This is a genomic window from Rhodococcus sp. IEGM 1372, from assembly GCF_030056835.1.
Lineage (GTDB): Bacteria > Actinomycetota > Actinomycetes > Mycobacteriales > Mycobacteriaceae > Rhodococcoides.
Genome location: NZ_JASHKS010000023.1, coordinates 1 through 55,324 on the forward strand (window position 1 = coordinate 1; position 55,324 = coordinate 55,324).

General features: G+C 64.0%; 63 protein-coding genes (1 of these 63 cut by a window edge). 31 read left to right on the plus strand and 32 right to left on the minus strand.

All coding sequences use genetic code 11. The annotated features are described in order from the left end of the window. Positions 1-193: IS110 family transposase (locus tag QM590_RS17485; protein ID WP_332112697.1), on the minus strand; the 193-nt coding region annotated here is incomplete at its 3' end. A gap of 294 nt (positions 194-487) precedes the next feature. Further along, positions 488-1,357 carry an AraC family transcriptional regulator gene (locus tag QM590_RS17490; RefSeq protein WP_269595832.1) on the minus strand — a complete coding sequence of 290 codons (870 nt, stop codon included), beginning with the start codon at positions 1,355-1,357 and terminating at the stop codon, positions 488-490. A 154-nt stretch (positions 1,358-1,511) separates the two neighbouring features. Here QM590_RS17490 and QM590_RS17495 point away from each other — a divergent pair, with 154 nt between their 5' ends. After that, a complete protein-coding gene (locus QM590_RS17495; protein ID WP_269595835.1) occupies positions 1,512-1,958 on the plus strand; it encodes an aldo/keto reductase in 447 nt (148 codons plus the stop codon). Positions 1,959-1,965: 7 nt separating this feature from the next. Here the strand turns inward: QM590_RS17495 and QM590_RS25965 are convergent, their stop codons facing one another. Together QM590_RS25965 and QM590_RS17500 are read right to left on the minus strand one after the other, a co-directional pair. Continuing rightward, positions 1,966-2,430, minus strand: coding sequence for a GNAT family N-acetyltransferase (locus QM590_RS25965; RefSeq protein ID WP_411741357.1), 465 nt, complete (start codon positions 2,428-2,430; stop codon positions 1,966-1,968). After that, on the minus strand, positions 2,427-2,801 hold the full coding sequence (locus QM590_RS17500; RefSeq protein WP_269595831.1) for a cupin domain-containing protein: 375 nt from the start codon (positions 2,799-2,801) through the stop codon (positions 2,427-2,429). Before QM590_RS17500 ends, QM590_RS25965 begins: the two co-directional genes overlap by 4 nt. A gap of 253 nt (positions 2,802-3,054) precedes the next feature. Here QM590_RS17500 and QM590_RS17505 point away from each other — a divergent pair, with 253 nt between their 5' ends. After that, positions 3,055-3,780, plus strand: coding sequence for an HAD-IA family hydrolase (locus QM590_RS17505; protein ID WP_269595830.1), 726 nt, complete (start codon positions 3,055-3,057; stop codon positions 3,778-3,780). Positions 3,781-4,061: 281 nt separating this feature from the next. Here the strand turns inward: QM590_RS17505 and QM590_RS17510 are convergent, their stop codons facing one another. Beyond that, complete coding sequence (locus tag QM590_RS17510) at positions 4,062-4,511, minus strand: MarR family winged helix-turn-helix transcriptional regulator (protein ID WP_269595829.1); 450 nt, start codon at positions 4,509-4,511, stop codon at positions 4,062-4,064. 80 nt (positions 4,512-4,591) lie between these two features. Between QM590_RS17510 and QM590_RS17515 the strand changes: the two genes are divergently transcribed. Beyond that, positions 4,592-5,236: a hypothetical protein gene (locus QM590_RS17515; protein WP_269595828.1), complete on the plus strand. Its 645-nt coding sequence runs from the start codon at positions 4,592-4,594 to the stop codon at positions 5,234-5,236. A 6-nt stretch (positions 5,237-5,242) separates the two neighbouring features. Here QM590_RS17515 and QM590_RS17520 read toward each other — a convergent pair whose 3' ends face one another. The 3 genes from QM590_RS17520 to QM590_RS17530 form a co-directional block, all read right to left on the minus strand. Beyond that, a complete protein-coding gene (locus QM590_RS17520) occupies positions 5,243-5,455 on the minus strand; it encodes an oxidoreductase (protein WP_068045421.1) in 213 nt (70 codons plus the stop codon). 14 nt (positions 5,456-5,469) lie between these two features. Beyond that, complete coding sequence (gene mraY, locus QM590_RS17525; protein WP_068045417.1) at positions 5,470-6,540, minus strand: phospho-N-acetylmuramoyl-pentapeptide-transferase; 1,071 nt, start codon at positions 6,538-6,540, stop codon at positions 5,470-5,472. Between the two features lie 116 nt (positions 6,541-6,656). Then, on the minus strand, positions 6,657-7,481 hold the full coding sequence (locus QM590_RS17530) for an AraC family transcriptional regulator (RefSeq protein WP_269595826.1): 825 nt from the start codon (positions 7,479-7,481) through the stop codon (positions 6,657-6,659). Positions 7,482-7,527: 46 nt separating this feature from the next. Between QM590_RS17530 and QM590_RS17535 the strand changes: the two genes are divergently transcribed. Together QM590_RS17535 and QM590_RS17540 are read left to right on the plus strand one after the other, a co-directional pair. After that, complete coding sequence (locus QM590_RS17535) at positions 7,528-7,905, plus strand: VOC family protein (RefSeq protein WP_269595825.1); 378 nt, start codon at positions 7,528-7,530, stop codon at positions 7,903-7,905. An 18-nt stretch (positions 7,906-7,923) separates the two neighbouring features. After that, complete coding sequence (locus QM590_RS17540) at positions 7,924-8,310, plus strand: VOC family protein (RefSeq protein ID WP_068045411.1); 387 nt, start codon at positions 7,924-7,926, stop codon at positions 8,308-8,310. A 4-nt stretch (positions 8,311-8,314) separates the two neighbouring features. Here the strand turns inward: QM590_RS17540 and QM590_RS17545 are convergent, their stop codons facing one another. From QM590_RS17545 to QM590_RS17560, 4 genes are all read right to left on the minus strand, one after another. Then, positions 8,315-8,707 (minus strand): VOC family protein, encoded by a 393-nt coding sequence (locus QM590_RS17545; protein WP_269595824.1) that lies wholly within the window; start codon positions 8,705-8,707, stop codon positions 8,315-8,317. Then, positions 8,704-9,216, minus strand: coding sequence for a mycothiol transferase (locus QM590_RS17550; protein WP_269595823.1), 513 nt, complete (start codon positions 9,214-9,216; stop codon positions 8,704-8,706). The genes QM590_RS17545 and QM590_RS17550 overlap by 4 nt, the downstream gene beginning before the upstream one ends. 101 nt (positions 9,217-9,317) lie before the next feature. Further along, positions 9,318-9,671 (minus strand): PLD nuclease N-terminal domain-containing protein, encoded by a 354-nt coding sequence (locus tag QM590_RS17555; protein ID WP_269595822.1) that lies wholly within the window; start codon positions 9,669-9,671, stop codon positions 9,318-9,320. An 87-nt stretch (positions 9,672-9,758) separates the two neighbouring features. Next, positions 9,759-10,376, minus strand: a complete 618-nt coding sequence (locus QM590_RS17560; RefSeq protein ID WP_269595821.1) for a LysE/ArgO family amino acid transporter — start codon at positions 10,374-10,376, stop codon at positions 9,759-9,761. 75 nt (positions 10,377-10,451) lie between these two features. On the opposite strand from QM590_RS17560, the gene QM590_RS17565 reads away from it, so the two are divergent. Then, complete coding sequence (locus QM590_RS17565) at positions 10,452-11,306, plus strand: LysR family transcriptional regulator ArgP (RefSeq protein ID WP_269595820.1); 855 nt, start codon at positions 10,452-10,454, stop codon at positions 11,304-11,306. A 1-nt stretch (position 11,307) separates the two neighbouring features. On the opposite strand, the gene QM590_RS17570 is transcribed toward QM590_RS17565, so the two are convergent. After that, complete coding sequence (locus QM590_RS17570; protein ID WP_269595819.1) at positions 11,308-11,712, minus strand: hypothetical protein; 405 nt, start codon at positions 11,710-11,712, stop codon at positions 11,308-11,310. 129 nt (positions 11,713-11,841) lie between these two features. Between QM590_RS17570 and QM590_RS17575 the strand changes: the two genes are divergently transcribed. Further along, positions 11,842-12,168 carry a hypothetical protein gene (locus QM590_RS17575; protein WP_269595818.1) on the plus strand — a complete coding sequence of 109 codons (327 nt, stop codon included), beginning with the start codon at positions 11,842-11,844 and terminating at the stop codon, positions 12,166-12,168. Here QM590_RS17575 and lat read toward each other — a convergent pair. Next, positions 12,165-13,493: an L-lysine 6-transaminase gene (lat, locus tag QM590_RS17580; protein ID WP_269595817.1), complete on the minus strand. Its 1,329-nt coding sequence runs from the start codon at positions 13,491-13,493 to the stop codon at positions 12,165-12,167. The two genes, QM590_RS17575 and lat, sit on opposite strands and share 4 nt — an antisense overlap. A gap of 124 nt (positions 13,494-13,617) precedes the next feature. Here lat and amaB point away from each other — a divergent pair, with 124 nt between their 5' ends. From amaB to QM590_RS17595, 3 genes are read left to right on the plus strand one after another with little or no spacing between them, the layout of a single operon-like run. Next, a complete protein-coding gene (amaB, locus tag QM590_RS17585) occupies positions 13,618-15,153 on the plus strand; it encodes an L-piperidine-6-carboxylate dehydrogenase (RefSeq protein WP_269595816.1) in 1,536 nt (511 codons plus the stop codon). 16 nt (positions 15,154-15,169) lie between these two features. Further along, entirely contained in the window at positions 15,170-16,402 is a 1,233-nt protein-coding gene (locus tag QM590_RS17590) for a hypothetical protein (protein ID WP_269595815.1), read from the plus strand. A gap of 53 nt (positions 16,403-16,455) precedes the next feature. After that, positions 16,456-16,887 carry a hypothetical protein gene (locus tag QM590_RS17595; RefSeq protein WP_269595814.1) on the plus strand — a complete coding sequence of 144 codons (432 nt, stop codon included), beginning with the start codon at positions 16,456-16,458 and terminating at the stop codon, positions 16,885-16,887. A gap of 88 nt (positions 16,888-16,975) precedes the next feature. Here the strand turns inward: QM590_RS17595 and QM590_RS17600 are convergent, their stop codons facing one another. Further along, a complete protein-coding gene (locus QM590_RS17600) occupies positions 16,976-18,688 on the minus strand; it encodes a cutinase family protein (RefSeq protein ID WP_411741359.1) in 1,713 nt (570 codons plus the stop codon). 104 nt (positions 18,689-18,792) lie between these two features. Here QM590_RS17600 and QM590_RS17605 point away from each other — a divergent pair, with 104 nt between their 5' ends. Genes QM590_RS17605 through QM590_RS17635 form a run of 7 tightly spaced genes read left to right on the plus strand, consistent with a single transcriptional unit; the run spans position 18,793 to position 25,406 of the window. Beyond that, on the plus strand, positions 18,793-19,305 hold the full coding sequence (locus QM590_RS17605; protein ID WP_269595812.1) for a GNAT family N-acetyltransferase: 513 nt from the start codon (positions 18,793-18,795) through the stop codon (positions 19,303-19,305). A 26-nt stretch (positions 19,306-19,331) separates the two neighbouring features. Further along, positions 19,332-20,234, plus strand: coding sequence for a DUF8832 domain-containing protein (locus tag QM590_RS17610; protein WP_269595811.1), 903 nt, complete (start codon positions 19,332-19,334; stop codon positions 20,232-20,234). Beyond that, the gene (locus QM590_RS17615; RefSeq protein WP_269595810.1) at positions 20,231-22,417 is read left to right on the plus strand and encodes a heavy metal translocating P-type ATPase; all 2,187 of its coding nucleotides are present in this window, start codon (positions 20,231-20,233) and stop codon (positions 22,415-22,417) included. The genes QM590_RS17610 and QM590_RS17615 overlap by 4 nt, the downstream gene beginning before the upstream one ends. A gap of 43 nt (positions 22,418-22,460) precedes the next feature. Beyond that, the gene (locus QM590_RS17620; RefSeq protein ID WP_032397061.1) at positions 22,461-22,694 is read left to right on the plus strand and encodes an RNA-binding S4 domain-containing protein; all 234 of its coding nucleotides are present in this window, start codon (positions 22,461-22,463) and stop codon (positions 22,692-22,694) included. Beyond that, positions 22,691-23,428, plus strand: coding sequence for a class I SAM-dependent methyltransferase (locus QM590_RS17625; protein WP_094638467.1), 738 nt, complete (start codon positions 22,691-22,693; stop codon positions 23,426-23,428). Before QM590_RS17620 ends, QM590_RS17625 begins: the two co-directional genes overlap by 4 nt. Beyond that, a complete protein-coding gene (locus tag QM590_RS17630) occupies positions 23,425-24,942 on the plus strand; it encodes an FAD-dependent oxidoreductase (RefSeq protein ID WP_269595809.1) in 1,518 nt (505 codons plus the stop codon). Before QM590_RS17625 ends, QM590_RS17630 begins: the two co-directional genes overlap by 4 nt. Before the next feature lie 8 nt (positions 24,943-24,950). Next, positions 24,951-25,406, plus strand: a complete 456-nt coding sequence (locus QM590_RS17635) for a GNAT family N-acetyltransferase (protein WP_269595808.1) — start codon at positions 24,951-24,953, stop codon at positions 25,404-25,406. Between the two features lie 293 nt (positions 25,407-25,699). Here the strand turns inward: QM590_RS17635 and QM590_RS17640 are convergent, their stop codons facing one another. Continuing rightward, entirely contained in the window at positions 25,700-26,149 is a 450-nt protein-coding gene (locus tag QM590_RS17640; protein ID WP_269595807.1) for an Hsp20/alpha crystallin family protein, read from the minus strand. A 229-nt stretch (positions 26,150-26,378) separates the two neighbouring features. Between QM590_RS17640 and QM590_RS17645 the strand changes: the two genes are divergently transcribed. Beyond that, complete coding sequence (locus tag QM590_RS17645) at positions 26,379-26,723, plus strand: ArsR/SmtB family transcription factor (RefSeq protein WP_094670403.1); 345 nt, start codon at positions 26,379-26,381, stop codon at positions 26,721-26,723. Next, positions 26,720-27,214: an SRPBCC family protein gene (locus tag QM590_RS17650; protein WP_269595806.1), complete on the plus strand. Its 495-nt coding sequence runs from the start codon at positions 26,720-26,722 to the stop codon at positions 27,212-27,214. The genes QM590_RS17645 and QM590_RS17650 overlap by 4 nt, the downstream gene beginning before the upstream one ends. Here QM590_RS17650 and QM590_RS17655 read toward each other — a convergent pair. From QM590_RS17655 to QM590_RS17665, 3 genes are all read right to left on the minus strand, one after another. Beyond that, positions 27,184-28,203: a Rieske (2Fe-2S) protein gene (locus QM590_RS17655; RefSeq protein ID WP_068045338.1), complete on the minus strand. Its 1,020-nt coding sequence runs from the start codon at positions 28,201-28,203 to the stop codon at positions 27,184-27,186. The two genes, QM590_RS17650 and QM590_RS17655, sit on opposite strands and share 31 nt — an antisense overlap. 164 nt (positions 28,204-28,367) lie before the next feature. Further along, positions 28,368-29,513 (minus strand): NAD(P)/FAD-dependent oxidoreductase, encoded by a 1,146-nt coding sequence (locus QM590_RS17660; RefSeq protein ID WP_269595805.1) that lies wholly within the window; start codon positions 29,511-29,513, stop codon positions 28,368-28,370. Continuing rightward, on the minus strand, positions 29,510-29,845 hold the full coding sequence (locus QM590_RS17665; RefSeq protein ID WP_269595804.1) for a bifunctional 3-phenylpropionate/cinnamic acid dioxygenase ferredoxin subunit: 336 nt from the start codon (positions 29,843-29,845) through the stop codon (positions 29,510-29,512). Before QM590_RS17665 ends, QM590_RS17660 begins: the two co-directional genes overlap by 4 nt. Positions 29,846-30,022: 177 nt before the next feature. Between QM590_RS17665 and QM590_RS17670 the strand changes: the two genes are divergently transcribed. Genes QM590_RS17670 through QM590_RS17680 form a run of 3 tightly spaced genes read left to right on the plus strand, consistent with a single transcriptional unit; the run spans position 30,023 to position 34,738 of the window. After that, positions 30,023-32,455: a GcvT family protein gene (locus QM590_RS17670; RefSeq protein ID WP_269595803.1), complete on the plus strand. Its 2,433-nt coding sequence runs from the start codon at positions 30,023-30,025 to the stop codon at positions 32,453-32,455. Position 32,456: 1 nt separating this feature from the next. Beyond that, complete coding sequence (gene solA, locus QM590_RS17675; protein WP_269595802.1) at positions 32,457-33,596, plus strand: N-methyl-L-tryptophan oxidase; 1,140 nt, start codon at positions 32,457-32,459, stop codon at positions 33,594-33,596. Further along, entirely contained in the window at positions 33,593-34,738 is a 1,146-nt protein-coding gene (locus QM590_RS17680) for an aromatic ring-hydroxylating oxygenase subunit alpha (RefSeq protein ID WP_269595801.1), read from the plus strand. The genes solA and QM590_RS17680 overlap by 4 nt, the downstream gene beginning before the upstream one ends. On the opposite strand, the gene QM590_RS17685 is transcribed toward QM590_RS17680, so the two are convergent. Genes QM590_RS17685 through QM590_RS17695 form a run of 3 tightly spaced genes read right to left on the minus strand, consistent with a single transcriptional unit; the run spans position 34,712 to position 36,498 of the window. Next, positions 34,712-35,473, minus strand: a complete 762-nt coding sequence (locus QM590_RS17685) for an IclR family transcriptional regulator (protein ID WP_269595800.1) — start codon at positions 35,471-35,473, stop codon at positions 34,712-34,714. The two genes, QM590_RS17680 and QM590_RS17685, sit on opposite strands and share 27 nt — an antisense overlap. Before the next feature lie 18 nt (positions 35,474-35,491). Further along, complete coding sequence (locus QM590_RS17690; protein WP_269595799.1) at positions 35,492-35,803, minus strand: AzlD domain-containing protein; 312 nt, start codon at positions 35,801-35,803, stop codon at positions 35,492-35,494. Beyond that, positions 35,800-36,498 (minus strand): AzlC family ABC transporter permease, encoded by a 699-nt coding sequence (locus QM590_RS17695; protein ID WP_269595798.1) that lies wholly within the window; start codon positions 36,496-36,498, stop codon positions 35,800-35,802. Before QM590_RS17695 ends, QM590_RS17690 begins: the two co-directional genes overlap by 4 nt. 66 nt (positions 36,499-36,564) lie before the next feature. Here QM590_RS17695 and QM590_RS17700 point away from each other — a divergent pair, with 66 nt between their 5' ends. After that, entirely contained in the window at positions 36,565-37,122 is a 558-nt protein-coding gene (locus QM590_RS17700) for an XRE family transcriptional regulator (RefSeq protein WP_269595797.1), read from the plus strand. Positions 37,123-37,290: 168 nt separating this feature from the next. Continuing rightward, on the plus strand, positions 37,291-38,118 hold the full coding sequence (locus QM590_RS17705; RefSeq protein WP_269595796.1) for an SDR family oxidoreductase: 828 nt from the start codon (positions 37,291-37,293) through the stop codon (positions 38,116-38,118). Positions 38,119-38,235: 117 nt separating this feature from the next. On the opposite strand, the gene QM590_RS17710 is transcribed toward QM590_RS17705, so the two are convergent. The 4 genes from QM590_RS17710 to QM590_RS17725 all read right to left on the minus strand — a co-directional run bounded on the left by QM590_RS17710 (position 38,236) and on the right by QM590_RS17725 (position 40,338). After that, on the minus strand, positions 38,236-38,622 hold the full coding sequence (locus QM590_RS17710; protein ID WP_269595795.1) for a hypothetical protein: 387 nt from the start codon (positions 38,620-38,622) through the stop codon (positions 38,236-38,238). Between the two features lie 28 nt (positions 38,623-38,650). Next, on the minus strand, positions 38,651-39,157 hold the full coding sequence (locus QM590_RS17715) for a DUF3558 family protein (RefSeq protein WP_269595794.1): 507 nt from the start codon (positions 39,155-39,157) through the stop codon (positions 38,651-38,653). A 231-nt stretch (positions 39,158-39,388) separates the two neighbouring features. Then, on the minus strand, positions 39,389-40,105 hold the full coding sequence (locus QM590_RS17720; RefSeq protein ID WP_269595793.1) for a class I SAM-dependent methyltransferase: 717 nt from the start codon (positions 40,103-40,105) through the stop codon (positions 39,389-39,391). Continuing rightward, positions 40,102-40,338, minus strand: coding sequence for a YgaP family membrane protein (locus tag QM590_RS17725; protein ID WP_068045302.1), 237 nt, complete (start codon positions 40,336-40,338; stop codon positions 40,102-40,104). Before QM590_RS17725 ends, QM590_RS17720 begins: the two co-directional genes overlap by 4 nt. A gap of 135 nt (positions 40,339-40,473) precedes the next feature. On the opposite strand from QM590_RS17725, the gene QM590_RS17730 reads away from it, so the two are divergent. Continuing rightward, positions 40,474-42,654: an MMPL family transporter gene (locus QM590_RS17730; protein ID WP_269595792.1), complete on the plus strand. Its 2,181-nt coding sequence runs from the start codon at positions 40,474-40,476 to the stop codon at positions 42,652-42,654. A 116-nt stretch (positions 42,655-42,770) separates the two neighbouring features. Further along, entirely contained in the window at positions 42,771-43,034 is a 264-nt protein-coding gene (locus tag QM590_RS17735) for a metal-sensitive transcriptional regulator (RefSeq protein ID WP_011331580.1), read from the plus strand. A gap of 41 nt (positions 43,035-43,075) precedes the next feature. On the opposite strand, the gene QM590_RS25970 is transcribed toward QM590_RS17735, so the two are convergent. Both QM590_RS25970 and QM590_RS17740 read right to left on the minus strand, forming a co-directional pair. After that, a complete protein-coding gene (locus tag QM590_RS25970) occupies positions 43,076-43,243 on the minus strand; it encodes a DUF8730 family Cys-rich protein (RefSeq protein ID WP_094638479.1) in 168 nt (55 codons plus the stop codon). A 75-nt stretch (positions 43,244-43,318) separates the two neighbouring features. Beyond that, positions 43,319-43,726 carry a DUF302 domain-containing protein gene (locus QM590_RS17740; protein WP_068045290.1) on the minus strand — a complete coding sequence of 136 codons (408 nt, stop codon included), beginning with the start codon at positions 43,724-43,726 and terminating at the stop codon, positions 43,319-43,321. 317 nt (positions 43,727-44,043) lie between these two features. Between QM590_RS17740 and QM590_RS17745 the strand changes: the two genes are divergently transcribed. After that, the gene (locus QM590_RS17745) at positions 44,044-45,303 is read left to right on the plus strand and encodes a reverse transcriptase family protein (protein ID WP_269595791.1); all 1,260 of its coding nucleotides are present in this window, start codon (positions 44,044-44,046) and stop codon (positions 45,301-45,303) included. 78 nt (positions 45,304-45,381) lie between these two features. Here the strand turns inward: QM590_RS17745 and QM590_RS17750 are convergent, their stop codons facing one another. Genes QM590_RS17750 through QM590_RS17765 form a run of 4 tightly spaced genes read right to left on the minus strand, consistent with a single transcriptional unit; the run spans position 45,382 to position 50,684 of the window. Continuing rightward, positions 45,382-47,514: an alpha-galactosidase gene (locus QM590_RS17750; protein ID WP_269595790.1), complete on the minus strand. Its 2,133-nt coding sequence runs from the start codon at positions 47,512-47,514 to the stop codon at positions 45,382-45,384. Beyond that, on the minus strand, positions 47,511-48,440 hold the full coding sequence (locus tag QM590_RS17755) for a carbohydrate ABC transporter permease (protein WP_269595789.1): 930 nt from the start codon (positions 48,438-48,440) through the stop codon (positions 47,511-47,513). Before QM590_RS17755 ends, QM590_RS17750 begins: the two co-directional genes overlap by 4 nt. Then, entirely contained in the window at positions 48,440-49,339 is a 900-nt protein-coding gene (locus QM590_RS17760) for a carbohydrate ABC transporter permease (protein ID WP_068045284.1), read from the minus strand. Before QM590_RS17760 ends, QM590_RS17755 begins: the two co-directional genes overlap by 1 nt. Positions 49,340-49,388: 49 nt before the next feature. Continuing rightward, complete coding sequence (locus QM590_RS17765; RefSeq protein ID WP_149407650.1) at positions 49,389-50,684, minus strand: ABC transporter substrate-binding protein; 1,296 nt, start codon at positions 50,682-50,684, stop codon at positions 49,389-49,391. Positions 50,685-50,895: 211 nt separating this feature from the next. Here QM590_RS17765 and QM590_RS17770 point away from each other — a divergent pair, with 211 nt between their 5' ends. The 4 genes in view from QM590_RS17770 to galK are tightly spaced (each overlapping or abutting the next) and all read left to right on the plus strand, a layout consistent with a single transcriptional unit that may run on beyond the window. Continuing rightward, positions 50,896-52,929, plus strand: a complete 2,034-nt coding sequence (locus QM590_RS17770) for a beta-galactosidase (RefSeq protein WP_269595788.1) — start codon at positions 50,896-50,898, stop codon at positions 52,927-52,929. Then, positions 52,929-53,744 (plus strand): DeoR/GlpR family DNA-binding transcription regulator, encoded by an 816-nt coding sequence (locus QM590_RS17775; RefSeq protein ID WP_269595787.1) that lies wholly within the window; start codon positions 52,929-52,931, stop codon positions 53,742-53,744. Before QM590_RS17770 ends, QM590_RS17775 begins: the two co-directional genes overlap by 1 nt. After that, positions 53,731-54,876: a galactose-1-phosphate uridylyltransferase gene (gene galT / locus QM590_RS17780; protein ID WP_269595786.1), complete on the plus strand. Its 1,146-nt coding sequence runs from the start codon at positions 53,731-53,733 to the stop codon at positions 54,874-54,876. Before QM590_RS17775 ends, galT begins: the two co-directional genes overlap by 14 nt. Beyond that, on the plus strand, positions 54,873-55,324 hold the 5' end (the start) of the coding sequence (galK, locus tag QM590_RS17785; RefSeq protein WP_269595785.1) for a galactokinase. The gene runs 715 nt beyond the window's last position; the window shows 452 of its 1,167 coding nt (coding positions 1-452); its start codon is at positions 54,873-54,875; the stop codon falls past the right edge of the window. Before galT ends, galK begins: the two co-directional genes overlap by 4 nt.

Sequence of the window (55,324 nt, forward strand, 5' to 3'; positions counted from 1 at the left end):
GCTCCACGGTCCCGGCCGCGGTGATCCACGCGATCAGATCCGCGTGGCCGGCGGCGGTGGTGGGGAACTCTCGGTCGCCGACCTCGCGTCCGAGGTAATCGACGATCGCGGCATGGTGGGTGCTCTTGTGGGTGTCGACACCTACGAAGACGGTGGTGCTGACATCGGGTGGATTGTCGGTCATGCTGGACATGGCTATCCCTTCGTGGTGGTGGCCACGCACCGGCCGGGACGGCGGACAAGACTGTGATGGGACTCTTTGGACAGGCTCCTATGAAGTCACTTCGCCCACCGGTCGCGTGTGTCTACAGCGACAGAGGGTCGGGAACCGACACATCGTTTATAAGACAGTCCATCGGACGTCGGTCACATTGTGAGTCAGGCCCCGGCCCACTGCAGATATCCAGTATCAACCGGACATATCCATACTCACAGTCACATTGAGTGAACATGGTGGGCCGCGACGGGAGGGGAGGAGTGAGGACGGCTAGTGGCTTCGTTGGACTGGAATCCAGAGTTCTCCCGCTCCCGAGGTCCAGTCGGGGGAGGTTTCTTTGACGGTCAGGATTTCCGGTCCCGGGATTGTTTCGTAGGGGTTGGAGGGGAACCATTCGCTGAAGGCGTCGGCCCAGAGTTGTTGGAGTGCGGGGGCGAGTGCGGTGTCGCTGCTCGTCTCGAATACCGCCCAGGTCGATGCGGTCACGGCGAGGGTGTCCCAGTCGGATGTTCCAGCCATAGTGCTCGCCGCGGCGAAGTAGTAGTCGAAGAGACTGCCGTCTTCTCGTTCGGGCTCGAAGCCGTCGCTGACGAAGAGGATGTCAGGAAGCTCGGGCAAGTCTGCCAGTTCGAGTAGTTTTTCCCCGGTTCCAGGGGCGAGGCTACGGTGGAATTCGGCCATAGCGGTGTTCTCGCCGCGGAACCGCAGTGGGATTCGGGTGGATTTGCCGACGATGTGAAATGCAGGCAGTTCGGTGATGCGGTATCGCATGGTGCTTCGTCCTTCGATGGTCAGGTGAAATGTCACGGCCTGTCTGGAACGAAGGACTGCTCCGGGTCGGCGGGCCTGAGATGGTGTGATGCCGTGCAGGTCTCGGAAGGCACGGGTGAATGCGTCTGCCGTGTAGCCGTATTTGGTCGCGACGTCGAGCACCGCTGTGCCGTCGAGAATGTCTGCTGCTGCCAATGTCATTCGGCGTTGCCGGATGTAGTGCGACAGAGGCAATCCAGCCAGTGCCGAGAACACGCGTCTGAAGTGGTATTCGGATGTCAGCGTGATGCGGGCGAGCTCCCTCGCATCGATCTCGCGGTCGAGATTGTTCTCGATGTGGTCGAGTGCCGCGTTCCATCGTTCGAGCATGTGCCGGTGACCTTCCTTCGTTCTGTCCCAAACGATAGGTGCACTGCATCACCGGAGTCTCGACTTCCCGTGCCGCGAAAGGTCGGATTCAGATGGTGCGAAGGTGCGGTTGACGTGAGCGCAGGCGGTCGAGTTCATCGATCGCAGACGCGTCATTCCCTGGGCACCGCTGGGCGGTGGAGTGTTGACCGGCAAGTACACCGCGGCGGACCTCGCGGTGCCGGGTTCCGATGCGCCGGCGGGTACTCGACGCGATCATGCGAAGGCGAGCGGAACGCTGACTGCGCGGGGGCTCGCGATCGCGGACACGGTTGTCGGGGTCGCTCGCCAACTCGACGTGACTCCTGCTCAGGTGGCGTTGGCGTGGACGCTTCGGCATCCGTCCGTCGTCAGCTCGTTGATCGGCGCACGCACTCCGGAACAACTGCAGCAGAACATCTCTGCCCTCGACGTCACCTTCGACGATTACCAACTCGACACTCTGCAAGCAGCCAGCGCTGTCGACCTCGGGTTCCCGCACGAGTTCCTGATGCGACCCATGGTGCGCGGCGTCACGACCGGCCGCACCACGGTTCGGCCCCGTCCCATCATGACCTGGTGAAGCGAAATCACTGCCTCGGAGGAGACCGAAAGATCATGGGATCACCGTCGTCGACCAGTGTGAACCCGGCGCGCTCTAGCACCCGACGCGAGGCGCTGTTTGCCCGGTGAACCTGCGCTGCCATCGGGAGACCATCCGTGTAATCCTGCGCAAGAGCGATCAGTTCGCCTGCGTAGCCACGACCCCAATGGGCCGGATGCACCCAGTACCCGACCTCGAAGTGGTCGGACCGTCGAATCAGGCTGAGCAGACCGACGGGGTGTCGACCCTCGTTCGTGCCGATGAACCATCTCTGTACGTCCGGCGTTCGGGCGTCCTTCGCGCTCAGGGCGCGCGAGAACCGGCTATCGAAATACTCTCTACTCCAGGGTTTTCCGTCCCCGACCCATCGAACGACGTCGGGACTCGATGCCATAGAGAACAGGAAGTCGGCGTCGGATCCCACGGCGGGCCGCAACAGAATCCGCGTCACAACTCTCGGATCTGCGAGGTCAGGTCTCCGCCCGCATCGCCGGTGTTGACGGTGCCTGATCGCTCGAACAGAAGTGCAGAGACTTCTTCGATGGCTTTGGGGCAGTGTTCGACGCCCGCTGGGACCACAAAGACGTCACCGGGACCGAGAACGACATCGCGGTCGCGAAGCTGGATGGTGAGTTCTCCGCTGTGGACGAAGAACATCTCGTCGGTGTCGGGGTGTGTGTGCCAGACGAATTCGCCGAGCAGCTTCACCACCTTGACGTCAAAATCGTTGATGCTGGCCAGTCGGTGAGGCTGCCAGGGCTTCTCGATCGTGTTCAACGCTTCGGCGACGTTGCGCACCTCGTTGTCCTTGCCCATATTCATGGGTTCTGCCTTTCATCGTCAGCCGATCGACTGTCGCGATGAACTCTACCGTCGGTCAGCTCGGATACAGGACCGATGTGAACAGCTCGATAGACTCTGTGGCGCAGTAGATTTGCTTCCCGGTCGGTCAGCGTCCACATCGACAGCCGGACAAGCGAGGGCAGATGACGGGCAGTACGATGCTCATGACCTGCAGACGGTATCGGCACGAAGAATCGGCCGCCATCGAATTTTCGCAAGGAGGCCCGGCCACATGAATCTCGCCGACTACGACGTCCTGAGCTTCGATTGCTACGGAACACTGATCGATTGGGAAACCGGCATCCTCGAGGTGCTCAGGCCATGGGCACAGCAAGCCGGTTCGCCGTTGTCCGACGACGAGCTGCTTGCGGCATACGGCATCAACGAATCTCAGGCGCAGCGTGATTCGCCCGCTGCTCTGTACCCTCGGATTCTTGCCGACGCCTTCGTGCGGACCGGTGACACGCTGGGAATACCTGTCTCGGTCGAGTGGGCGGACACGCTCGGGGCTTCCGTTCCGGACTGGCCTGCATTCGAGGACTCGGCCGACGCGTTGTCGTCCCTCGGCGAGAGCTACAAGCTCGTCATCCTGTCCAATGTGCATCGCGACGGCTTCGCAGGGAGCAACCGTCGGCTCGGCGTGCAGTTCGACGCCATCGTCACCGCCGAGGACGTCAAGGCCTACAAGCCGGCGGACGATCACTTCGACGCGCTCGACGGAGTTCTCGAGACGCTGGGTGTCCCACGATCACGACTACTCCACGTCGCGCAGAGTCTGTTCCACGATCACGTGCCTGCCAAGCGCCACGGCATCCCGTCGGTGTGGATCGATCGGCGGCACGATCGCCCCGGCTGGGGAGCAACGCCTGAGCCATCCGAGGAACACAGTGTCGACATGAAGTTCCCGAGTATGGCCGCTTTCGCAGCATCGGCCCGCGAGGCGCGCTCGGATGCGTAAGGTCTCTACCTTCGTCGGCTTCTCACTAGGACTGATCGCCTCGATCGGTATCGTCCTGCGGGACGGCGCGCCGCGTTGAGTCAATTACGCATTCGTCGGCGGCGATTCGCAGTACTCGGAGTTCCTGGGTATACCTGGACAGTTGGCCACCCTCGTCATAGGTTTGCCTGTTCTGGGCGCGGTACTCGGTTTGGTTGTAGGCATTGTGATTTCAGGAGTGCGACGGATGCGCTGACCGGAGGTCGTTGAAGGCGAACGGCATTCGCCCCTGACCGGTGTCGTCACCAATGCCAGGCGTCGCCTCCGACGTTCTGGATCGTTCGCTGCAGCACTCGAATAGTGGTGACGTACTCGTCCTGTCCGATTCCCTGCATGCGTTCGTCCTGCAACATCTGTTGAACGTCTGCGGCTCGCCGAAATTGTGCTTCACCTTTCGGGGTGAACGTCACGCGCGAATTCGATTCCACGACCAAGCCTTTGGCGCGCGCGGACTCGATGGCCTCGACGATTGCTTCCGGCGTGTCGTTGTGCCCGATCTTCTCGACGGTCTCGGCGCGATCGGCCCCCGTGGGGTACAGCGAGATCTGGTGCAGGAGCCACCATTCAGGTTGGCTGACACCGACCTCGGCCAGTGCTGCGCGGATCCGATTTCGAATGGCGTCGCCGGCGCGTGCGGTCCAGAATCCGATGGGCTGAAGTTCGGGTGGCTGCATGGGTCTCAGTGTGTTCATGAAAGCGACGATAGAACCTCGACAAAGCTTCAGGTCAAGTACTCGAATGGACCGGACAGGCCATGAGTAGAGTCCCGATCGTGGACAGGCCATCCGGTAAAGCGCTCGTCGCAGTGCTGGCCGCCGTCGGCGCGTCGATAGGCGCTGCGGCAGCGGTCGTCTGGCATGTCGCCGTAGCCGATGCGCAGGAACTCGGCGTGACCCACGCCCGCCCGAGTTGGTTTCCCGTGACGCTCTATCTCGTCGCAGCAGGGGTAGCAATAGGCCTGGTGGTGGCCTCGTTTCTCGTCGATTCGGGTCTGCGCATCGTTCAGGATCGGCAGCACAGCCGCGTACACCTGTTCGTGTTGTTGATCGTCGTGGGTGCGGCACTGGGAGCGGGCAGTGCACTCGCCTGGACGCACTGGCCACCGCAACCAACCGAAGCCTCGTGGGATTGGTCGTGGGAGCATCCGTGGAGTATCGAGATCAACTCGCCTCCTGCAGCCGACTTCGGCTGGACAGCGACGGACACCTACATGGCCGAAACGTATGCGACCGACGCAGTGTTTGTGCCGTATCTCGGCGACGACCTTGTCACATCGACCTTCACCCCCACCATCGGCGATCCGTGGCTGGTGTTTCCGATCGGTGGAGTAGCGATTGCAGCGTTGGCCGCACTCACGCTGTCACTCAGAGATTTTCGCCTGACCGTGGTGTCGCGTTCGGATCAGGACGCTGTGTAGCGAGTCCTATTCGTCGGTGCGGAGTTCGTCGACCAAGGTGAACAGTCGTCCCAGGTAGTCGCTGTGAAAAACCTCGGTCGCACGGATTTTGGCGTCTCCGTCGAGGCCGAATTGGAGGTTGACGAGTTCGACTCCGATGGCGACGCGTCGAGCATCGAGTTGTTCGAGTTCGGCGGCGAGAGCGTCGACCTTGGCAACCGGAGACAGTTCTTCAGTCATCCCAGAATCGTAGGTCAGCCGACGGCTGCGAGGAATTCGCTGTAGAACAATCCGAGTCCCAGCGCCGACGCGATGGCCGCGAACAGCCACAGTCGGATGATGACCGTCGTCTCGGCCCAGCCGGCAAGTTCGAAGTGGTGGTGGATCGGGGCCATTCGGAACGGCCGCTTACCGGTGCTCTTGAACGACGCGACCTGGATGACGACGGAGGCACTCTCGGCGACGAACAGGGCTCCGAAGACGAGGGCGATAAGTTCGGTCTTGCTCACGATCGACAGGCCGGCGAGCAGTCCGCCGAGGGCGAGTGAGCCGGTGTCGCCCATGAAGATCTTGGCCGGAGCCGCGTTCCACCAGAGGAATCCGATGCAGGCACCCGCGGCCGCAGCGCAGACGACGGCGAGGTCGAGCGGATCCCGTACCTGATAGCACCCGGCGACCGAATTGGTCGCGCAGGACTGCCGGTACTGCCAGAACGTCATCACCGTGTACGCGCCGAGGACGAGCGTCATCGACCCCGCCGCCAAACCGTCGAGCCCGTCGGTGAGATTGACCGCGTTGGACCACGCGACGACGAGGAAGACACAGAACAGGACGAAGACGATCGGGGCCATGGTGAAGAACGTGGATTGGCGTACCAGCGACAGTTCGACGTTGCCCGGAGTCAGCCCGTTCCCATTGCGGAACTGCAGCGCCAGTACCGCGAAGATCACCGCTGCGCTGATCTGCCCGACGTACTTGCCGGTCGCCTTGAGTCCGAGGCTTCGTTTCATACGGAGCTTGATGTAGTCGTCGAGGAATCCGACGACGCCGAGTGCCGTCGCGAGACCGAGAATCAACAGCGCCGACGCCGAGGGCCCGTCACCGCCCATTGCGACGAGGTGCGAGCCCAGGTAACCGGCCCACAAACCGACGATGATCGCGACGCCGCCCATCGTCGGCGTTCCGCGCTTGGCGTGGTGACTTGCCGGACCTTCGACGCGGATCTCCTGGCCGAAGCCCTGCCGGGTGAACAGTGCGATGAGAAATGGAGTCAACAGAATCGAGACCGCCAACGCGATTCCACCGGCGACGAGAATGTTGATCATGCGTTGAAGCCCACTCTTCCTCTGTGCTGCTGTTCCCCACCACGATGCTTATCGGGCACCGCGAATACTGTGCCAAACGAATCGGCAAAAGTCGCATTGCGTGACGAAGGCGTTACTCAGCGCTGGTATGCGCTCGGCGGCATTCCGACCAATTCGGTGAACTCCCGAGTGAAGTGAGCCTGGTCGAACCACCCGTACCGCGCGGCCAGGTCTGCCAGCGGACCCGAGTAACCGCTGTCGAGCTCGCTGAGGGCGTCGTGAATCCGATACCGCCCGAGTACCCACTTGGGCGTCGCGCCGACATAACGCTCGAACAGCCGCTGCAGTCGACGAGTGCCGATGCCACACCGCTGTTCCACCTGCGCGACGCGAACCAGCGCCCGATCTCCGAGCATGGTCGCAATGACGTCCAAGACCACCTCGTACTCCGGCTCGACGTCACGGGCGTAGGGCGTGAGAACCGCATCGACGACGGTTCGGCAGTGGTCGGCATCGAAATGCCCATCCAGCTCGGCCAGTGCAGCGACGGTCTCGGACCGGAACGGGGTCGGTGGCGCTACCGGGACGTCGCGCAGTGTTCTCGCCACGGTTCCGGTGAAACTCGCGTAGCCGCCGGGCCGGAACTTGACGCCGAAGACCCACCCGGACTCGGCGAGGACGACATCGAAGCGGCGCGTGAGGACCCCGGTCACGACCACCGGCTCGACAACGCCCTCGCGGGTCCAACCATGTTCGACGCTCAACGTGCAGGCCGGGTGCGGGAGCGTCGAGCTGTGATGCGTTGTGCCGGGCGGCAGTTCCCACTGCAGCTGCCAGTAGTTCTCGACCCACGGTTCCAACGACTCCGAACACGGTAGCCGTACGAGGTCGACATGCTGCGCCAGCTGATCGGGCCGCAGGACGCCGGACTGGGTCGCTGTCGCGTTTTTCCTATCCGGCACGCGCGTCAGTGTAGGAGTCTGGTCCGACACGAGAAGGAGGAACACCATGACCGAGACACCCCTGGCCACGCTGAAGATGGTCACCCTGGATTGCGCCGACCCCAAGGCCAGCGCGACATTCTGGTCGTCGCTGCTGGGCTGGAGCGTCGTGCATGCGGAGCAGGAGTACGCGATGCTGCAGGGGCCGAGCAGTGCGCTCGGATTCGGCCGCGTCGACGATTACCGACCGCCGCCATTGCCGAATGCGAACGGCAGCAAACAGTTTCATTTCGATCTTGCCGTCGATGATCTCGATGTCGCGGCGACGGCTGCCGTGGAATTGGGCGCGACGCTGCCCGAGAACCAGCCCGGTGAGACCTGGCGCGTACTCCTGGACCCGGCCGGGCATCCGTTCTGTCTGACGAATGCCGCGAACTGGGGGTGACGGACTAATCTTTGCGTTGTGAAACCGCGCCTGGCAGGAATCGAAATCATCGTTGCCGACATGGCGTCGGCGCTGGCGTTCTACCGCGTTCTCGGGCTGGATATTCCGGCCGAGGCCGACGGTGAGCAGCACGTGGAAGTCGACCTCGGCGGAGTTCGCCTGCTGTTCGATCTACCGTCGACCATCACCTCGTTCGATCCGTCGTGGACGCCGCCCAGCGGGGGCCATCGCGTAGCGCTCGCGTTCGACTGTGGGACGCCCGACGGGGTGGACGCGGCGTGGGCTGCGGTGACGAAAGCCGGGTACACCGGTCACCTGCAGCCGTGGGATGCGTTCTGGGGACAGCGTTATGCCGTCGTACACGATCCCGACGGCACCACCGTCGATCTGTACGCGAACGTCTGAGGCGTCAGCTCGACGGAGCGACGATCTGAATCAGGTTTCCGCAGGTGTCGTCGAACACCGCGGTGATCACCGGACCCATCTCGGTGGGCTGCTGAGTGAACCGAACGCCGAGGCCGATGAGCCGATCGTATTCTGCTGCAACACTGTCCACTGCAAACTGTGTGAACGGGATGCCGTCCGCGAAAAGAGCATCCTTGAACGGTGCGGTTGCAGGATGACCGCTGGGCTCGAGCAGCAACCCGGTGCCCTCTGGATCCTGCGGTGAGACGACCGTGAGCCAACGATCGGGGCCACCCATGGCTACATCGTGTTTGACTACGAAGCCCAGTACCTCGGTGTAGAACGTCAGCGCCTTACTCTGATCGTCGACGAAGACGCTGGTGATGTTGATTCTCATGCCGGTCCCTCACCTCTGGGCCCGCCGGCCAGTTCGACTGCGACGTCGAGGTGACGGGCGTATTCCTGGAGTACATGCAAGCAGATCCAGATCAGCGTCGGCCTCTCATCGCTAAATCGTCCGCCGAGAGCTGCCAATTCGTCCATTCGGTGTGAGTTCAGTACTTCTTCTGTGAGCCTGGCACCGTCGTCGAGCCTGGCCAGCAGGGTCTCGGCGTCCACGTCGGCCGGCACATGCCAGGAGCCGTCCTGCTCGTCACCCCAGGGTGCGTCCACTGCTCTGCCGAGGAATCCCCAGACGAACCACCGCTGCTCCATGTGCACCAGATGGGTCAGCATCTGCAGCGGAGTCCACTCGGATGGAACGGCCGTGCTGGTCAGTGCATCGTCGCTCAGCGAAGTGATGCGTCGAACGAGCTCCCTGCGATAGAACGCCAGGTACTCGCGAAACAACTCGGCGGGATCAGAAAGGGCGGAGTTCGGCTCGGGAAATGTCGTCAGCTTGGCCATCGCATCCCTAGTCGTCGGGTAGTGAGCTGAGTGTCCACAATTCGGCTCGGCAGGCGGAAACCGTCCGCAGACGAAAATTGTGGACACTGAGCGCTGTTGGCTCAGTCGTTCCTGCGCTGCTCGCGGGCGATGCGACGCTGTTCCTCGGCCCGGGCGCGGCAACGGCGGAGGAATTCCTCGTCGCTACCCTGCGATTGGGCAACGGCGCGTCCGGGTTTGGCGTCGTACTCGGGGTAGGCCGACGAGGTGCGTGGTGCGCCGCTGCCACCCCAGATGCCGCCGTTCTCGGGCCGGCCGACGACGAGCCACGCGATCGATCCGGCGAGCGGCAGAACGATGACGAGCAGCAGCCACACCATTTTCGGAAGGTGGCGGATGCCGGAATCGTCGGCGGTGATGACATCGATCAAGCAGAAGATGGACAGCAGCATGATCAGCAGGCCGAGGTACGGCACGGGAAATCCTCGAGGTTTGTCAGACCGCGCGGTCGGTCTTTCGCAACCATCAGATCACTCGTTGTACTGCGGATCAAGTATCCAGGTTCAGCCGAGCACCAGCAGTGCTGCGAGAGTCAGCATCATGATGCCGATGCCGAGGTCGAGTACTCGCCACGCCGACGGCCTCGCGAACAATGGACTGAGCACCCGCGATCCGTAGCCGAGCGCGGTGAACCACAGCACGCTGCCCAGCATCGCGCCGGCGGCGAACCACCATCGCAGTTCACCGGGCTGACGGTTCCCGATGGAACCCAGGAACACCACGGTGTCGAGGTAGACGTGAGGATTGAGCCAGGTCAGAGCCAGGCACGTGGCCACGGCGGCGATCAGCGAACCGCCTCCGTGCGCCTCCGCGGTCATGGTGGACGGCGTCCGAGCACGGTTCAGTGCCATCAGGCCGTAGACGAGCAGAAACAGTGCACCGAGGACGGTCACGACGCGTAGCGCGACAGGAAACCGGTCGACGAGAACGCCGATTCCTGCCACCCCGGCCAGGATCAGAACCGCATCGGACAGTGCGCACACTGCCACCACCGGCAGTACATGGGCGCGCTGCAGGCCCTTACGCAGCACGAACGCGTTCTGCGCTCCGATGGCGACGATGAGGGAGAGTCCGACGCCCAATCCGGTGAGGGTCGATTGTGCGGCGGCAAGCGAGGTCATGACGGCAACGCTAGGAGCCGGTCATGATTAGGTCCAGCGAATGTATTTCAGTAATGATCAGCGTAGCTTCATATTATGGAGATCGAGCAGCTCAGAGCCTTGCGGGCCGTGGTCGACGGTGGAACGTTCGAGGCCGCTGCTCGCGCGCTGTACGTGACCCCGTCGGCGGTGAGTCAGCGCATCAAGTCGCTGGAGCAATCGCTCGGTCGGACTCTGCTTCAACGCAGCAAGCCGGTGGTGGCAACCCAGTCGGGCGTAGCAGTGCTCCGTTTGGCGCGCCAGATCGACACCCTCACCGAGCAGACTCGGGCAGAACTGAGTGACGACGGCGTCGCTGCGCCCATTTCGCTTGCCGTCAATGCGGATTCGTTGGCGACCTGGGTGCTGCCCGCGCTCGCGCCACTGGCGCGCAACACCATTTTCGATCTGCATCGGCAGGATCAGGACCGGACCGCGCAGTTGCTGCACGACGGGATCGTCTCCGCTGCAATAACCTCCGTGGCAGATCCGGTTCGTGGCTGCACCGTTCGACGCCTCGGTGCGATGCGCTACCGGCCCTCGGCCACGCCGGAGTTCATCGATCGGTGGTTCGCCGCTGGAGTGACGGCAGAGGCTTTGCGCTGTGCTCCGGTGGTCGTCTTCGATGCAGACGACCGATTGCAGGACAACTACTTACAGCGCTTCGGTGTCGCCCCCCACGAGCCGCCGCGTCACCTGGTGCCGGCTTCTTCCGACTACGCGCGAGCTGTCGACCTCGGCTTCGGCTGGGGCATGATCCCCGATCTGCAGGACCGTGACTCGCTGAAGTGCTTCGACGACAACGGGATCGACGACGTGCTGCTGTACTGGCAGCAGTGGTCGCTGTCGTCTGTCGCACTTCAGCGAGCGGCCGACGCCGTGGCAGCTGGTGCAGAACGAATGCTGCTGTAGCTCACGCCGGGGTGTCGGTCGGGACGATCTCGGGCAGTCCATCGCCGACGGGATCGAGAATCGCCGCCGATCGGGCGCCCCATCGCTCGTGCGCAGATTGCCGCGACATTCCGACCGCCGTCCCGATCGTCGCCCACGTTGTGCCCTGAACTCGAAGCACCACAACGGTTTCGATGCCATCGAGGCCGGCTGCGAGTTGCACACGCAGGCTCAACAAATGCCACGCGACGCTTCGCCGTGCGGGCAGGTCGGTAGATTGCTCGGCCTCCCAGTCCGGTGTACCCGGCAGGGGCCCTGTGCCGATGATCTCGTCGGCGATGCGTCCGGCCTCGGTGGCTGCTGCCGTCACGACGGCCCGCGTCGCAGCAGTGATATCTGCCTCGGTTGCGAGGGTGATGGGATCCATGACCGACCTCCTGTGTCAGGAAAAGCCTGACAGCAGGAGGTGGGCGTGTCAAGAATTACCTGACGCACGGAACGGGGGGCAAACCGAAAATCGCTGTACCCGACAAGTTGCCGTTGCTATTTTCGGCGGATGACCATTCGCTATCACGTGACCTCGGTACTCAACCGTGAGTCGATTCGGCGGCACGGACTCGACTGGCGTCGTATGGGTGCCGCTCGCGGTATTGCTGGTAGCAACCAGCCAGAGCAGGCGGGTTGTTTTCTGGCAGCCGATGCGTGGGAACGTGATTGGTTCGTGGGCATGAACAACACCGGTGGACCGGTCGATGTCTGGGAAGTCAGTGGAGTCGAAGAGGGTGACCTCGTGCAGTCGCCGGAGAACTTCTACTTTCGTCCCGGTGTCATTCCGACGTCACAGATTCGGTTGGTGCAGAGAGACATCCCTCCCGAGCGCTAGAGCATGCTCAGCACCCGGTCGATGGACTCGACTGCCTGGGTCAGTTCGGCTTCGGTGATGGTCAGTGCAGGGCGGAATCGCACTGCCGCGTCACCGCAGCCGAGCGCCAGCACATGTTCCTCGGTACGCAACAGCTCGATCACTCGGTCGCGGGTGGAAGCGTCGGGCAGGGAGAAGGCGCACATCAGACCTCGTCCACGTACTTCGGATACCACTGTGTGTCGAGTTGCCAAGTCCTGCAACATTGTCAGCAGTACGGCTCCGAGCTCACCGGCACGAGGGATGAGCTTCTCGGATTCGACCACTTCCAGGATTCGACGCGACCGCACCATGTCGGTGAGGTTGCCACCCCACGTCGAGTTGATGCGGGAGCTGACAGCGAAGACGTTGTCGTCGATGTCGTCGACGCGACCGCCCGCCATGACGCCGCAGACCTGAACCTTCTTGCCGAAGGCGACGACATCCGGCACGACGTCGAGCTGCTGGAATGCCCATGCGGTACCGGTCATTCCGGCTCCGGTCTGTACTTCGTCCATGACGAACAGTGCATCGAACTCGTGGCAGAGTTCCCGTAGCTTCTGCAGGAAGCGCGGCCGGAAGTGGTGATCGCCGCCCTCGCCCTGGATGGGTTCGATGATGGCGCAGGCGATGTCGTGCGGGTTGGCCTCGAAGGCCAACCGAGCCGCCGCCAACGATGCATCCTCGAGTTCGTCCATGTTCGCGCCGGATCGGATGAACGGGGATGGGATTCGCGGCCAGTCGAACTTCGGGAAGCGCGCGACCTTGTTGGGGTCGGTGTTGGTCAAAGACATCGTGTAGCCCGAGCGTCCGTGGAACGCATGCTCGAAGTGCATCACCTGAGAACCCAAGGACGCGTCCAGACCATGACTTTCGTTCCATCGCGATTTCCAGTCGAATGCGACCTTCAACGCGTTCTCCACTGCCAGGGCGCCGCCTTCGACGAAGAACAGGTGCGGTAGTCGATCGTCACCCAGGACGCGAGCGAACGTGTCGACGAATCGAGCCATGGGGACGGTGTAGATGTCGGAGTTGCTGGGCTTGTTCATCGCCGCCTGCATCAGATCGGCCCGGAAGTCCGGGTCGTCGATCAGCGCCGGATGGTTCATGCCCAGCGCGTTGGACGCGAAGAACGTGAACAGGTCCAGGTAGCGGGTGCCGTCCCTGGCGTCGACCAGCGTGGATCCGGTCGACGCATCGAGGTCGAGCACCAACTCGAAGCCGTCGGCCAGTAGGTGTTCACCGATCACGTCGCGGACGTTGGCGGCGTCGATGGTCACTCCAGTGCGCTGTAATACTTGCGTCATAAGGACGAAGATACGCGTTAATATTCCGTAAGCAAGTCCATAGAACAGGAAAATATATGGTCCGAGCCTCGATCGGTAGGCTCATCTCCGACGGTTCGGTTCTCTCCACGGAAGGTGTACGCGCATGTCTGCATCCATCACCCACGACGAGTTGAGTGTGCGCACTCGCGCGATCCTCGACCGGCTGGGTGCCACGATCGCGCTCGACGCCCCCGCGGGACCGGACGCGATCATCGCGCGCTCGCCCATCACCGGCGGAAACCTGGCGTCGCTGGCGTGTGCTTCGGCGGCCGATGTCGAGACCGTCGTCGCCGATGCACGCACCGCGTTCGTGTCCTGGTCGCAGGTGCCTGCCCCCGTGCGTGGTCAGGTGATCCGGGAACTGGGCGAACTGCTGCGCGTACACAAGGAGGATTTGGGCGCGCTCGTGTCCATCGAGGCCGGGAAGATCGTCTCGGAGGGGCTCGGTGAGGTGCAGGAGATGATCGACATCTGCGATTTCGCCGTCGGACTCTCCCGTCAGCTGTACGGCAACACGATCGCCACCGAGCGGCCCGGGCATCGCATGATGGAGCAGTGGCATCCGCTCGGTGTCGTCGGCGTCATCACCGCGTTCAATTTCCCTGTTGCGGTGTGGAGTTGGAATACCGCTCTCGCTCTCGTCGCGGGAGACACGGTCATCTGGAAGCCCTCGGAGAAGACTCCGCTGACGGCCGTCGGAGTACAGGCGTTGTTCGAGCGTGCCGCCGCCGCAGCCGGAGTGGACCCCAAGATCGCGCAACTGCTGATCGGTGACCGCGCGTCCGGCGAAGCGCTGGTGGACGATTCGCGGGTTGCGTTGGTCTCGGCAACCGGTTCGACGCGGATGGGCCGTGCTGTTGCGCCCCGTGTCGCCGAGCGATTCGGCCGGGTGTTGCTCGAACTCGGCGGAAACAATGCAGCGATCGTGACGCCGTCGGCCGATCTCGATCTGACGACGCGTGGGCTGGTGTTCTCGGCCGCCGGCACGGCAGGTCAGCGATGCACCTCGCTCCGACGCGTCATCGTGCATTCCTCGGTCGCGGACGAGTTGGTCCGCAAGCTGGTAGCGGCATACGAGACGCTGGCGATCGGATCTCCTTTGGCCACAGACACTCTGGTGGGTCCGCTGATCGATGCCACCGCATTCGCCGGTTACCAGAAGGCTCTCGAGGCGGCGGTGTCCGACGGCGGAACGGTCGTGGTCGGTGGCGAGCGAGTGAACGTGGTCGACGAGTACTCGTTCTATGTTCAGCCCGCGATCGTGACGATGCCCGCGCAGACCGACATCGTCAAGCACGAGACGTTCGCGCCCATCATGTACGTGCTGACGTACGACACCCTCGACGAGGCCATCGCATTGCACAACGATGTGCCGCAGGGCCTTTCGTCGTCGATCTTCACCACCGATCTGCGCGAGGCGGAGCGCTTCCTCTCTGCTGCCGGCTCGGACTGCGGCATCGCCAACGTCAACATCGGACCCTCCGGCGCAGAGATCGGCGGCGCCTTCGGCGGCGAGAAGGAAACCGGTGGCGGTCGCGAATCCGGTTCGGACGCATGGAAGGCCTACATGCGGCGAGCTACGAACACGGTCAACTACTCCAACGAACTGCCCCTGGCGCAGGGAGTGAAATTCGGCTGACGGCATGATCGGCAGTATGAAAGTACTGTCGATGATCCTCGCCGGCTTCGTCGTCGGCTATGCGATCAGTGATATCCGACCGCTCGACTCCCTGCTGAGCAGCACGGCCGAATTCGGTTCACCGGCAACGATCGTCAACGGGCTCACTGTCCTCGCGCTGACCGCCTGCCTGGTGAGCGTCGTGCTCGCGCGTTCGAGCGCACGGGGCGTGCTCATCATGGCGATCGGAGCAGTACTCGTCATCGTGTTCCGGACAGTCGGCATGGTGACCGGAATGTTCGGAGACTGGGCCGGAGCTGTGGGAGCAGGGGCACTGCTCGGCGCATCCGCCGTACTCGCCGGACGACATCGCAGTGCGCAGGCATCGTTGGCCGTCGCCGCTGTCGGAGCCGGTCTCCTCGGTAAAGCGCTGGATGCCCTGCTGCAAGCCGATGACGGTCCCGTGTTCATGTGGGATGTCGTCGGTGCCGAGGACGACGCGAGCCCGCAGCGGGCGATCGTCATGGTGATCGTGGCCTCGGCCGCGGCGATCGCACTGTTCCTGGTGTACCGCCACGAGGAGCTACAGCCGTACGAGACCCGGCGAATCCTGCTCGTCGGGATCCCGTTACCCGTCGCCGCGGGAGTCCTGACTTGGATTGCCGCCGGTCACGACGCTCGAAGTGTCGAATGGCTCGGTGCTCTCGCCGGTATGACGGCCGTGGCACTCGTGGCATCGTTCCTACTGCCCGGGCGGAACGGACGGCTGCTGCTGGTGCTGTTCGCGTCATCGTCGGCCGGGATCGGCTCGTTCGGCTTCGCTGCCGGTGACAGTGCGCAGCTTGCTCTGAGTGTGGGTCTGTTGGTCGTCGGAGGGGGCCTCGGCTACCGCTGGCCGCAGCTGTACATCGGACTGGGCGGGCTGTTCGTCATCGCCGTTGCGGGCGTGATCGAGGGCTATGCCGAGGTGTCGACGGGATCGGAGTTCGCACTGCCGTTGGTCGCCGCGTACGTGGTGGTGTCGGCCCTCGCGACGTCGCCGGGCTCTCTCGCGGTCTCGCTGCCTGTGCTGTTCACCATGACTCTGCCGGTGGTGGTGTACTCCGCGAGTTATCAGCCGGGCCTGTCTTCGGACGTCGCTGTCGCCGCGCGCACAAGCGAGCCCGACTACCTGGCATTGTCGGTGGCCGGGCTCGTGGTGGTAGCTGTGGTGACGGTTGCCTGCGCGGTGCTGATGCGCAGACCCGTCCAGAATCCGGCGGCTCGGTAGCTGCCGACGGCGGCGATTCCCGCGACGGCACCCTTGTCCGTAGCGTGCATCTCATGTCCGATCACAGCCGGAACACAGATCTGCCCGACGACGTCTCCGACGTGACTTTGGGTTTCTGCGTCGCCGTCGCGATGTTTCTGCCGTCGTATTTCGGCGCGACGCTCATCACCGACGCGTTGCTGGGCCGGGCAGGTCTGCCGCTGTCCCCGCTGCTGTGGCTGGTCGTGGCGGTACCTCTGGCGATTGTCATGGTGCGTGTGGAAGACCGGGTCCAGAGTCGTTCTGATTGGGACCGACTCGAGGGGTTCTGGTACACCGGCGGCGTCGGTGCACTGACTCTGCCGCCGCTGGGGCTGGCGCTGCTCGCACCGCTTCCGACGCTCACCGGTCTCGACCGGGGCGGTCCGTCGATGGTGGTGTTCGTAGCAGTGGCGCTTCTGATCGTGGGCATCGTGGTCCGGGGGAAGCTGCGCGGCACGGCCTGAGTCACGGGCACTTCGATGTGAGAACAGACGAGCCCGCCCACCGAATGAAACAGGTGGACGGGCTCGTGAGCGTTCTGCACGCACTGAACTATGGCGCAGGTACAGCCTCGGTGGTCGTGGGAACCACGGTCTCGGTTGCTGTGTCGGCGGCCGTCTCGGTCGCGGTGACGCAGACCGGCGGTGCGCCCTCGGCGGGTGTCTCGCCCTCGACTGCGACGGTGCACTCGGGGGTCGTTGCCGTCTCGGTGGCGGGGGCCGGAGCCGGAGCCGGTGCCGGACTTTCAGCGGCCGGTGCCGGCGCAGCCGGAGCTGCCAGGGTCACGACCGGGCTGGTGGTGACAGGTGCGGTAGTCGTGGCTTTGGGGGTTGCCGTTGCCGAGGTGGTCACCGGTGCCACGATGGTTTCGACCGCTGCCCGTCCCGCCTTCTCCTGTACCTCTTTGGTCTTCACCGGCTCGCCGCGGTTGGCTTCCTCGGCGAGTTCGGTCAGCCATGCCGCGGCGTACTGCACCGAGGTCAGCGGCTTGCCGTTGGCGGCATCGGCGTCGCGCCAGTAATCGAAGTGGTGTCCCGTCCCGGGTCCCAAGGTCAGGCCGTACGGATCGTTCATGATGACCGGAACGGTGTTCTGATTGGACGAGATGAATCCGGTGATCTCGCGGAAGATCTTCTGCGGCAGGTACACGAGGTCGATCATCTGACCGGTTTCGATCGGTTCCTGCTCGCCGTCGACCTTGGCCGAGACGGGAGTCGTGACCGTGCCGGGCTTGTAGCCGGGCTCGGACACCTTGATCAGCACGTCGAGGAATGTCTCGTCGCTCTGCATCCAGTTGGGCTGCGAGGCGATGTCGTTGAAGGCGTTGACTGCGATGCGTCCCAGGGCCAGTGCGAGATCTGCACCGGTGGCGGGGGTGAGCTGTTCGTTCTGCAGTGCGTCGGCGTTGACCTGACGACCGACGTTGGCGGCCAGATGAATCAGTGACGTGTTCTCCGGCAGTGCGCAGGTGAGGTCACCGTCGGAGCAGAAGGACGCCACTCGGCCGTCGAGCGCTCCGAATCCGCCGGACGTGCCGGGCAGTGCGCCCTGTCCGGGAACTGCGGTGTTGCCGTTCTGGTACTTGGTGTCGAAGCCGTCCGGGTTGCCGAACGGGTTCTCGGCACCGGGGAACGGTCCGTCTCCGGACACGCGGCCGGCGTCGGCGAAGATGACGACTCCGACGACCTGGTTGGGATCGATGATTACGTACGTGCCGTCGGCCGAAACGACCTGGTTGCCGACCTCCATCGCGGTGCGGCGGGCAACGTCTGCGCCCTCGCTGTAGCCGACGATGGCGAATCGGGTGTCGGGGCAGGACGCCGAGATCGTCCGCATGATGGTCTGTGAGTTGGTGACGCCGGTCTGCACGGCGTTCTCGTAGCTCGCCAGGTCTGCCGGGTACTCGACGTACACCGCGGCGTAGGAGTCGGGAACCACGTTGCCGTTGTTGGGGGCTCGCACGGCCTGGTCGATCCAGTCGCTGGAGTAGTCGCCGGACATCGCTGCGGGGAGCCGCTCGCCCTCGGGGGTGGTGAGCCACTTGACGCCCTCGCGCGGGGTGTCACCGCGACCGCCGATCGCGATGCTCACCATGTCGTAGCACGTGGCCGTCGACACCAGTTCGATGGATGCTTCGGTGGTCGTGGAGGGAGTCGACCAGGGTGCGGCCACAACTACTCCGGCGCCGAGGGCTCCGATCGCGAACGCGCTCAACGCAACGCGCGCACGCTTCGACTTGCCAACATTCATGTTTTCGATCCCCATCATGTCCGCCCGAACTGATCCCGACTGCAGTTGCCAGTGGGTTACCCGGCATTTCGTCCTCGGGATGGTTCGCGTTACAAAGTGGATGATTTACCGTCGTGCGCATGACAATTCACCCTCGAATTACATGGATGGAATTCGACCTGTCCGACGGTTCGACGTGCGTTGTGCGTGAGGCGGTGGCGTCGGATCTGGAATCGATCGTGGCATTGCTGGTCGACGATCCGCTGGGTGTCACGCGGGAGTCCGCGGACGAGATGGATCGATATCGCGCAGCGTTCGAGGACATCTCCTCGGACCCGCGAAACCTGCAGGTCGTCGTGGTGCACGGTGACGCGGTGGTGGCAACGCTGCAACTGACCTTCATTCCCGGGCTCGCGCGCGGAGGCGCACTGCGGGCACAGATCGAAGCAGTTCGGGTAGACGCGCAGTGGCGCAGCCGGGGACTCGGCGGTGCGCTGATCAGGTGGGCGATCGACGAGGCCAAGCGCTGGGGATGCGCTCTGGTGCAGCTGACCTCCGACGCCAGTCGAACGGACGCTCATCGCTTCTACACCCGACTCGGCTTCGTCGACTCCCACGTCGGTTACAAGATGACCCTCGGAACTACCGCTTAGATACCCTGGGGGGGTAGGGTAGTGCTGTGAACTCAGGACGGCAGGAACTCGACGCACCCACCAAGCTCGTCGGCTTTGTCGTCGGGATCGCGTTCCTGTTCCTGGCGGCGCTGTTCGTCGGGGACAAGATCGGACCCGACGCCCAGGCGACCGCGGCCGCGTCACACACCGGTCACGACGCGCACGACGAGCCGGCTGCCCCGGCCGCGATGCCTGCCGGGCTCCAGGCCACCCAGGATGGCTACGGTCTCGAACTCGATCGATCCGTCGTCGAGTCCGGGCCGGAAGTACCGGTCACCTTCACGATCAGCGAACCGGATGGGTCTGCGCTGACCGATTACGACGTCATGCACACCGAGGAACTGCACCTCATCGTCGTTCGGCGCGATCTGACGGATTTTCAACACATGCATCCGACGCGTGACGCGTCGGGAACATGGTCGACGGCTCTCGATCTCACCCGGCCCGGGCCCTACCGTCTGTTCGCCGACTTCACCCCGGCCGGCGGCGAGAACATCACCTTGGGAGCGGAGCTGACCGTTCCCGGCGACTATCGACCGCAGCCCCTGAGTACGCGGCCCCCGAGTACACCGAATGTGACATCGAGGGTCGACGGTTACACCGTGACGCTCGCCGGTGCAGTGACTGCGGGCGAGAACTCGACCGTCTCTCTGACTATCGATCAGAACGGACGCGAGGTCACCGACCTGGAGCCGTACCTCGGTGCCTACGGACATCTGGTGGCTCTCCGCGCCGATGACCTCGCCTACCTGCACGTCCACCCCGAGGACGGGCCGCCGGGGCCGACGGTCGACTTCACCGTCGACGCGCCGACTGCGGGAACATATGCGCTCTATCTGGACTTCCAGCACCAGGGCGTCGTCCACACAGCCGAATTCACCATCGAGGCACAGGAGGGTGGGGCATGAGCCAGGAAACGGAACTTCTCCTCGGCGGTATGACGTGTGCGTCGTGCGCCAACCGCATCGAACGCAAGCTCAACAAGCTCGACGGGGTGTCGGCGACGGTCAACTACGCCACCGAGAAGGCCCGCGTCACCAGTGACGGCGTGGCCACCGAGGACCTGATCGCAGCCGTCGAAGCTGCCGGCTACACCGCATCCTTGCCGGCTGCCGAACCGGCGGACGAACCCCCGACCGATCCGCTGAAGCAGCGATTGATCGTCTCGGCAGTGCTCAGCGTGCCGGTGATCGCAATGGCGATGATTCCGGCGTTGCAGTTCACCAACTGGCAGTGGCTCTCGCTCACGCTCGCCGCTCCCGTCGTCGTATGGGGAGCCTGGCCCTTCCACCGCGCCGCCTGGACCAATCTGCGGCACGGCACCTCCACCATGGACACCCTCGTCAGCATGGGAACCCTTGCGGCCCTGGGATGGTCGCTGTACGCGCTGTTCTTCGGCACCGCAGGAACGCCCGGCATGACGCATCCGTTCGAGTTCACGATCGCGCGAACGGACGGGGCGAGCAACATCTACCTCGAGGCCGCGGCAGGCGTGACCACCTTCATCCTGGCCGGACGATGGTTCGAGAGCCGATCCAAGCGTCAGGCCGGGGCGGCGTTGCGCGCCCTGATGGACCTCGGTGCCAAGACCGTTGCTGTACTGAAAGACGGTAAGGAACAGCAGATTCCGATCGAGCAGTTGGCCGTCGGCGATCTGTTCGTCGTCCGCCCGGGTGAGAAGATCGCCACCGACGGAACCGTCGACAACGGTTCCTCGGCCGTCGATCGGTCGATGCTGACCGGTGAATCCGTGCCGGAGGAAGTCGGCGTCGGCGATGCGGTGGTCGGTGCAACGGTGAACGTCGGTGGCCGAATCACGGTGCGAGCGAGCAGAGTCGGTGCCGATACTCAGTTGGCACAGATGGCGAAGGCTGTCGAGGACGCGCAGACGGGTAAGGCGCAGGCGCAGCGTTTGGCCGATCGCATCTCGGGCATCTTCGTGCCGATCGTCATTGCGATCTCGGTCGCGACACTCGGATTCTGGCTCGGCGCAGGAAATTCCGCGGCGGGCGCGTTCACCGCTGCAGTCGCGGTGCTCATCATCGCGTGCCCGTGCGCGCTCGGCCTGGCCACACCCACCGCACTGATGGTCGGCACCGGACGGGCCGCGCAACTCGGAATTCTGATCAAGGGGCCCGAGATCCTCGAATCCACCCGTCGCGTCGATACCGTCGTGCTGGACAAGACCGGAACCGTCACCACCGGTGAGATGACTCTGCAGTCGGTGCACGTGGCGGACGGCGAGGACGAGGACGTGGTCCGTGCGGTGGCGGCGGCATTGGAAGCGGGTTCGGAGCACCCCATCGCCCGAGCCATCGCGAGTGCGACCCCATCGATGACCGTCGAGGAATTCACGAGCCTCGAGGGCCTCGGGGTGCAGGGTGTCGTGGACGGCCGTGCCGCAGTGATCGGCCGTCGCTCGCTGCTGGCCGACTGGTCGATGCCACTGCCGGAGGAGCTGGCCGACGCCTTCGAGACCGCCGAGAATCAGGGACGCACCGCCGTCGCGCTCGGCTGGGACGGCCGGGCTCGCGGAGTGCTTGTGATCTCCGACTCGGTCAAGCCGACCTCGAAGCAGGCCGTCGCGGAACTGCGCGCACTCGGCCTGACTCCGGTCATGCTGACCGGCGACAACGAGGCCGCCGCCCGCACGATCGCCGCCGAGGTGGGAATCGATCAGGTCATCGCCGGCGTCCTGCCGACGGGCAAGGTCGATGCCGTCCGAGAACTGCAGGCGTCGGGCAAGGTCGTGGCGATGGTCGGCGACGGTATCAACGACGCGGCCGCGCTGGCCACGGCCGATCTGGGACTTGCGATGGGTACCGGCACCGACGTGGCGATCGAGGCCAGCGACCTGACGCTCGTGCACGGTGACCTGCGGGCCGTCGGTGATGCCATTCGGCTCTCCCGACGCACGCTGAGCACCATCAAGGGCAACCTGTTCTGGGCGTTCGCCTACAACGTCGCTGCAATTCCGCTCGCCGCTGCGGGCCTGCTCAACCCCATGCTCGCCGGTGCCGCGATGGCGTTGTCCTCGGTGTTCGTGGTGAGCAACAGTCTCCGATTGCGCAGGTTCCGCTCCGCGATGTGACTCGTTGGTAGCAGCGAACGGCGCGCTAGTACAGGATGGAGACATGTCCGACGCACACGATGTCCCCATTCGCGACGAATCGATCAGGCTGGGCCAGTTCCTCAAGCTCGCCAACCTCATCGAATCCGGTGCCGAAGCCAAGGGCGTCATCGCCGACGGTTTGGTGAGCGTCAACGGGGACGTGGATGTGCGGCGCGGACGGCAGTTGCAGCACGGTGATGTCGTATCGGTCCAGGGTGGGCCCTCGGCCCGCGTGAGCAAGGAAGAGGCACTGTGAAGGTCGGAAAGAGCGGACTGCCGCGAAACGAAGTTCCCGGGGCATTCGACGTCGGCGCGAAGGCGTACGACCGACTTGTCGGAGCGAACCCCGGTTACCACGAGCACCTGCTCAAGTCGGCCAAGCGGCTGCGGATCCCCGATCTCGGTGCCGGCCTGCGCTTGCTCGACATCGGTTGCGGTACCGGTGCATCCACTGCCGCGTTGCTCGAAGCCGCCCCGCACGCAGAGATCGTCGCCGCCGACGCATCCGCCGAAATGCTCGAGGTCGCTCGGAGCAAGGACTGGCCGTCGAACGTGACGTTCGTGCACTCACGCGTCGAGGATCTGGCCGTGAACGGGGTCGACGGTCCCTTCGACGCGATCCTGGCCGCATACCTCATCCGGAATGTCGACGAACCCGACACCGAGCTGAAATCGCTTCTGGCGCTGCTGCGTCCGGGCTCGACCATCGCGTTCCACGAGTACTCGGTACACGATTCGCTCCGCGCCAGGATCTCCTGGAACGTGGTGAGCTGGGGCATCATCATTCCGCTCGGCTGGCTCGCGACCCGTGACGCCACCCTGTACCGGCACCTGTGGCGCAGCGTCGTGACCTTCGACGGCGCGTCGGCCTTCATGCGGCGGATGCAGCGTGCGGGGTACACCGGCGTAGCGAGAGAAACGATGACCGGGTGGCAGAACGGTGTGGTGCACACGTTCCTCGGCTCTCGTCCCAGGGAGGAAGAGCGTTGACCGACTCCAAGAAGGTCACCCATGCTGCCGCGCAGGGATATTCGGATGCCGGTCAGCTGGCTGACGTCCCGCACGTGGTGGTGGTCGGCGGCGGTATCGCAGGCCTGAGCGCCGCGACAGCGCTGGCCGAGCGTGGTGTGAAGGTGCACCTGGTCGAGCGTGAGAGCTACCTCGGCGGCCGCGTCGGCGGGTGGGACACGACGCTGGAGGACGGATCGCCCGCGACCATGAGCCGCGGCTTCCATGCGTTCTTCCGGCAGTACTACAACCTGCGAAACCTGTTGCGCCGCACCGATCCAGGGTTGTCTCGGTTGCGTCCGGTCGACGACTACCCGCTGATCGACGGCGACGGCCGGATCGACGGCTTCAAAGGGTTGCCCGACACTCCGCCGCTCAACGCATTCGCGTTCGTCAAGCGTAGTCCGACGTTCCGGTGGAAGGACCTCGCCGACCTCAACGGCATCGCCGCCCTCCCGCTGATGACGGTGAGGGTGCCCAAGACCTTCGACGAGCTGGACACCACTCCGGCCGCAGAGTTTCTGCGTAACATCAACTTTCCCGAGGCCGCGCGGCACCTGGCGTTCGGCGTGTTCTCCCGCAGCTTCTTCGCCGATCCCGAGAAGATGTCCGCCGCCGAGCTGGCGATGATGTTCCACATCTACTTCCTCGGCTCCTCCGAGGGCCTGATCTTCGACGTTCCCCGTGACCCGTATCCACAGGCGCTGTGGGACCCGCTGGGGGAATACCTCACCGGACTCGGAGTCGACATCAGAACCTCCACACCGTGCGGTGAGATCACCCGCGGCGGCCTGCGAAAGTTCCGCGTCGACGCGGGCGGCATCATCGACGCCGACGCGGTGGTTCTTGCCACCGACATCGCCGGATTGCAGCGTGTGCTCGAGCAGTCATCCGAGCTCGGGACACCTGATTGGCGCAAACAGGTTGCAGCGCTGCAGAACACACCGCCGTTCCTGGTGCACCGCGTGTGGTTGAGCAAGGCCGTCAACGCGGACCGTCCCGCCTTCATCGGCACCGGAGGCATGCCCCCGATCGACAACATCAGCGTGCTCGAACGCTTCGAGGACGAGGCCGCGCAGTGGGCTGCCCGCACCGGCGGCTCCGTCGTCGAACTGCACGCCTACGCCGCCGAGGAATCCGAGGAGGTCACACGGGCGCAGCTGATGGATCGGATGTATCAGATCTATCCGGAAACCGCTGATGCGGAGGTGATCGCCGAGCGTTCCGAGTGGCGCGACGACTGCCCGATGTTCGGCCTCGGCGCGTTTGCCGAGCGTCCGACCGTCCGAACTCCGGAACCTGCTCTGGTACTTGCGGGCGACGGCATTCGTATCGATCTGCCGGTGGCGCTGATGGAACGCGCGGCCACTACCGGACTGCAGGCCGCGAACACACTGTTGGCGAGCTGGGGTATCACCGGACACGACATCGAAACAGTGCCGACCAGTGGACGATTCAAGATGTTCGACGCCATCGAGAGACTCATGAACAGGTGACTTCGGGCATGCGGATCGAGGTCGACGATCTGTCGCGTCCGGAGGTGCACGCGCTACTCAGCGAGCATCTCGAGGACATGCACGCCACCTCGCCTGCCGAGAGTGTGCACGCCCTCGATCTGTCGGGTCTGCGCGGACCTGGCGTCACCGTCTGGACCGCCTGGGAGGCGGACGCACTGCTGGGAATTGTTGCGCTGAAGAAGCTTTCACCTGATCATGCTGAGCTGAAGTCGATGTGGACCACCGGCGCGGCGCGGGGACAGAGTGTGGCATCGCGGCTGCTCGGCTTCGTATTGGACCAGGCTCGGGAGCGGGGCTATGTCAGGGTGAGCCTGGAGACGGGAACTCAGGACTACTTCGCCGCCGCCCGCAGATTGTATGTGCGACACGGATTCGTCGAGTGTCCGCCGTTCGCGGACTACGTGGTGGATCCATCGAGTGCGTTCTTTTCGTTGTCCCTGTAGACGTTCCGAGGAGAAGGGCCGGCACCGAGTGTTCGGTGCCGGCCCTTCTCGTCAGGCTGCGTGCTGTGTGTGCGGGTAGAGATCGTCGTCGAGAGGCACGGCTCGACACTGATCGAGCACATCCGCCGTCGAGCATTCCCTCATGCTTGTCTCCACGCCCACAACCGTGCGCCACCAGCGCTCACGGTCGGTCGATTCCGTCCACACCACCGCCTCGGACTGCATAGTGCATCACCCCAATGGTTTTCGTGATCTGTTCGCCGGAGTGTTTGGGATGTCGGTGTGTTCTCGGATCAGGTCGACTCGTGTGCGATGGACTTCTGTTCGGCTGCAATGTCGCCGTGTGCGATGTCGACCTTGCGCGGCTTCGCGCGTTCCGCGAGGGGAATCGTGATCGACAGAACGCCGTTGTCGTACGACGCGGAGATGCGCTCGGTATCGACGCCGTCGCCCAGCGAGACCTGGCGACGGAACGTTCCGGCGAATCGCTCCGAGGTGATCCACTGCACGCCAGTGCTTTCCGGAGCGGATCGGTGAGCGGTGAGCGTCAACGTACCGCGATCGACGTCGACATCGATCGATCCGGGGTCGACGCCGGGCAGATCGGCACTGAGCACGTAGTGGTCGTCGACTTTGTAGAGGTCCATCGGCATGAATCGCGGGGCGCGGTCCGAACCGGAAGAGGCACCCAGCATGGCCGAGGTGAGGGAATCGACATCACGGAACGGATCGAAACGAAGCACAGCAACCACCTCCTGTACCCAGATGCGCTCACCCCTGTGGCGAGTCGCTCCTCAACTGTGCAGAACAGAAATTAGCACTCTCAACCGTGGAGTGCCAAGAGGGATTCCGAAGGTTCTCAGAGATTTTTCAGATCCAATAGTGCTGTGCCGCAGTGGGGGTCATGATCGCACGAGCTCGTTCAGATACTTAGCTCTTGCGCTAAGTATTGCTGCAGCGATAGTGTGCCTTATGGCTCAGTATTCGACTGTTCTCGACGATGTGTTTCAGGCACTGGCCGACCCGACCCGGCGGGCAGTGTTGAGCCGGTTGGGATCCGGACCGGCCACAGTGGGCGAACTCGCCGAACCGTTCGACATGACTCTGCCGTCGTTCATGAAACACATTCACCTGCTCGAGCGCAGTGGCTGGATTCGCACGCGCAAGGTGGGCCGGGTGCGTGCGTGCACGATCGAGCGAACCAATCTGGATGCAGCCGGACACTGGCTGCAGGAACAACGCGCCGTCTGGGAATCCCGGACGGACCGCCTCGAAGACTTTGTCACCCGGACCTCGAACGAAAGTGAACCGCAATGACATCGATCGATCCTGCTACGGACTTGACCATCTCCCGCGTCATCAGGGCTCCACGGGCAGCAGTGTGGAGTGCGTGGACGGACCCGTCGAAGTTCGAGAAGTGGTGGATTCCCGCACCGGCACTGTGTCGTGTCGATGCCTGGGATCCGAAGCCCGGAGGAGCATTCCGCACACTGATCAGTGAATCCGGCGGTGCCTACGAACCACACATGGACGGCTGCTTTCTCGCCGTCGACGACGGTGAGCGCATCGTCTTCACCAACTCGCTCGTCGAGGGTTGGCGGCCGGCACCCCAGTTGTTCATGACCGCGGTGATCACCCTCTCCGACCACCCCGATGGAACCGAGTACCACGCCCACGTGATGCACCGCAACGAAGAAGACCGAAAGATGCACGAGGAGTACGGCTTCCACGACGGCTGGGGCACCGTCATCGCACAACTCGCCGAGTTCGTCGAGGGTCAGGCGCGGCCCTGCGAACGCAACTCGTAGCGTCGCTCGGCGTAGTCGAGGTCGTCCTTCCACAGCCGTGCAGCGGTGAAGTTCATCGCCGGTCGCAACAGACCGGATGCCTTGCGTGCCATCTGGAATCCCGGACGATCCGAGCTGGCGATCGTGGCCTCGATGACAGCGGTGCGCGGGGTGCCATCGGGCGCGGGAGCCAGCGGCGTCGCATGCGTTTCGACGACGCTGCCCGCTCCTTCGCCGTCGAGAATGCGCATGACGATCGTGCGGGGACCGGGACAGACGAACTCGGCCCGCACCGGAACTCCGACGCCACGGCTGACACGGAAGGTCACATCGACGAGGAAGCGATCGTCCTCGTCGGGCACATCGATGTCGGTGGGCGCACTGACGACCTTCAGTCTCGCGAACGAGTACGGGTGGAACCACGCACCGTGCCAGGGGTCGAGTCGATTGGCGATGATGTCGTCGGGCTCGCACTTGCCGACGAGGGTGACCACTCCGGCGATGGCAGTCGAGGCCGGCGGGCGGATCGGGACCACGGGGACAGGCGTCGGCTCCTCACCGCCGAGCTCGTCGAGACGAACCCACACCAGAACCCCGTCGTCGAATGCGGGAACCGGACGCCAACCGGGCTTGCCCTTCGGCCCGAGCGCAAGACCGTGCCAGCGGCAGACCAACGTGTCGCATTCGATCTTTGCGGTGTCCAACGCTGCACCGAGATGCGGACATGCGCCCGGCCCGATGTGCACCTTGCCCGCCGAGTCACGCCACGCGACGAGTTCGGTGGTGCCCACATAGCGGCCGAACGGCTTGTCGGCCTTGACGTCGCGACTGGCAGCGAACACGAACCAGTTGCCTGAGGTCCGCGTCTTCGCACGCTTCAAAGCAGACTCGATGACCTGCGGATTCGCACCCTTCCAGGTGGGCTCCTGCTTGGCCCACGACTCCGACGGCAGCGGCTGCAACGGCATCGTCTTCGGCCAACGTCGTCGTACTGCATCCAGCGCGGTCATTGTTGCTCCCAAAGTCGACAATCGATTCCCGTGTTCTTTCACCATTGTTCCCGTTCGTGGGTACTCAATGTGACATCTGGTGGCCTTTTCGGGGGTCAATGTCACATCGAGTGGACTCGGGGAGCGGTTGTGGGAGGTTGTCGGCGGAGGGAAATGGTGGACGCTCAGGCCGTTGGGTTCGCGGTATCGACCACCTGGCGGCGCCATTTGCCGAATGATCGGGGCGAGGACACTGCGAGTACGGCGACCGGGTGATTGTCGTGTCGGTAGAGCGCGACGAAGGGGCCGGTGGCGGGGTCGCCTTCCACGATTTCGGCGACGCAGTGGGGTCCGTGATGTCCGGCGAATTGGATTCGTGCGGCGTATTGGTCCGACCACACGTACGGCAGTCCGGTGAAAGTCTTGGACCCACCGGTGAGGAGCGCCTCGACGGCGACGGCCGGTCGGGTGGCGGCGGAGGTCCAGTGTTCGTCGCGTCGAATCACCCCCGCGGCATCTCGCACCGCAGCGCAGTCACCGACGGCGAGCACAGCCGGGTTCGAGGTGATGCCGCGCTGATCGGTCACCACCCCGCCGCAGATCTCCAGTTCGGATCCGTCGAGCCAGCCGACATTGGGCACCGAGCCCACTCCGAGCACGACCACATCGGACTCGATCGTTGAACCGTCCGCCAATTCCACCGCACGCACCCGCCCCGCCGCGACGACGAATCCGGCCACCGACACCCCGGTCAGTAGTGCCGCACCGGCGTTCCGATGCCAGCCGGCGATGAGTGAACCCAACTCACCACCGAACACGCGGGCAAGCGGGGTCTTCGATGCCTCGACCACCGTCACCGATGCGCCCAATCGAAGTGCCGTCGAGGCCACTTCGCTGCCGATGAATCCGGCACCGACCACCGTGACTCGAACGCCGGGCACCAACGAACTCCGCAGGGCCAGCGCATCGTCGAGGCTGCGGAGCACGTGAATCCCGTCGACGCCGATGGTCCCCGGCAGGCGGATGGCGGATGCACCCGTCGCGATCACCACGGCATCCGCCGTCACATCGCCGGAGACGGTGGATACCGTCGTTCCCGACAGGCCCGTCGCCGCGCATCCGAGGCGCCAGTCGAGATCGAGGTCGTCGACGTCCAGCGATACGGCCGATTCGTCGCCGAGCAGAAAAGCCTTGGACAACGGGGGACGGTCGTACGGCTGGTGCACTTCGTCGCCGATCATCGTGATGCGGCCGTCGAAACCCTGATCACGCAGGGCCCGGGCCGCGGCGACTCCGGCGAGCGAGGCACCGACCACCGTCACCGATTTCACGGGGTGACCGCGATGCGGATGACCCCGTCCTCGACGTGTACGGCGTGCGTTCGCACCGGAACCTTGGCGGGCGCGCCGAGTGCAGCACCGGTGCGGAGATCGAAACATGCTGTGTGCAAGGGGCATTCGACGGCGCAGCCTTCGACCCAACCCTCGGACAGTGAGGCGTCCTGGTGGGTGCAGGTGTCGTCGATGGCGAAGAACTCACCCTCGACGTTGAAGATCGCGATCGGCGGTGCCCCGGCCGGGGTGATGCGCAGGGCCTCCCCGTCGGGGAGATCCTCGGCGCGACCGACGTCGAGCAGGACGCGGGTGGAGAACGTTGCGGTCATGGTCGGGCCTCCGGGGACCTGAGGGTGTGCAGTGCTCGTGTTGTACCCAGCGTGAGATCACCCCGTTGCGGCGATGGAACGCTCGAGTTTCGATCGTGTGAATCTGTTGCGCTATACGAAGTGCAGTTCGTATTGTGCAACTAAATCAACTCGACGTACACCCCCTAGGAGCGTGTCATGTCCTCGAGCATCCCGAGGGTTGTGATCGTCGGTGCCGGAATCGTCGGCTGCAGCCTCGCCGACGAACTCACCGCGCGCGGCTGGACCGACGTGACAGTCCTGGACAAGGGCCCGCTACCGCTCACCGGCGGTTCCACCTCGCATGCGCCGGGACTGGTGTTCGCCACGAACTCCTCCCGATCGATGTCGCGATTCGCGGCCTACACGGCGTCGAAGTTCAAGAACCTCGACTGCTTCCTCGACGTCGGCGGACTGGAAGTGGCGACGACGCCGGAGCGCGTCGACGAGCTGCATCGACGCCACGGCTTCGCGTCGTCCTGGGGACTGACGTCGGAAGTGGTGGACGCCGAGCGATGCCTCGAGCTCTACCCCTTGCTCGACGGCAGCCGAGTCCTCGCCGGTTTGTTCACACCGGACGACGGATTGGCCAAGGCCGTGAAGGCCAGCGCGACGCAGGCCGAGCGGGCCACCGCCCTCGGTGCGCGCTTCATCGGCGGCATGGAGGTCACATCGATAGACCAGAGCAACGGCCGAGTGACGGCTGTGCGCGCGGGCGAGCACACGTTCGACGCCGACATCGTGGTCTGCTGTGCCGGGTTCTGGGGGCCGGAGCTCGGTGACCTTCTCGGCATGCAGGTACCCCTGCAGCCGCTGGCGCATCAGTACGCACACACCACGGCACTGGACCTGCCCTCGCGTCGAGCGGGAACCGAGGCCACGCTGCCCATCCTGCGGCATCAGGACGAGCGGTTGTACTACCGCGAGCACGGCGACCATCTGGGAATCGGCTCGTACCACCATCGGCCGATGCCCGTCGATTCGCGCGAGCTCGGATCGAGCGAGGACGTGACCGCCGAGAGCATGCCGTCGTCGATGCCGTTCACCGAGAACGATTTCGCCGACGCCTGGCAGCGCAGCACCGAGCTGATTCCCACACTCGGAGACGCGAAGATTCAGCACGCGTTCAACGGCATCTTCTCCTTCACCCCGGACGGAGCGCCGATCGTCGGCGAATCCCGAGAAGTCCAGGGACTGTGGGTATCCGAGGCGATCTGGGTGACGCATTCTGCCGGCGTTGCAAAGTCACTCGCAGAGCAGATGATCACCGGGCACAGCGAGATCGACATGCACGAGTGCGACCTGTACCGATTCGAGAAGACGGACCTGGTGCCGTCCAACGTCGCGCGGACGAGTGCGCAGAACTTCGTCGAGGTCTACGACATCATTCACCCGCTTCAGCCGAAGGTGGAACCACGACCACTGCGCGTGAGCCCGTTCTACGGTCGCCAGCAGGAACTCGGCGCGATGTTTCTCGACGGTGCCGGCTGGGAGCGGCCGCACTGGTACGAATCGAACAGTGTTCTGCTCGAACAACTTCCGGAGCAGTGGCAGGCACCCAAGCGCGAGCCGTGGTCGGCGCACTTCTGGTCGCCGATCAGCGCCGTCGAGGCCTGGCGCACTCGTGAAGCCGTCGCGATGTACGACATGACGCCGCTACGACGCCTCGAGGTCGGCGGACCCGGTGCACTCGCGCTGCTGCAGAAGTTGACGACCAACCAGCTCGACAAGAAGGTCGGCAGCGTCACCTATGCTCTGATGCTCGACGCGACCGGCGGCATCCGGAGCGACGTGACCGTGGCGCGGGTGGCCGTGGATCGTTTCCAGGTGGGAGTGAACGGCCCGCTCGACGAGGACTGGATGCTCCGTCATGCCGGTAGCGATGTCTACGTTCGCGATATCACCGGTGCCACAGCCTGTATCGGACTCTGGGGGCCACTGGCCCGAGAGGTGCTGGCACCCCTCACCTCGGCCGACATCTCGCATACGGGTCTGAAGTATTTCAACGGCCGAGCGATTGCTGTGGGCGGAGTCGACGTCCTGGCGCTGCGACTGTCCTATGTGGGCGAGCTCGGCTGGGAGCTCTACACCGACGCCGATACCGCACTGCGCCTGTGGGACACGCTGTGGGAGGCAGGGCAGGCGCACGGCGTCGTGGCCGCAGGACGGAGTGCGTTCAACAGCCTCCGGCTCGAGAAGGGCTACCGATCCTGGGGCACCGACATGACCACCGAACACGATCCGTATCAGGCGGGTCTCGGGTTCGCGGTGCGAAAAGCCAAGGGCGACTTCATCGGAGCCTCGGCGCTGCAGGAAGGACGCGGCGGACCGGTGCTGACCTGCCTGACGTTGGACGACCCGTCGCACGTGGTGATGGGCAAGGAACCGGTGTTGATCGACGGCACCGTGGCTGGCTACGTCACCAGTGCCGCCTACGGATACACGATCGGCAAGACGGTGTCCTACGCCTGGCTACCGGCAGGGCTGCAACCCGGCGATCACGTTGCAGTGCAGTACTTCCGTGACCTACTACCCGCGACGGTCATGGCCGAACCGCTGGTGGATCCCGACATGAACAAGATCAGGTGTTGATATGACGTATGACGTGATTGTTCTCGGTATCGGCGGAATGGGCAGTGCCGCCGCCTGTCACCTCGCCCGACGCGGACAGCGGGTGCTGGGTATCGACCAGTTCGGTCCCGCGCATGCGCTGGGATCGAGTCACGGTGGCTCCCGCATCTACCGGCAGTCGTACTTCGAGGACCCGGCCTACGTACCGTTGCTCCTGCGCGCGTACGAACTGTGGCACGACCTTGCCTCGGACAGTGGGCGGGACGTGTTCACCGAAACCGGTGGTCTCTACGTGGGAAGGCCGGACGGGCTCACGTTCGGCGGTAGCCTGCGTGCCTCGGAGCAGTGGGGCCTGAAGCACGATGTGCTCGACCCCACCGAGGCGCAGCGGCGCTTCCCGACGGTACGGCTGCAGCCCGACGAGTTCGCCCTCTTCGAGGAGAAGGCGGGAATCGCGCGACCGGAGACGACGGTCGCCGCGCATCTCGATCTGGCCGAGGCTGCGGGTGCGGAACTGCGATACGACGAAAAGGTGCTCGGTTGGGAATCCACCGACTCCTCGGTGACCGTCACGACGGTCGCCGGCACGTACACCGCTGGTGCACTGGTCATCTCACCGGGAGCGTGGGCACCGAAGCTGTTGGCCGAGATCGGCGTACCGATGGTGGTGGAACGGCAGGTGATGCACTGGATCACCCCGGAGTCGGGCGAAGCGGCCTTCGACAGCTCGCACCACCCCGTCTACATCTGCGGGGACGGGCCCGATCAGATCTACGGCTTTCCGGCCATCGACGGCGACGGCGGCGGCGTGAAGATCTCGTTCTTCCGGGCCGGAACGCCGTGCGATCCCGACACCATCGATCGCACAGTGCATCCCGAGGAGATCGCGCGACTGCAGCAGCGCATCGTCACCACGTTTCCGGCGCTGTCCGGACCGCATCAGGATGCGAAGACCTGCATGTACACCACGACGCCGGACGAGCACTTCGTTGTCGCTAAGCACCCGGATCACGCGAATGTGACAGTGGCGTGCGGCTTCTCGGGGCACGGCTTCAAGTTCGTCCCCGTCATCGGCGAAGTCCTCGCCGACCTCGCGATCGACGGCACGACGAAGCATCCCATCGCACTCTTCGACCCGGCGAGATGCGCGGTGACGGCATGACCATGGTCGATCCCGAACTGCAGCCGACTCTGCTTCCGACGCTGGGAGGTGAAACCTACGTCGATCCCGCATATTTCGTCCGCGAGCAGGATGGGATATTCGAGCAGATGTGGTTCTGTGCCATCAGGTCGGACGACATCGTCGAGCCTGGCAACTTCCGGACGGTTCAGATCGGGCGAGAGTCGGTTCTGATCAGTCGCAATCGAAAGGGCGGTGTGACCGCGTTCTTCAACATCTGCCGTCATCGCGGCGCGACACTGTGTACCGAGGCGTCGGGAACGGTGCGTCGAAACTTCCAATGCCCCTATCACGCATGGACGTACGATCTCGACGGGAAACTGATCGCAGCTCCCAACCTGATCGACATGCCGATGATCGACCGGGTGGAGTACGGGCTGCGGAAGGTGCATGTTCGGGAGTGGCTCGGCTACGTCTGGGTGTGCGTCGCCGAGGATGCGCCGTCGTTCGAGGACACGGTGCAGGGTGATGTTCGCGAACGGCTCGGCGGTGTGGGTGCTATCGATTCGTACGACATGGACTCGCTCGCCCTGGGACGTCGGATCGTCTACGACGTCAAGGCCAACTGGAAGCTCATCGTCGAGAACTTCATGGAGTGCTATCACTGCGCAACGATTCACCCCGAGCTCACCGAGGTGCTACCGGAGTTCGCCGACGGCATGGCAGCGCAGATATACGTGGGCCACGGTGCCGAGTTCGGCAGCGACATCGCCGGTTTCACGGTCGACGGTTCCCATGGGTTCGACGCCCTCGACGGTGTGAGCGAGGACCGTGATCGGCGGTACTACGCGATCACGGTTCGGCCGACGGTGTTCGTCAACCTCGTCCCCGATCACGTGATCATCCATCGCATGTTCCCGATGGCCGTGGATCGCACTGTCGTCGAATGCGATTGGCTGTATGCGCCCGGGGTGGTCGCCGATCCGACCAACGCGGCAACGATGGACAAGTCGGTGGAGCTGTTCCATCGCGTCAACGAGCAGGATTTCGAGGCGTGCGAGCGGTGTCAGCCGGCGATGTCGTCACGGATGTATCGCGACGGCGGGGTGCTGGTGCCGGCCGAGCATCACATCAGGGTGTTCCATGACTGGGTCGGATCACGCGTGGCCGGACCAACCCAATAGCGTCGAGACACGCTGTGCTGCTTCGAGAACCGAGGATCCAGCAGCGGTGAGACGGTCCTCGTCGAGGCGGTAGGCGGGACCGGAGACAGTGATGGCACCCACCGCGGAACCGTCGTAGCTGATGATGGTAGCTGCTGTCGCGTTGAGTCCTATCTCCAACTCTTCACGGGCGTAGGCAATCCCGGTGGCACGGACCGTCTCGATCTCGTCGAGCAGATCGGCCTTGGTGGTGATGGTGTTCGCGGTGAACAGTTCGAGATGACCGTCGACGCCGGCTTTGAGGAGCGAGTCGTCGTACGCCATCAGGGCTTTCCCGCTGGACGTCGCGTGCAGAGCCGATCTCTCACCGAGCCAGTTGTGACTGATGATCGACGAGCCGCCCCGAACCTGATCGATGTTGACGGTCACGTTGCCGTCGGGCACAGCGATGTTGACGGTCTCGCCGATGGTGTCGGCGAGTTCCTGCAGGATCGGTCGGGCGATGCGGGTGATGTCGAGTTGAGCGGATACGGACGTGGCGAGGCGGATCAGGCCGATGCCCAGGCGATACTTGCCGCGTTCACCCGGTTGTTCGACGAGTCGGCGAAATTCCAGTGCGCTGAGCAGGCGAAAGGCCGTGGACTTGTGGACCTCGAGGTGCGCCGCAACGTCTTGAACCCCGGATTCGCCGTGGTCGGCCAGGTATTCGAGCACCTCGATCGCACGGTCGACGGACTGGACAGGGGACTCGGACACCAACCCAGTCTTGCAGACTCAGCTGACGCCGACCCATCGAAGTGCCGCAGTAGTGGCAGCAGCGGCGAGAACGATGACGACGAACGGCGCTCGTCGCCAGGCAAGTACGGCGGCAACGGCGACTCCCGCGGGCAACGCGAATCCGGCGAAGTCCTTGCCCACGAGGAGGGTCGATGTGGCGACCAGTGCCACGAAGATGACGGCGACGGCAGTGGTCATCACCTTGTCGATCCGGGGTGAGATGGCGACTCGGGTCCTCAGTGCCGGGCCGGCGATGCGGAGCGCGTAGGTGCCGATGACCAGTGCGAGCAGGGGAATCGTGAGGTTCATGCGGATTCCTTCTGTGCAACAGGAGCATTGGAGAGCATGACCGGTACGACGGCGACCAGTGCCAAGAGCACGGGTAGTCCGCTGGGCAGGAACATCGAGGCGACGAGCGCAATGCATGCTCCGACGAGGGCTGCGTTGCGGGTGGCCCGGTCTCGGAGCGCGGGCATGATCAGTCCCAGCAGGATCGCAGGGAATGCGGCATCGAGACCGAGTGCGGCGGTATCGGTGATCGCACCGCCGCCGAGCGTGCCGATCACGACGCCGATGTTCCAGGTGACGAACAGTCCGATCCCGCACAGCCAGAACGCTGTTCGACGGCTGCCCTCGTCCTTTTCGGCAACGCTGAAGGCCACTGCCTCGTCGGTGATGAGGTGAGTTCCGATTAGTCGCTTCATCGGAGAGACGTTGCGAAACACCTCACCGATGGAGAAGCCGAGCGGAACCAGTCGGATGTTGGCGAGCAACGCGCTGGCGACGGCGGCAACGGGATTGCCGCCTGCCGCCAGAATGCCGACGAAAATGAATTGGGACGACCCGGCGAAGACCACCAGTGACATCACGACCGGCAGCCACAGGGGCAGACCCGCTGCCACCGAGATGGCACCGAACGAAGCCCCGACCAGAGCGTCGGCCAGGCAGACCAACGCGATGTCGCGGATGTTGACCCCGGGCAGGGTTCGCCATGTCGAACGCATGGTCGTTATAGTGGACGATGTTAGGCTGTTCGTCAAATCAAACGAACGTACCGATGGAGTGAACGAATGGCGGATACCGGTCCACCGATCGCGGCAATAGCTGCCGCTCTCCAGCAGGAACGACGACGCGTGGGCCTTTCGCTCGCAGAAGTTGCGCGTCGTGCAGGGATTGCGAAATCGACTCTGTCGCAGCTTGAATCGGGTACCGGGAACCCGAGCCTCGAGACTCTCTGGGCGCTCAGCGTCACCCTGGACGTGCCGTTCTCCAGGTTGGTCGAGCCCGCGAAGCAGTCGGTCCGCCTGATTCGTGCGGGGGAGGGACCGAGATTCGCGTCGGACAGGGCGGACTACACGGCGACGCTGTTGGCGTCGTCTCCACCGAACGCTCGGCGGGACATCTATCTGATCAGCGCCGACGTCGGTGAACCGAGGCGCTCGGACCCACACTCGCCGAATGTCGTCGAGCATGTGGTGCTCAGTGCCGGGCGCGCTATGGTCGGCCCGATGGGGGAGGCCGTCGAACTGGTGCTGGGCGACTACGTTGCCTACCCCGGCGACGTGCCGCATATCTTCGAGGCCCTCGAGCCGAACACCATGGCAGTGATGATCACCGAACACAGCTGACGTAGAGGGAATAGTCGGCGGGCATGCCTCGTTGGACTCTTTCGACGGCGTTCGCTTGGCAAGCCCCGGGCCTCACCCCATTTGTCGCTTCGAGCGACCACTCGCCGAGAGGCGTTTGCAGCGGACGTCGTCCCTACTTTTGTCCGCGGATCGAAAGGGACAGGATTCATGGCAGCGAAGACGTGGTTCATCACCGGCACATCCAAGGGATTCGGACGCGAATGGGCCATCGCGGCCCTCGAACGCGGCGACCGGGTGGCAGCGACCGCTCGCAACACCGACACGCTGAAGGACCTCGTCGAGCAGTACGGCGACGCAATTTTGCCGATCGAACTCGACGTGAACGATCGAGCGGCGGACTTCGCGGCTGTGCAGCAGGCCCACGAGAGGTTCGGGTCGCTCGACATCGTGATCAACAACGCCGGCTACGGCCAGTTCGGCATGATTGAGGAGCTCTCGGAGGAAGACGCTCGCGCGCAGATCGAGACCAACGTCTTCGGTGCGCTGTGGGTGACCCAGGCCGCACTGCCGTTCATGCGTGCGCAGGGCAGCGGCCACATTCTGCAGGTGTCGTCCATCGGCGGTATCTCCGCGTTCCCGAACGTCGGTGCGTACCACGCCTCCAAGTGGGCCCTGGAGGGATTCAGTCAGGCGTTGGCGCAGGAGGTCGAGGACTTCGGTATTCACGTGACGCTGATCGAGCCGGGCGGGTTCTCCACCGACTGGTCCGGCCCGTCTGCGAAGAAGTCCACCGACATCGCCGCATACGACCCGATTCGGGACAAGGCCACGAAGCTGCGCAGCGCCCGGCAGGCGACTCCCGGCGATCCGAGTGCAACGCGGTCGGCATTGCTGAAGATCGTCGACGCCGAAAAGCCGCCGTTGCGAGTCTTTTTCGGCGAGGCTCCGCTGGAGATCGCGACGAAGGACTACGAATCGCGACTCGCGAGCTGGCGCGAATGGCAGCCCGTGGCCGTCGAGGCACACGGAGGCTGATCGGGCCGCACCTGAGCGTTCACCATCGCATCCGATCGGCGACTTCCCGCGCGTTGTGGTCGATGGCGAACCGTCAGGTCCGGCTGGAGGCACCCTTTCGCGTTGCGTTGCGGTCGATCAGTTCTCCGGAGTCAGCGCAGTGATGTTCGCCGACGTGCGCTCATCGGTGTCGGACGCCTCCTGAAAGTAGCGACGGAAAAGCATCCGCATCGATTCGATGACGTCGATGTGCTGCTGAAGAATGATGTCGAGAGAGCGATCTGTGCCGGTGGCCAGGCGTAGAAACCGGTTACCCAGATCCTGGGCGGACTTCAAGTTGCCCCATTCTTGGAATTCACCCAGCTGGGTCGCTTTGCGCTTCATATCACTGAGATGCGCGAGGTAGGCGGCACAGGCTGCATCACATTTGCTCGCCACGTCCGGCGGAATGGTGATCGTGCCCGCATCGGCCTGGGCATTGAGGTCTTGCCAGTGTGCAATGTGGTTGGGCTGTGATTCCGTCACGTCGTTGGCATCCTTCGATCGGTAGGCACTAGGTCGGCAGTTCGGAATCGAGCGCGGAGACTATGGCGTTGAGTTCCGTGCACGGGTCGTATGGAGGGTTGCGGACCGTTGCGTACGTGATGATGGTGGCCCTGAGCAGCAGGGCCCCCGCGGCGAAGGCAACGCCGCAATTGAGGGAGGCATCAGCACCGACCTGCTGGTACTGGGTGGCGTTACGAGTGCCCACTCGAACAGGAGAGAGCCGGTCGAAGGCGCTCGGATCGTCGATGTAGTCGATGTCCTTCAATCCAGCAAATATTGAAAAGTAATACATGTTGTTCGGCGGGCGATCTTCCCATCCACAGATTTTGATTCCGTACTGATCGCGTCCGAATATCCCCGATTCCTTGGTCTCGGCGTTCAGTCCCGCTCGCTCGATGGCCTCGTCGGGGATGGTGCAGGGATCCCATGGCGTCGTGGGTGCTGCGATGGTGGTGCTGGTCGCGGTCGGAGTCGCGTCGTCCCCTGTAGCGCTCGCACAGCCCGTGAGCAGCATAAGTATCGCCATTGCCGGGAGCCATCGACGTGCCCTGTGCATCGCTGTCGTCCATTCCTCGAGAACACCTATGTTCTTGGACGCAGTTCCGCATCGTCCGGTTCCCGAGACGGTCGAATTCACGCCCCTCGTGGGGATTCGCACCGCGTCCAGGGGGTGCGGATTCCCGCGAGGGGCGTAGATCGGCGGTACTCGAGCGCGATCGCCCGATGGGTTGCCATCGTAGGTGCGTCACTGTGCGGCGTCGGTGAAACAGCCTCGATGACTGCACGATCGAACGGACGCCACCGACGATTCGACTCCATGATCCCTGCGTCGGGCTGTGTCACAGTCGCTTTCGCGCTTGCAGACGCTCCACGAGTCCGAGGTTAAATCTTCGATGTCCTCGACGGTGAAGGTGTCGTCGCCGACAAGTGCGAGCGATGGGCGTCGCAGGAAGTGCTCACCGCCCACGGGGATGCTCACCAGTTCGACCAGGCGCTGGAGCCATCGAACGACCCGCAAGGACGAGGGGACGTGGTCGGCCAGCAGAAGGGTTCCGCCGGGCCGCAGCACTCGTGTCATTTCCGCGAGAGCGACGTCGGGTGAGGGGATCGCGCACAGGGAGAAGGTGCAGACGACGGTGTCGAACGATGCGTCGGGAAACTGCAGTCCATGCGCATTGCCGAGCATCAGATTGGCATCGGGCATCACCGACTCTGCACGAGTTCGACCGCGCGCCAGCATGTCCGGGCTCAGTTCGATCCCGGTCAAGGCCGCCCGCTCCGGGTAGTGGTCGAGGTTGAGGCCGGTTCCCACCGCGATCTCGAGCACCTCCCCGGTGGCTCGAGAGCAGATCCAGGATCGGGTGTCTCGAAACAGAACGCGGTCGAGAAAGTTCATGTGCTTGTCGTAGTGGACCGACTGCTTGTCCCAGTATCGCTGCCACCTGTCATGCCGTCGATTCATGGCTTCGCGCACGGTGTCGATTGCTCCATGCCCAATCGTCGCATCACAAGACTCGCCGGACACCATCCCACTGCCGAGTAGAACACGAGGTTTCCGCCGACGAACGCCGTCAGTGCTTGCCATCGACGGTCGTGTAGTCGGGTGAGCGCGAGGCTCGCGAGCACCACGGTGCCTGCCAATGCCGGTACTGCGCGATCGATACTCGGGCGGACGGATCCTGCAGCACATGACATGAAGAGATGCTCGATTCTCTGAGTGAACGGTGTTGTTCATGTATACCCTAGGGGGTACAAGTTCGGGTGTCATTTATACCCCCGGGGGTACCGTGCTACCGTTCGGATACCGCCCCCGACCTTTAAGGACACACAGTGAGTTCTACGGACGTTCGAACCGACGAGAGTTCTGCAGACAGCTCGCCGCCAGGGATCACCGGGGGGCCGTTGGCGCGCTTCGGTGCGCGCATGGCAGGCAATTTCAAGTGGGTGGTCACCGCGTGGCTCGTGGTCATCATCGGATTGGGAGCGTTTGCCCCGTCGGTGTTCGGCTCTCTCGCCGGTGCTGGTTGGCAATCCAACGGATCGGAGTCGGTCCAGGTTCGCGAACTCGCACAGGAGCACTTCGGCGGCAACTCTTCTGCCGCGATACAGGTGGTCGTGCACTCGGACACCGAGCAGGTGACGGATCCCGCTGTCGCGGCAGTCATTTCCGAGGTCACCGACATTCTGGCCGCTGACTCGCGGATTTCCGAGGTGATCCCCCCGCAACCGGGGATGTCGATCAGTCCCGACGGGCACACCGGAATCCTCATCGGTGGAGCGAACGGGACGACCGACGAGATGGTGAAGGCCGTCGACGATCTGAAGGGCGACTTGACCGCAGCCTCCACGGACTCGATCGAGGTCTACCCGACCGGAGCATCGGCGCTGTGGAGTGACTTCAACAAGGCCAACCACGACGCGATGATCAAGGCCGAGATCATCTCCTGGCCCGTCACATTGGCGATCATGGTGCTCGCGTTCGGATCCCTCGTCGCGGCAGGCCTGCCCCTGCTGTTGACGCTGGCCGGTCTGGTCGCATCCGCGGGTGGCTTGGTTCTGCTGAACGAAATCACGCCGATTTCGGTGTGGGCCATGAACTTTGCGATGATGTTCGCGCTGGCGCTCGGTATCGACTACGCGCTCTTCCTCGTCGTTCGATTCCGGGATGCGCTCCGAAAGACCATCGACGCCGGACGGATCGACCCGCAGCGTGCAGTGGCAGAAACGATGGACACGGCAGGCAAAGCAGTCCTGCTGTCCGGTCTGACCGTGCTGATCAGCTTGTCTGCCGTGCTTCTCGTACCGGCACCTGCGGTACGCACGATGGCCGTGGGCATCATGCTCGCGGTGGTGTTCGTGCTCGCGGCCACCCTCACACTGCTCCCCGCAGTTCTGGGCAAGCTCGGAGCCAAGGTCAATGCCGGCTCCCTCCCGTACGCGAAGCGTCAGGTGCACCGTTCGCCGAAATTCGCGTCCTGGGGTCAGTTGCTGCACAAGCATCCGTGGCCGTTCGCCATCGGCTCGCTGTTGATTCTGGTGGCGCTGTCGATTCCGGCTCTGGGCCTGAAGGTCGCCATGCCGTCCATTTCGGTTGTGCCCGAGGACGCTCCGGTTCGGCAGGGCTACGAATTGGTGCAGGCACAGATGGGTGAAGGTGCACCAGGAATGCTGCAGATCATCGCCCCCACATCGGAGGCGGAGCAGACCGCGCAGATCGCAGCGAGCGTCGACGGCGTATCGATGGTGACGCCGCCCATGCCCGCCATGGACGGATCCGACTTCGTCATGCTGCAGGCCATCCCGAACGTGGACCCGTCGGACCCCGCACTCGAGACCACACTCGACGCCTTGCGCGCCGAGCTGCCCGAGGGAGCGATCGTCGGCGGTGCACCCGCGGAGAACCTGGACCTGCAGACCGCGTTGAACGAGTATCTGCCGATCGTGGTGTCGGTGATCCTCGTGCTCGGATTCCTGCTGCTGCTGATCGCGCTGCAGGCACCGCTGATCGCCCTGCTGGGTACCGTGGTCAGCCTGCTGTCCACCGGAGCGGCATTCGGTGTGGCGAAGCTGATCTTCCAGGACGGTCACGGCTCGTCGCTGCTCGGATTCACGCCGCAGGGATTCCTGAACGGCTGGGGCCCGGTGTTCTTCTTCGCGATGATCTTCGCAATTGCGATGGACTACACGGTGTTTCTGCTGTCGAGCGTCAAGGAACACTACGAGAACACCGGTGATCCGCACGGTTCTCAGGTCGACGGAATGGCGCATTCGGGACGCGTGATCTTCGCGGCGGCAGCGGTGATGATCGCGGTGTTCTTCTCGTTCGCGCTCGCCGAACCACTGCCACCCAAGGAGATGGGAATCATTCTGGGTGTCGCCGTATTGCTGGACGCGATTCTCATCCGCTTGGTGCTGCTGCCGGTGTTGTTGCGCTTGACCGGCCACGCCGCATGGTGGTCACCCGCGTGGTTGCGTTCGGTACTCCCCAAGATCGGCTTCTCGCACAGCTGAGTCGTCACCGATCCAGAGCAACACAGTGGTGGCCGAGGCCGTCCGGCTTCGGCCACCACGACCACTCTTACCCCTAGGGGTAAACTGGAGTTTCATCGAACGAAGGACTGAACGACATGACCGGTGACACCGAAAGCATCGCATTGGTACTGAACCGTCTGCGGCGTGCGCAGGGTCAGCTTGCAGGGGTGATCGCCATGATCGAGAGCGGTCGTGACTGCAAGGATGTCGTCACCCAGCTGGCCGCGGTGTCGAAGGCTCTCGACCGGGCAGGCTTCAAGATCGTCGCCACCGGACTTCGTGAGTGCATCACGGGAGCGGAGACAGGCGAGAAGATGAGCGAAGCGGAACTCGAGAAGCTGTTTCTCGCCCTCGCCTGAGAATCTTCTGCCCACCCCGCAATGGAACGGGGTGGGCAGGACTATTTTCTGGAGAACATGCGGGACAGAAATCCTGGAGACGGCGGATCGGCGTCGTGACCCTTGCATCGATTCGACGAGGGAACGCCTCGCATCACCTGGTCGATGTGCTGGCCGCACCCTGCCCACGTCGTCTTTCCGCACTTCTTGCACGTGACGGCTCTACACATGATTTCTCCTCTGTCACTCGAACACCTGACTCCCACTATACCCAAGGGGGTATAGCGGTCAGGTCGAGTGGTCGTTCACACGACGGCGCTGTCGCCGCCCAACGTCATAATTGCCGCCTGCAGCAGCGCAGTGGCCTCATCGGCCACGTCGGCAAGCCCGGAGGCATCGGACAATCCGACCATGACCTGCGGATTCATCGCCTCCACGATCGTGCTGCCTCCGTCGGCTCGGACGACTACGTTGCAGGGCAGCAGCAACCCGACCTGCCGATCCGTATCGATCGCTCCCTTCGCCAATCGCGGATTGCAGGCACCGAGGATGACATAGCGTTCGATGTCGGCGTCGATCTTCGACTTCAACGTGGCCTGCATGTCGATTTCGGTGAGGATGCCGAAACCTTGTTCGGACAGCGCTTTTCGAGTGGCGTCCACAGTGTCCTCGAACGTGGTGTTCACTCGCGTGCTGATGGCCAATTCGGTCATGATGTTCCGATCCTTCGGTTGTCGAGGGTGACAATGCCGAGCATACCCGCATGGGTATCGCACAGCCGGTGAGATGTCGCGTATCCCGCTGACAGACCGGCGTCGATTTGGCATGGTGGAGGTATGCAGCGACGCGCGGGCGAGAGTTGGTCCGCGGGACCGGTCTCAGGGGCAACCCCTGGGTACGAAACGAGAATCGAGCACTGCGTCCGAAGCAGGTCCGCACGCTTCGCGTGCACGGCTGCTCCGAGGACGAAAGATTTCGGTCGCCCCGCGCCGTTGCATGTAACAGCGCTTCACCTGATCGACAGCCGTCCATGACCGAACGCGAATTGTCCCCACGGGCCGCTGCGACACTGGCTCGGTTGGCGGCTGATGCCGAGTGGACGCGATCAGGCCTCGAGGTCGCGTTCGCGCGTCTCACGCCTGAGAAGGCGTCGTGGTTGGCCGATCGCATCATCAATCTGTATCCGAGCCCGCCGTTCGACGAGGCATCGATATTCGTTCTGCTGCGCGATCTCCCGTTCATCTCGGAGCCTTCGAGGTCTTCGCAGCGACCGCAAGTGCGTACCGGCCGCAAACCCTGGCGATTCGAGGTGCCGCGCTACGAAACGACCGGTCAGCTCGCTCGTTCCCTCGACCTGACGATTTCCGAAATAGAATGGTTCGCCGATCTGCAGGGCAGACTCCGAACCGCACCGTTCCCGTTGCAGCACTATCGGTCTGCGCGACTCGACAAGCGGCAGGGAATCCGGCTGCTGGAGGTTCCGAAACCACGACTGCGCGAGATCCAGCGAAAGATATTGCGCCGCATCCTCGATCGAATACCGGCACATCCGGCGGCGCACGGCTTCCGAAAGGCGCGGAGCCCGCGAACATTTGCGATGCCCCACGCCGAACGCGACGTGGTGATCTCGGTGGATCTCCGACGCTTCTTCCCGTCCATCGGCTTCGATCGAGTGGTCGCGATCTTCGAGGCGGTCGGCTACCCACGGAGGGTCGCGGCAAATCTCGCAGCGCTGTGTACGACGGTCACCCCGGCCGGCGAGTTGATCGGGATGGACCGCCCCACCGCAGCGAGGCTTCGTGCTACCCATCTGCCGCAGGGTGCGCCCACGTCTCCTGCGTTGGCGAATCTCGCTGCGCGACAACTCGATATCCGAGCCAGTGGACTGGCCCGATCTGTTGGAGCTCGCTACAGTCGATACGCAGACGACCTGGCGTTCTCCGGCGGTGCGGATATCGACGTCGACAGACTGCTGTGGCTGACCTCCCAGATCGCCCACGACGAAGGCTTCACGATCCATCCGGACAAGACCAGGGTCCGACGCGCGCATCAGAGACAACAGCTCACCGGACTCGTCGTCAACTCGTGGCCGGCAGTGCCCCGAGAAGAGTACGACAATCTCCGGGCACTGCTGCACAACTGCATCACCGCCGGCGTTGCCGAACAGAACCGAAACGACCACAACGACTTTCGGGCCCATGTCTACGGACGCATCGCGCGCATCGGCGAGACCAACGAGACGCGACGAGCAAAGCTGCTGAGTATGGCGTCGCAGGTGAACTGGGACTGAGCCGCGAATCAGCTCCTCGGATTCGGATTCCAGCCTCCGATCGCAGGCGGAAATCCAGAACTGGGGAGCCGATCCACCTCAGAGGGCTCGCACTCGCAGAAGCACTCCGGTCTGCGGGAACAACACCGGGAGTGCCACGCCGGCCTGCGCGAGCATCGCACCCGACAGTTCCAGTACACCGCCGTCGGCGATCCACGGTGGCAGCGCAATGCCGTTGCCGAGATCGCTGAGCTCACGGACGAATTCGACGCCATACCTGATGGAAGGATCGAGACCCGGGAGGCGCACGCGATCCGTGCGGTCCTCGGCCGAGGTGTCCATCCGCACCACTGCGTACGCGCCCTCGGAGAAGTCCGATGCCACGACGCCGTGGACCCAGACGCTCGGGTCGGGGTGGTCGGAGCGCACCACGTCACCGGTGTGCAGTAGCCCGCGCAGTTCCTTGTACAACGTGGTCCAGGCTGCCAGGTACTCGTGATCCTCGGACGAGAGTTCGGTGACGTCCATCTCCAACCCTGCGTGACCGAACAGGGCTGTCAAGCAACGGAATTGGAGCGTGGACCACCGGCCGGACGTGTGCGCGATCTGCGGCCCGACATGGGATCCGATCAGCTCCGGCGGCAGCAACTGCGTCGTCCACCGCTGCAGCCGTTGACGTTCGAGTGGATCGTTGGTGTCCGACGCCCAGACCCGGTCGGTGTGTTCGAGGACCTCGAGGTCGATGCGGGCTCCGCCCGATGCGCAGGACTCGAACTCGACCTGCGGGTGTCGGGACCGCAAGGCGTCGAGTAACCGATAGAACGCCGAGGTCTGGGCATGCACGGCAGCGCGCCCGTCGGTATCGACCGCGAGCATCAAGTCGCGGTTGTGATCCCACTTCACGTAGTCCGGCCGCTCGGTCGCCAACACCGTATCGATGGCCGAGAGGAGATAGTCGAAGACATCCTGGCGCGTCAGATTCAGCACGTGCTGATGACGCCACTCGAGTGGAACTCGACCCGGTGCTGCGAGCAGCCAATCCGGATGCGCCCGAGCGATATCGGAGTCGAGGTTGACCATCTCCGGCTCGAACCACAGGCCGGGGCTCATGCCGAGCTCTCGGACGTGATCGAACAGCGGGGCCAGGCCGTCGGGCCAGACGCCGTCGTCCACCTGCCAGTCGCCGAGGCCGGCCTTGTCGTCGCGGCGGTGGCGGAACCAGCCGTCGTCGAGCACGAACCGTTCGACGCCCACTCGTGCCGCGACGTCCGCGATGCCGCGAAGCCGGGTGAGATCGTGGTCGAAGTAGACGCCCTCCCACACGTTGAGCACCACAGGCCGCGGGGATGTGGGATGTGCTGGGCGAGAGCGCATCCAGCGATGCAGCGATTGCGCCGAACCGTCCAGTCCGGCAGAGGAGTACACGAAATGCACCCACGGAGTCGTGTACGTCTCACCTGGCTGGAGCACCACCTCACCAGGGGCGAGCAGCTCACCGCCGCCCAGTACGCCGGAGGCCTGACCGGCACGCTCGGGCAGGCGCTCGGCCAGGTGCAGGTGATCGCCGCTCCAGGCTACGTGAGCGCCCCATACCTCGCCGCTGCGAAAGCCGAAGCCCTCGCTGCCTGCGGTGAGTACCAGGGTGGCGTCGTGCCCGGTTCTTCCGCGACGCGAAGCGCGCGCCACCGTGCCGTGCTCGAACCGTCGACGCTGCGGGGTGCGTTCGCGGCAGTGCCGGCCGGTGAGGTCGAGAAGTTCGGTTGCAGTGTCCGGCAACGGCATCAGGGTCACGACGCCGTCGACGGTCAAGGGGACGCCCGAGACGTTCCGGACACCCTGACGCACCCGCATCGATCCGCCGACCTCGAGCGACAGTTCGATCCACCACGAGACGCCGAGCTCGCCATCGGAAGCGTCCACAGTGCAACCGAATTCGGTAACGGAGATGGTCACATCTGCCCACCGCGGGTACAGCACCGAACCGTCGCGATGCATGGCCAGAGCGGGGGTGCCCTGCCAGGCGTCGTCGCCGCCGGGTGCCAGGGTGAGCCACCGAGGTACGTCGACACTCGAGTGCGGAACCGCTGGTATTGCGGCCCGGCGCAGTTCGGTGAGGTCGCGATCGGAGAGTTCACCGAGATCGGTACCCCAGTGCAGCACGGCCGGAACCGCGGTGGAGGACGGGCCGAGGATCACCATGACTCCGTCACGGCGCAGGACGGTGAAACTCACTTGTTGGCACCCATCGTCAGACCGGAGACGAAATGTCGTTGCAGCGCAATGAAAACCAACACTGTCGGCAGGGCCACCAGCACCGATCCGGCGGCGAGCAGGTTGGTGTCGGTGAAGAAGCTGCCCTGCAGATTCTGCAGCGCCGTTGTCACCGGAAGTTTGTCACCGCTGACCATCAGGGCCAGGGCCCAGAAGAAGTCGTTGTAGATCCACGTCACCATGAGTGTCGCGAGTGCAGCCAACGCAGGCCGACACAGCGGCATGACGACCTGCCAGTACTGCCGGAACAGTCCGGCTCCGTCGACGGTCGCGGCCTCGAGTAGTTCGTGGGGCACGGTCTTCATGTAGTTGCTGAGCACGAAGACACAGAATCCGGTCTGGAATGCGACGTGCACGATGATCAGTCCCCAGTAACTGTCGTACAGCGAGCCCGAGGAGCTCATCCAGTACGGAACCGGAATTGCGTTGTACAGCCGGAACAGTGGGGTCAGCAGTGTCTGCTGGGGTAGCAGATTTCCGGCGATGAACACCGCCAACATGAAGATGTTGAACTTCCAGCTGAACCGCGCCAGGATGAACGCCGCCATCGAGCCGAAGAACAGGATGAGCAGCACCGACGGAACGGTGATGATCAGCGAGTTGAGGAAGTAGTGCGGGATGCCGCCGATCTGCCACGAGTCGATGTAGTTGTCGAACGTGAAGCCGCCAACAGACAGGTAGCCGTTGAGCAGCACGTAGTCGTAGCTGCGGAACGAGTTGTACACCGCCCACGCCAGTGGAAACAGCCAGGCCAGTGCCATGACCGTCAGCAGCACGTATATCGCGATCTGCGCGGTGCCCGCGCGTCGACGATTGGCTACGGCCGCGCGATTGCGGGTCAGCGGATCGCGCTCGGGAGGTGCTGTGCGCGTGAGTGAAGTGGTCATCAGTCTTTGCTCCGAAGAACGATGGCGAGGTACAGGGCGATGAAGACGAGCGAGATGCCGAGCATGATGGTGGCCAGTGCCGAACCGAAGCCGATGCGGCTCGCCTCACCGACGACGTTGGCCGTCACGAGTGCCGAGATCAGCTCGAGTCCGTTGCGGCCCTTGTTGATCACCCACACCAGGTCGAAAGCGCGTAGCGCCTCGATGACGGTGATCACGATGATCAGCAGGTTGGTGTTCTTCATCAGCGGGAAGATGACGCTGAAGAACGTGCGAATCGGTCCGGCTCCGTCCATCACCGCGGCCTCGCGGACGGACGGGTCGATGGCCTTGAGGCCGGCCAAGTACAACAGCATGATGTAGCCGGTGTGCCGCCAGCCTGCTGCGACCATGACGGCCCAGATGTTGATGTCCGGATCGCCGAGCCAGTCGACGTCGGTACCGAGCAGGCTGTTGAGGACGCCGCCCTCGGTGGAGTAGATGAGCTGCCAGATGAAGCCGATGAGGGCCATCGACAGCACCACGGGGATGTAGAAGATGCTCTGGTAGAGCCGAGATCCCTTGAGGTTCTTGTCCAGCAGGATCGCCAGCAGGATGCCGATGACGGTGGGGACGAGGAACAGGAACACCAGCCACAGCACGTTGTTCTGCAACGCCTGCTGGAACGGTGGGTATGCCTGGACCGCGTCGACGTAGTTCTGGGTACCGATCCACTCGATACTCGACGTGCCGCCGATGCCGTCCCACCGTGCGAACGACAGGATCACCGTGAAGACCGTGGGGATCCAGACGAGTCCGATGACGATCATCGCGGGAACGCCGAGCATCATCGCGATGGTCCACTTCTCGCGAACACTGCGCCTGATCTTCGGCGACTTGACCCGTTCGGGTGCGGTCATGGCATTACCTGATCTCGACGTGGGTGAATGGTGTGGGGGCGAACGGGATTCATGTTCCGAACACCGCCGACTTCTGACGCTCGATGCTGCGGACCAATCCGTCGACGTCGTTGGGGTTGCCGATGAACTGTTGCAGGGCCGGGATCATGACGATCGACGCGAAATCGGGACGAGTGTCGCGGTCGAAGAACTGCGTGATCTCTCCGGCGTTCTGGACCAGGTCTGCCGACTTGCGGACCAGCGCAGGGAAATCCGACAGGTCGGCGTCTCGGTGTGCGGGGATGGCCTGCGGATCCTGCTTTGCGTAGGCGACGGCAGGTTCGGGGCCGGTGAGGAAGGTCAGCAGCTTCTCGGCACCGGCGCGATTGCGTGGATCTGCCCGCATCATGAAGCCGTCCATCGGTGCCTCGACCGCGGAACTGCCGATGGCGGAATCGAGTTCGGGGAAGGGGAAGAAGTCGAGGTCGTCGCGGTCGGGCCCGGCGGGAAAACTCTGCGCGACGAACATGCCGGCGACCAAGGACCCGACGCTCTTGTTGAGCAACGCCGTCTGAGCGTCGGCGATCTTTCGACCCAGTGGTTGTGGTTGATGGAACGGCAGAAGCTCGCGCCACGTGTCGAATACGGTGCGGACTCGATTGTCGGTCCAGCTGACGTCACCGGCCAACAGGGTGCGGTGGAAGTCGACTCCGTTGAGGCGCAGGTTCAGGTAGTCGAACGTCCCCATCGGCGGCCAGCCGTCACGCGCACCGAAGCCGATCGGGGTGACGCCGTCGGCCTGCATCTGCTTGCTCAGGGTGACCCACTGGTCGTAGGTCTTGGGTGGTTCGTACCCACGCTCGGCCCACAGGCTCGGCCGGTAGAACACTGCCCACGGGTAGTAGAAGAACGGAATCAGATACTGATTGCCGTCGGATCCGGTCGAGTTCTCCTTGAAGGAGTCGCTGTATCCGCCGCCGTTGCTCGCCCACACGCTCGAGACGTCCTCCACCAGACCCTTGTCTGCGAAGTACTTCATTCGATAGCCGCCCATCCAGGTGAACACGTCGTCGGGCGTGCCCTGGAGGTAGTTGTTGACATTCTCCTGGAACGACGTCGAGTCGACGGTGTTGACGCGGATGTCGCCACCGGTCTGCTGCCGATACATGGCGACGACGTCCTCGACGCCGACCTTGGAGTTCTTGTCCGACAGCCGTGAGCCGAGCGTGATCGTGTTGGGATCGAGACTGCTCGAGCACGACGACAGCACGCCACCTGCGGTGATCGCACCCGCGGCGACGAGCGCAGACCTGAGGAAGTCGCGCCGAGACGGCTGCCAGGTACGCGGCCACTCGTGTGGGTTCATGAGAGTCCTTCGACGGAAAATATCGATAACGATCAGAAGTGAACATTCCGCTGTGCGTTCCGCGGTACTCGACTGACCGTTCGGGGTGATGCAGGTTACAGAAACACGACGCCACGGCGTCTGTCAAGCTCTTCGATGCCCGCTCACCAGCGTCAGTAAGAAAATGTTCATTCATGTTGACATCTGAGAACGTCTCGTTCATATTGTGAGCATGGACACAGCGCGACGCAGCACCTGGCCGACCCAGGGAATCTCCTTCGGGGGCGACTACAACCCCGAGCAGTGGCCCGAGGACGTCTGGCGACGCGACGTAGAACTCATGCACGAGGCCGGCGTCGACTTCGTGACCGTCGGCGTCTTCTCCTGGGCTCGTCTGCAGCCGACCGCCACGACGTGGGACTTCGAGTGGCTCGATCGCGTCATGGATCTGATGCACGAGGGCGATATTCGCGTCGACCTGGCCACGGCAACCGCGTCGCCCCCGCCGTGGTTGGCCACTGCGTACCCGCAGATGCGCCCGGTGGACGAGCGCGGTTACCGGTACGCCATCGGCAGCCGTCAGACGTGGAGCCCCAGTTCTGCCGTGTATCGCGAACATTCACTCGCGCTCGTCGAGAAGATGGCGCACCGCTACGGCGAGCACCCCGCGCTCGCGATGTGGCACGTCTCCAACGAACTCGGCTGCCACAATGCCCTGTGCTACTCCGCCGACAGCGCGCACGCGTTTCGGGAATGGCTCAGCGCCAGGTACATCGACCTCGAAACCCTCAACACCGCGTGGGGCACCGACTTCTGGAGCCAGCGCTACAGCGATTGGGACGAGATCGTTCCCCCGTCGGTGAGCACCACGTTCGGTAATCCCACGCACCAACTCGACTGGCGCCGTTTCTGCTCCGACGCACTCCTCGAGCAGTACCGCGCCGAGAAGGCAGTGCTGAACCGCATCACCCCTGACGTGCCGGTCACCACCAACTTCATGGTGGGTATGGGCCAGGGCCCCGCGCTCGCAGGCAACATGGACTACGCGTCCTGGGCTCCGGAACAGGGCATCGTCTCCACCGACCACTACCTCGTCGGCCCTGAGACCGGCGACGGCGCAGCGCATCACAAGCTCTCGTTCTCGGCCGACCTCACACGCGGCGTTGCCGGCCGTCGACCCTGGTTGTTGATGGAGCATTCCACCAGCGCCGTCAACTGGCAGCACATCAACCGCGCCAAGGTGCCCGGTGAGATGATGCGGAACTCGCTGGCGCACATGGCACGTGGAGCAGACGGCATCGCCTACTTCCAGTTCCGCGCCTCCAAGGCCGGCGCGGAGAAGTTCCACTCCGCATTGGTGCCGCACGCGGGCGAGGACTCCGCCCGGTGGCGTGAGGTCGTCGAACTCGGTGCGGCACTGCGTCGCATGGCCCCGGTGGCAGGCAGCACCGTCGACGCTCGGGTCGCCGTGCTCTTCGACTGGGCCTCCCAGTGGGCGTGCGAGCAGGAGGGTCATCCGTCGATGGCGATGCAGCCCATGGAGATTGCCCGCCGCGCCCATCACGGGTTCACCTCCGCAGGCGTGACCTGCGATGTCGTCCCGTCGTCGACGGACCTGAGCGACTACGACGTGATCGTGGTTCCGGCCCTCTACCTGTGCAGTGACGAGACCGCTGCGCGGATTGCCGACGCGGCCGAGGCGGGTGCGCAGGTGCTCGTCACTGCTTTCTCGGGAATCGCCGACGAGGACGACCACGTGCGACTCGGCGGCTACCCGGGGGCCTTCCGAGAGTTGCTCGGAGTCCGCGTCGAAGAGTTCTTCCCGCTCGCCGAGGGCGAGACCCTGTCCCTCGACGACGAGACCGTCGGTGAGATCTGGAGTGAATATCTCACCGCATCCGAGGATGTCGATGTGCTGGCGCGCCACACCAGGGGCCATCTGCGCGGTGTTCCCGCGCTGACCAAGCGGACCGTCGGCACCGGCGCTGCCTGGTATGCGGCCACCGTTCCCGACGCGGCCGGCTGGGCCACGCTGGCCGACAAGCTCTGCGCTGGAGCCGGTATCGAGACTCGACGAGATCTGGGATCCGATGTGGAGGTCGTGCGGCGCTCGGCGGGGGAGCAGTCCTGGCTGTTCGTGCTCAATCACGGAAGTGACAAGGTGAGCGTGCCGGCCACCGGTACCGACCTGGTCAGCGGCGCACACGTCGACAGTGAGCTGATCGTGGCTGCCGGCGGTAGTGCAGTGATTGCCGAGAACAGCTGATGCTCGCCCATCAGCGTCAGCAGAAGATCCTCGACCAGGTGACCGCGCAGGGTGCGGTCAAGGTCGCCGACCTGGGTACTGCACTGTCGGTGTCGGACATGACCATTCGACGCGACATCAACGAATTGGTGGCTCGCGGTCTGGTCGAGCGGGTGCACGGCGGTGTCACGCTGCCACGATCGGCGAGCGTGTTCGAGCCGGGCTTCTCCGCGAAGTCCGAACTGGATCGAGATGCCAAGGCGGACATAGCCAAGGCCGCAGCGCGGTTCGTGCGGCCGGGGACCTCCATCGGCATCTCCGGCGGCACCACGACGCATGCGCTCGCTCAGGAACTACTCGACATCCCGGACATAACCGTCGTCACCAATTCGCTTCCCGTTGCCGAGGTCTTCCACACCGGGGGCCGAACGGATCAGACCGTCCTGCTCACCGGCGGACAACGCACGCCCTCCTATGCGCTGGTCGGACCACTCACCGTCAGCGCATTGCAGAGCATCCACCTGGACATGCTGTTCCTCGGAACGCACGGAGTGGACATCGAATCAGGGCTCACCTGCCCCAATCTGATGGAAGCGCAGACCAATCAGGCGCTGGTGGCATCGTCTCGACGCGTCATCGTGCTGGCCGACCACACCAAATGGGGTGTCCGCGCGCTCGCCAACACCATCCCGCTCTCCCGCGTCGACGTGTTCGTCACCGATGCCGGGCTCGACCCCGGCGTGCAGGACGCGTTGTCCGAGGTGGTCGACGACGTGGTGATCGCCGGACGGCCCGTCGACACGAACGAGGAACGAGTACTCGATGACCGCGCATGACGCCACGACGCACGCACTGCGCAAGACGTCGACCACTCTGGCCGACGGCCGCGAGCTGATCTACTACGACGACACCGAGCCGTACGTCTCCGGCGGAGCCACCCGAGACCTGGTCGATACCCGCGCTCTCTCACCGTCGATGTCGCAGTCGCAGATGCGATTCGACGTCCTCACGGGCGAATGGATCGTCATCGCGGCGCAGCGAATGGACCGCACGTTCCTGCCCCCGGCCGACGCGTCGCCGTTGGCACCGAGCCGCCCCGACAGGCCGGCGACAGAGATTCCAGCTGCGGACTACGACGTGGTGGTGTTCGAGAACCGGTTCCCATCACTGTCCGAAACTGCTGCACAACAGACGCTTCCGACAGAGGTGGAAGGCGAGGCGCTATGGCCGCTCGCGCCCGGCACCGGACGCTGCGAGGTGATCTGCTTCGCCAGTGATCCCGAGGCTTCCTTCGTCTCGCTGGAGCTCTCCCGCGTCCGCACCATCATCGACGTCTGGGCCGATCGCACAGCGGCTCTGTCGGCAATACCGGGCGTGCAGCAGGTGTTCTGCTTCGAGAACCGCGGCAAGGAAATCGGCGTCACACTGACGCATCCGCACGGTCAGATCTACGCCTACCCCTATCTTCCGCCTCGCACCGACGCCATGATGCGACAGTCGCGCACACACTTCGAGCGCACCGGTCGAGTGCTGCTGGCCGATGTACTCGCCGCCGAGCTGCGTTCGGGTCGACGCATCGTCGTCGATGCCGAACACTGGGTCGCGTACGTCCCGGCGGCGTCGCGCTGGCCCGTCGAGGTGCATCTCGCTCCTCGTCGCGACGTAGCGGACCTCGCCGAGTTGAACGGTGCAGAGCGAGACGAGCTGGCCGGGGTCTACCGCGAGCTGCTGCGCGGTGTCGATGCATTCTTCGAAGGCGTAGACGAAGTGCCGTACATCTCGGCGTGGCATCAGGCCCCCGTCGGAGCCGACCGCGAACTGGGAAGACTGCACCTGCAACTGTTTTCGATGATGCGTTCACCGGGTCGGATGAAATTCTTGGCCGGATCCGAATCGGCGATGGGGGCGTGGGTCAACGACACCACACCCGAGCGGATTGCCGATCGGTTGCGCGAGGTGTTGACGTGAACTGGCTCGACGTCGTTGCCGAGGAGAACCTCGCCGATAGTGCCGCCGCGCTGTTTCGTAGCGCATTCGGCGGCGAACCCGACGGCGTCTGGATCGCTCCCGGACGCGTCAATCTCATCGGTGAGCACATCGATTACGCAGGCGGACTGGTGTTGCCGTTCGCGCTGCCGTACGCAACCGCAGTCGCTGTACGGCGGCGCGAGGACACCACGATGCGTGCCGTGTCCACACACACCGACGAGCCGTGGACCGGTGAGCTCGGCGACATCGGGCCGGGCACGCCGTCGGGCTGGGCCGCGTACGTGGCAGGTGTGTCCTGGGCACTGCGGGAACAGGGTGTGGGCGGAGTCGATGTTGCCGTGCACTCCTCGGTACCGGTGGGCTCGGGGTTGTCCAGCTCGGCGGCCCTCGAATGCTCGTTCGCGCTGGCGCTCGATGACCTCTTCGA

Bases quoted from the DNA above. Each gene is read 5' to 3' on its own strand.
- QM590_RS17500 (WP_269595831.1), bottom strand. From the start codon at position 2,801: ATGAATATGGGCAAGGACAACGAGGTGCGCAACGTCGCCGAAGCGTTG.
- QM590_RS17590 (WP_269595815.1), top strand. From the start codon at position 15,170: ATGAAAGTACTGTCGATGATCCTCGCCGGCTTCGTCGTCGGCTATGCG.
- QM590_RS17680 (WP_269595801.1), top strand. From the start codon at position 33,593: ATGACCATGGTCGATCCCGAACTGCAGCCGACTCTGCTTCCGACGCTG.
- QM590_RS17735 (WP_011331580.1), top strand. From the start codon at position 42,771: ATGACCGGTGACACCGAAAGCATCGCATTGGTACTGAACCGTCTGCGG.
- QM590_RS17520 (WP_068045421.1), bottom strand. From the start codon at position 5,455: ATGACTGAAGAACTGTCTCCGGTTGCCAAGGTCGACGCTCTCGCCGCC.
- QM590_RS17635 (WP_269595808.1), top strand. From the start codon at position 24,951: ATGCGGATCGAGGTCGACGATCTGTCGCGTCCGGAGGTGCACGCGCTA.
- amaB (WP_269595816.1), top strand. From the start codon at position 13,618: ATGTCTGCATCCATCACCCACGACGAGTTGAGTGTGCGCACTCGCGCG.
- QM590_RS17775 (WP_269595787.1), top strand. From the start codon at position 52,929: ATGCTCGCCCATCAGCGTCAGCAGAAGATCCTCGACCAGGTGACCGCG.
- solA (WP_269595802.1), top strand. From the start codon at position 32,457: ATGACGTATGACGTGATTGTTCTCGGTATCGGCGGAATGGGCAGTGCC.
- QM590_RS17655 (WP_068045338.1), bottom strand. From the start codon at position 28,203: ATGACCGCGCTGGATGCAGTACGACGACGTTGGCCGAAGACGATGCCG.
- QM590_RS17695 (WP_269595798.1), bottom strand. From the start codon at position 36,498: ATGCGTTCGACATGGCGAACCCTGCCCGGGGTCAACATCCGCGACATC.
- QM590_RS17550 (WP_269595823.1), bottom strand. From the start codon at position 9,216: ATGGCCAAGCTGACGACATTTCCCGAGCCGAACTCCGCCCTTTCTGAT.
- QM590_RS17760 (WP_068045284.1), bottom strand. From the start codon at position 49,339: ATGACCGCACCCGAACGGGTCAAGTCGCCGAAGATCAGGCGCAGTGTT.
- galT (WP_269595786.1), top strand. From the start codon at position 53,731: ATGACCGCGCATGACGCCACGACGCACGCACTGCGCAAGACGTCGACC.
- QM590_RS17565 (WP_269595820.1), top strand. From the start codon at position 10,452: ATGGAGATCGAGCAGCTCAGAGCCTTGCGGGCCGTGGTCGACGGTGGA.
- mraY (WP_068045417.1), bottom strand. From the start codon at position 6,540: ATGATCAACATTCTCGTCGCCGGTGGAATCGCGTTGGCGGTCTCGATT.
- QM590_RS17670 (WP_269595803.1), top strand. From the start codon at position 30,023: ATGTCCTCGAGCATCCCGAGGGTTGTGATCGTCGGTGCCGGAATCGTC.
- QM590_RS17505 (WP_269595830.1), top strand. From the start codon at position 3,055: ATGAATCTCGCCGACTACGACGTCCTGAGCTTCGATTGCTACGGAACA.
- QM590_RS17595 (WP_269595814.1), top strand. From the start codon at position 16,456: ATGTCCGATCACAGCCGGAACACAGATCTGCCCGACGACGTCTCCGAC.
- QM590_RS17545 (WP_269595824.1), bottom strand. From the start codon at position 8,707: ATGAGAATCAACATCACCAGCGTCTTCGTCGACGATCAGAGTAAGGCG.
- QM590_RS17560 (WP_269595821.1), bottom strand. From the start codon at position 10,376: ATGACCTCGCTTGCCGCCGCACAATCGACCCTCACCGGATTGGGCGTC.
- QM590_RS17570 (WP_269595819.1), bottom strand. From the start codon at position 11,712: ATGGATCCCATCACCCTCGCAACCGAGGCAGATATCACTGCTGCGACG.
- QM590_RS17510 (WP_269595829.1), bottom strand. From the start codon at position 4,511: ATGAACACACTGAGACCCATGCAGCCACCCGAACTTCAGCCCATCGGA.
- QM590_RS25970 (WP_094638479.1), bottom strand. From the start codon at position 43,243: ATGTGTAGAGCCGTCACGTGCAAGAAGTGCGGAAAGACGACGTGGGCA.
- QM590_RS17755 (WP_269595789.1), bottom strand. From the start codon at position 48,440: ATGACCACTTCACTCACGCGCACAGCACCTCCCGAGCGCGATCCGCTG.
- QM590_RS17645 (WP_094670403.1), top strand. From the start codon at position 26,379: ATGGCTCAGTATTCGACTGTTCTCGACGATGTGTTTCAGGCACTGGCC.
- QM590_RS17715 (WP_269595794.1), bottom strand. From the start codon at position 39,157: ATGCTGCTCACGGGCTGTGCGAGCGCTACAGGGGACGACGCGACTCCG.
- QM590_RS17535 (WP_269595825.1), top strand. From the start codon at position 7,528: ATGACCGAGACACCCCTGGCCACGCTGAAGATGGTCACCCTGGATTGC.
- QM590_RS17620 (WP_032397061.1), top strand. From the start codon at position 22,461: ATGTCCGACGCACACGATGTCCCCATTCGCGACGAATCGATCAGGCTG.
- lat (WP_269595817.1), bottom strand. From the start codon at position 13,493: ATGACGCAAGTATTACAGCGCACTGGAGTGACCATCGACGCCGCCAAC.
- QM590_RS17650 (WP_269595806.1), top strand. From the start codon at position 26,720: ATGACATCGATCGATCCTGCTACGGACTTGACCATCTCCCGCGTCATC.
- QM590_RS17745 (WP_269595791.1), top strand. From the start codon at position 44,044: ATGACCGAACGCGAATTGTCCCCACGGGCCGCTGCGACACTGGCTCGG.
- QM590_RS17770 (WP_269595788.1), top strand. From the start codon at position 50,896: ATGGACACAGCGCGACGCAGCACCTGGCCGACCCAGGGAATCTCCTTC.
- QM590_RS17700 (WP_269595797.1), top strand. From the start codon at position 36,565: ATGGCGGATACCGGTCCACCGATCGCGGCAATAGCTGCCGCTCTCCAG.
- QM590_RS17615 (WP_269595810.1), top strand. From the start codon at position 20,231: ATGAGCCAGGAAACGGAACTTCTCCTCGGCGGTATGACGTGTGCGTCG.
- QM590_RS17690 (WP_269595799.1), bottom strand. From the start codon at position 35,803: ATGAACCTCACGATTCCCCTGCTCGCACTGGTCATCGGCACCTACGCG.
- QM590_RS17665 (WP_269595804.1), bottom strand. From the start codon at position 29,845: ATGACCGCAACGTTCTCCACCCGCGTCCTGCTCGACGTCGGTCGCGCC.
- QM590_RS17490 (WP_269595832.1), bottom strand. From the start codon at position 1,357: ATGCTCGAACGATGGAACGCGGCACTCGACCACATCGAGAACAATCTC.
- QM590_RS17605 (WP_269595812.1), top strand. From the start codon at position 18,793: ATGACAATTCACCCTCGAATTACATGGATGGAATTCGACCTGTCCGAC.
- QM590_RS17600 (WP_411741359.1), bottom strand. From the start codon at position 18,688: ATGGGGATCGAAAACATGAATGTTGGCAAGTCGAAGCGTGCGCGCGTT.
- QM590_RS17725 (WP_068045302.1), bottom strand. From the start codon at position 40,338: ATGTCATGTGCTGCAGGATCCGTCCGCCCGAGTATCGATCGCGCAGTA.
- QM590_RS17765 (WP_149407650.1), bottom strand. From the start codon at position 50,684: ATGAACCCACACGAGTGGCCGCGTACCTGGCAGCCGTCTCGGCGCGAC.
- QM590_RS17575 (WP_269595818.1), top strand. From the start codon at position 11,842: ATGACCATTCGCTATCACGTGACCTCGGTACTCAACCGTGAGTCGATT.
- QM590_RS17740 (WP_068045290.1), bottom strand. From the start codon at position 43,726: ATGACCGAATTGGCCATCAGCACGCGAGTGAACACCACGTTCGAGGAC.
- QM590_RS17705 (WP_269595796.1), top strand. From the start codon at position 37,291: ATGGCAGCGAAGACGTGGTTCATCACCGGCACATCCAAGGGATTCGGA.
- QM590_RS17720 (WP_269595793.1), bottom strand. From the start codon at position 40,105: ATGAATCGACGGCATGACAGGTGGCAGCGATACTGGGACAAGCAGTCG.